Origin of the sequence: Streptomyces bullii (assembly GCF_042657145.1) — a bacterium.
GTDB lineage: Bacteria > Actinomycetota > Actinomycetes > Streptomycetales > Streptomycetaceae > Streptomyces > Streptomyces bullii.
On the sequence record NZ_JBHSNY010000014.1, the window covers coordinates 57672 to 114017 of the forward strand.

Consider the following 56346-nt stretch of genomic DNA (forward strand, 5'->3'; position numbering starts at 1 on the left):
ACGCCGAACCGACGACGACCGTCGGCAGCACGAACGGCACGGTCACGACCGCCCGCAGGATCTGCTTGCCCCGGAAATCGAAGCGCGCGAAGACGTACGCGCCGGGGAGCGCGATCAGCAGGGTGAGCGCGGTCGAGACGAGCGCCTGCCAGGTCGTGAACCACAGCACATGCCGGATGTCGGACTGGGCGAGGACGTCCGCGATCCGCCCGAGGTGCCAGGTCCCGTCGGCCCGCAGACCGCGCGCGACGATCGCGGCGACGGGGTAGGCGAAGAAGACCGCGAAGAACGCGACGGGCACGGCCATGAGCCCGAGCCGCGCCGCCGCGCCCCGCTTCCGGAAGGCTGCCCGGGCTACTTCAGTACGAGCGAGGTCCACGACTTGACCCACTGGTCACGGTGGTCGGCGATCTTCGCCGGGTCCATGGTCGCGGGATCCTCGGCCTGCGGCCCGTACTTCGCGAACTCCGGCGGCACCTGGGCCCCCTCGGTCACCGGGTGGACGAACATGTTCAGCGGCATGTCCTCCTGGAACCGCTTGGTGAGCAGGAAGTCGAGGAAGGCCTTGCCGCCCTCGCTGTTCGCGGCGTTGCTGAGCAGGCCCGCGTACTCGACCTGCCGGAAGCAGGTGCCCTGCGCCACCCCGGTCGGCGCCGTGCTCGGCCTCGGGTCCGCGAAGACGACCTCGGCGGGCGGCGAGGAGCCGTACGACACCACGAGCGGCCGGTCGCCCCCTGCCTTCCGGCCGGCGGACGATCCGGAGAACTCCTCGTAGTAGGCCTGCTCCCAGCCGTCGACGACCTTCACGCCGTTGGCCTTGAGCTTCTTCCAGTAGCCCTGCCAGTTGTCGTCGCCGTACTCGGCGGCGGTGCCGAGCAGGAAGCCGAGGCCCGGCGAGGAGGTGGCGGCGTTCTCGGTGACGAGCAGGTTCCTGTACTCGGGCTTGACCAGGTCCTCGAAGGTGCGCGGCGGGGCGAGCTTGTGGTCGGCGAAGTACTTCTTGTCGTAGTTGACGCAGATGTCGCCGGTGTCGACGGGCGTGACCCGGTGCTTGTCCTCGTCGACCCGGTACTCGGCCTTGATCCGGTCCGAGCCCTTCGCCTCGTACGACTGGAACAGTCCGTTGTCGAGCGCGCGGGACAGCAGGGTGTTGTCGACCCCGAAGAAGACGTCGCCCTGCGGGTTGTCCTTGGTCAGGATCGCCTTGTTCACGGCCTGCCCGGCGTCGCCGCTCTTGAGGACCTTGACCTTGTAGCCGGACTCCTTCTCGAACGCGGCGATCACGTCCTTGGACGCGGCCCACGAATCGTGGCTGACGACGGTCACGGTCCTGGACCCGCCGGACGACGAGCCCTGGCCGCCGTCGGACGACCCGCACGCGGCCAGCCCGCCGGCCATGCCCAGCCCGACGACCACGGCCGCAAACCGCTGTGTGGTGATGTGCACTGGATTCCTCCTGGGGTGACCAGGAAGAGACGCGGCCCTGCCCGGGACCCCTGACAGGTGTCCCGAGCAGGGCGCAACAGCTCGAGTGATGACCGATCTCCCTACCCAGAATGACCTGGGCGAGGTTCAGAGGGTCTGCGGCCCGGATGCCGCACTCTCAGCGCTGTGGCGCTCCCCTGTCGGAATATGCAGATGTTCTTACGTGGGTTTTACGGTGCTCAGGTTACCGCTCGCTCGCGGCGAGCTGACCACATGCCCCGTCGATCTCCTGGCCCCGGGTGTCCCGGATGGTCACCGGCACACCATGAGCGGCGATCGCCTCCACGAACGCCTTCTCGTCCTCGGGCCGCGAGGCGGTCCACTTGGACCCGGGCGTGGGGTTCAGCGGGATGAGGTTGACGTGCACCGGCCTGCCCTTGAGCAGCCGGCCCAGCCGGTCACCGCGCCACGCCTGGTCGTTGATGTCCCGGATGAGCGCGTACTCGATGGACAGCCGCCGCCCCGACTTGGCCGCGTACTCCCACCCGGCGTCCAGGACCTCCCGCACCTTCCACCGGGTGTTCACCGGTACGAGGGTGTCGCGCAGTTCGTCGTCGGGCGCGTGCAGCGAGATGGCGAGACGGCACTTGAAGCCCTCGTCGGCGAACCGGTGGATGGCCGGGACGAGACCGACCGTCGACACGGTGATCCCGCGCTGCGACAGGCCCAGCCCGTCCGGCTCCGGGTCGGTAAGCCGCCGGATCGCACCGACGACCCGGTTGTAGTTGGCGAGCGGCTCACCCATGCCCATGAACACGATGTTGCTCAGCCGCGCCGGACCGCCCGGGACCTCACCGTCCCTGAGGGCCCGCATGCCGTCGACGATCTGGTGCACGATCTCGGCGGTGGACAGGTTCCTGTCCAGTCCCGCCTGTCCGGTGGCGCAGAACGGGCAGTTCATGCCGCACCCGGCCTGAGAGCTGATGCACATGGTCACCCGGTCGGGATACCACATGAGCACCGACTCCACGAGCGTCCCGTCGAACAGCCGCCACAGCGTCTTGCGCGTGGTGCCCTGGTCGGTCGACAGATGCCGCACGACCGTCATCAGCTCGGGCAGCAGCGCCTCCCGCAGCTTGCCGCGGGAGCCGGCCGGGATGTCGGTCCACTGCTCCGGGTCGTGCGCGTACCGCGCGAAGTAGTGCTGCGAGAGCTGCTTGGCGCGAAACGGCTTCTCACCGACGGCGGCGACCGCCTCCTTGCGCTCGGCGGGCGTGAGGTCGGCGAGATGCCGCGGCGGCTTCTTGGCTCCGCGCGGGGCGACGAAAGTGAGTTCTCCGGGCTTAGGCATGGCCCACCCAGTGTCGCAGATCCAACCGGGTGACCCGGATGCCCGGCCGAGCCCGGGCCGAGCAACGGGCGTCGGCCTGCTCCCGCCGCTACTCCCCGAGGTGTTCCAGGCGGTCCTTGAGGAGCTGCTCGTTGCGCGGGAGTTCCTTGCGGACCTGGGGGCGGACGATGAGGGGGACGAGGATTTTGCCCATGCCGTGTCCCTCGAAGTCGACCTCGATCGTCACATGGGAGCGGCGGCCGTCGTCGAAGGGTGCGACCTCGCCGTGGACGCGGGCCCTGACGGGTCCGTCGATGCCCTTCATGCCCCAGCTGTGCGGCGGGTCGTACTCGGTGACCTCCAAGGTCATCGGCATGGTCCGGCGGCCGACGTGCCGGGTGACCCGGACCCGGGAGCCGACGCCGAAGGGCCCCTCGTCGAGACGTTCCGCGGAGACCGCGCTCAGCTGCCACTCCGGCAGTCGGGGGGCGTCCATGACGTAGGCGTAGACGTCCTCGGGGCTGCGGTCGACATCGATGGTTTGTCGGATGGCGGACATGATGCCCCCTTGTGCGGCGTACCCCTGCATCGTCCCACCGGGTCGGACCCGGGGCATCCCGGCGGTCCCGTCGGGAGCCGGCAGTGAACCGCACGCCCCTGTCCCTGACTGTCCCTGATCGCCGGCGCGACCCGCACGCCTGGCGGCCGGCCTCAGTGGCCCCGGTAACGCGGGCAAACGGTGAGCCCCCGTCCACCACGGGACGGGGGCCCATCGAGCGCAGGGGGCGGGGGTACTCAGCCCGACCCCACGAAGAGCACCAGCAGCAGCCAGACGACGGGTGCCGTGGGCAGCAGGGAGTCCAGGCGGTCCATGATGCCCCCGTGCCCGGGGAGCAGCGTGCCCATGTCCTTGATGCCCAGGTCCCGCTTGATCATGGACTCGCCGAGATCGCCGAGCGTGGCGCTGGCCGCGACGGCCAGGCCGAGCAGCAGGCCCTGCCACCAGGCGCCGCCCTCGATCAGGAACTCCATGCACAGCGCGCCGACGACCATCGCGAAGGCCACCGCGCCGAGCAGGCCCTCACGCGTCTTGCCCGGGCTGATGCGCGGCGCGAGCTTGTGCTTGCCGAAGCGCCAGCCGACCGCGTACGCGCCGGTGTCACTGACGACCGTGAGGAGCAGGAACGTCAGCACGCGGCGCGGCCCGTCGTCGGCGGTGAGCATCATCGCCACGAACGTCGCGAGGAACGGCACGTAGAACGCCGCGAACATGCCGGCGGTGACGTCCTTGAGGTAGTCCTGCGGCGGTTCCGTCATCCGCCACACGAGCACGCCGAGCGCCGTGAGCGCCATGGCGACCCACGCCCCCTCGGCTCCACGGACGTACCCGGCGACGACCATCGCGGCGCCGCCGAGCGCGAGCGGCACGAGGGGTGCCCGGATCCCCTTGCGCTCCTCCAGCCGCTTGGTCAGCTCCCACAGGCCCACCACGACGGCGACCGCGATGACGCCGACGAACACGGCCTTGACGATGAACAGCGACGCGACGATCACCGCGCCGAGTCCGACGCCGACCCCTATCGCGGCACTCAGGTCGCGACCCGCGCTCTTCTTCTGCGGCTTGGGTGCCGGCTGCGAGGCGTGGGGCATGGGCTCCGGATTCTGCGGCACCTCCCGGGAGGGGTGTGCCTGCGGCGTGTCGTCGCGGAACGGGGAGCCGCCCAGCCGAGCGGCCCCCCGGTCGTCATCCTGGTCTCCGCCGTGATCGGGTACGTCGGGCACGATGGGCATGGGGCGAGTGTGCGGCGCGTCCTGCGCATCGTACGCGGGACCCGCCGGGGCAGCCCCCTGGGCAGGTCCCAGATCAGTGGGCCCCCAGTACCCGTTGTGTGGCGGCGCCCCCCAGGAAGAGTCGTTCATCAGACCTCGAGCAGCTCCGCTTCCTTGTGCTTCAGGAGCTCGTCCACCTGGGCCACGTACTTCGCGGTGGTGTCGTCGAGCTCCTTCTCCGCACGGCGGCCCTCGTCCTCGCCGACCTCGCCGTCCTTGATCAGCTTGTCGATGGCGTCCTTGGCCTTGCGGCGCACGGAGCGGATGGAGATCTTGGCCTCCTCGCCCTTGTGCCGGGCGACCTTGATGTACTCGCGGCGGCGCTCCTCGGTGAGTTCGGGGAACACCACCCGGATGATGTTGCCGTCGTTGCTCGGGTTGACGCCCAGGTCGGAGTCGCGGATCGCCTGCTCGATGTTGCGCAGCGCGCTCTTGTCGAACGGCGTCACCACGGCCATGCGCGGCTCGGGCACGGAGAACGAGGCCAGCTGGTTGATCGGCGTCGGCGCACCGTAGTAGTCGGCCACGATCTTGTTGAACATCGCCGGGTGCGCACGGCCGGTGCGGATCGCGGCGAAGTCCTCCTTGGCGACCACGACGGCCTTCTCCATCTTCTCCTCGGCCTCGAGGAGGGTCTCTTCGATCACCACTTGCTCCTGCGTGTCTTGAGTAGGCCCGGCTGCGGTTCCTCGTCGGGGCGGCGGCCGGCTGCGTCGCGTCTTCTTCCTGCACGGTTCCCGACCGGCAGGACATTGTCCATCCCCCGGCCCGGCTCCGTCCCGTCCGTCCCCCGGACAGGTGGCGTCCGGTGGACGGGCGGCCCGGGGACAGGCGTCCCGGGGACGGGGTGGTTCGTCCGGTCAGTCCCGGCTGCCCTGGTCACCCACCAGCGTGCCGATCTTCTCACCCTTGACGGCACGCGCGATATTGCCCTCCGCCAGAAGCTCGAAGACCACGATCGGGAGCTTGTTGTCGCGGCACAGTGTGATGGCCGTGGCGTCGGCGACCTTCAGGTCGCGCGTGATGACCTCGCCGTAGCCGAGGTGGTCGAACTTCACGGCGTCCGGGTTGGTCTTGGGGTCGGAGTCGTAGACCCCGTCGACACCGTTCTTGCCCATCAGCAGCGCCTCGGCGTCGATCTCCAGGGCGCGCTGTGCGGCGGTGGTGTCGGTGGAGAAGTACGGCATGCCCATACCGGCGCCGAAGATGACCACGCGGCCCTTCTCCAGGTGTCGTACGGCGCGCAGCGGGATGTACGGTTCGGCGACCTGCCCCATGGTGATCGCGGTCTGCACGCGGCAGTCCACGCCCTCCTTCTCCAGGAAGTCCTGCAGGGCGAGGCAGTTCATCACGGTGCCGAGCATGCCCATGTAGTCGGAGCGGGCCCGGTCCATGCCGCGCTGCTGCAGCTCGGCGCCGCGGAAGAAGTTGCCGCCGCCGATGACGACCGCGATCTGCGCGCCGTCCCGTACGACGGCCGCGATCTCACGGGCGATCTTGTGCACCACGTCGGGATCGACGCCCAGGCCCCCACCTCCGGAGAAGGCCTCTCCGGACAACTTCAGCAGAAACCGGCCGGGCACTTTGCCGTCGTCGCTCTTCTGGGCCTTCGTGGTCATGGGGGATCCCGCCTCTTTCACGTGTTGCACATACGAAGAAGGCCATTGCCGGCGGGGCGTGTTTCGCATCCCATGCGGCAATGGCCTCCTCGTCAGATCTGCTGTCGTCGGGCACGCACGGGTGCGTGACCGGGTACCCGAACGACTGCTGTCGACCCTATCGGGGTCGCGCGCCCGTCGGGGTACGGACTCAGATGCCGACCTTGATACGCGTGAAGCGCTTCAGGGTGACACCGGCCTCGTCCAGCACCTTCTGGACGGACTTCTTGTTGTCGAGCGCGTACGGCTGGCCCAGCAGCGTGGCGTCCTTGAAGAAGCCGTTGAGGCGGCCCTCGACGATCTTCGGCAGGGCGGCCTCGGGCTTGCCCTCGGCGCGGGTGGTCTCCTCGGCGATGCGGCGCTCGGACTCGACGACCTCCGCCGGCACGTCCTCCTTGGAGAGGTACTTCGGCGCGAAGGCGGCGATGTGCTGGGCGACGCCCTTGGCGATCTCGGCGTTGGGCTTGTCGAGCTCGACGAGGACACCGATCTGCGGGGGCAGGTCGGGCATCGTGCGGTGCATGTACGCCGTCACGTAGCCGTCGGCGAACTGCGCGAAGCGGTCCAGCACGATCTTTTCGCCCAGGTTGGCGTTGGCCTCGTCCACGAACGCCTGGACGGTCTTGCCGGGCTCGATCTCGGAGGCGAGCAGTGCCTCGAGGTCGGCCGGGGAGGTCTTGGCGACGTGCTCGGCGATGGCGGTGGCCACGCTCTGGAACTTCTCGCCCTTGGCGACGAAGTCCGTCTCGCACTTCAGCTCGACGAGGACACCGGAGGAGTTGTCGTCGGCGATGATCGAGACGACGGCACCGTTCTCGGCGGAGCGGCCCTCGCGCTTGGCGACGCCCTTCTGGCCCTTGATGCGGAGCGCCTCGACGGCCTTCTCGACGTTGCCCTCGGCCTCGTCCAGCGCCTTCTTGCAGTCCATCATGCCGGCGCCCGTGAGCTCGCGGAGCTTCTTGACGTCGGCGGCGGTGTAGTTCGCCATGAGTCTGTGAATCTTTCTCGAAGTCTGGAGGATCGAAGATCTGCGGGGTGCGATTCCCTGTGCCTCCATGTGCACAGAGTCCGCCGTCCTGCCGCTGACCTACGGGTGAACGGCGGGAGCGACGGGGACGCCTCCCCTGCCCTTGGGGCGAGGGGGACTCATGTCACCGCTCCCGCCGTCAACACCGACGCTGACGGGTCAGGCCTGCTCGGCCTCGGCGGCCGGAGCCTCGGCGGGCTTCTCGGCCTCGGCGGCCGGGGCGGCCTCGGCGGCCTCGGCGGCCTCGGCGGCCTCGGCGGCCGGAGCCTCGTCGGCCTTCTTCTCGCCCTCGAGCAGGTCGCGCTCCCACTCGGCGAGCGGCTCGCCGGCGGCCTTCTCGCCCTTGCCCTCGGTGGCGACACCGCTGCGGGCGATGAGGCCCTCGGCGACGGCGTCGGCGATGACGCGGGTGAGCAGGGTGACGGAGCGGATCGCGTCGTCGTTGCCCGGGATCTTGTAGTCGACCTCGTCGGGGTCGCAGTTGGTGTCGAGGATCGCGACGACCGGGATGTTCAGCTTCCGGGCCTCACCGACGGCGATGTGCTCCTTCTTGGTGTCCACGATCCAGACGGCGCTGGGCACCTTCTGCATCTCGCGGATACCGCCGAGGGTCTTCTCCAGCTTGGCCTTCTCACGCGAGAGGACCAGGAGCTCCTTCTTGGTCAGACCGGAGGACGCGACGTCCTCGAAGTCGATCTGCTCGAGCTCCTTCAGGCGCTGCAGGCGCTTGTAGACGGTCGAGAAGTTGGTGAGCATGCCGCCCAGCCAGCGCTGGTTGACGTAGGGCATGCCGACGCGGGTGGCCTGCTCGGCGATGGCCTCCTGCGCCTGCTTCTTGGTGCCGACGAACATGACCGTGCCGCCGTGGGCGACGGTCTCCTTGACGAACTCGTAGGCACGGTCGATGTACGACAGCGACTGGAGCAGGTCGATGATGTAGATGCCGTTGCGCTCGGTGAAGATGAAGCGCTTCATCTTCGGGTTCCAACGGCGGGTCTGGTGACCGAAGTGGACGCCGCTCTCCAGCAGCTCCCGCATCGTGACGACGGCCATGGCCGTACTCTCCTTGAGTTTCTCGGTTGTGCCGCGGATGCCGGACGGCTTCCGCGCCTGACGCCCGCGGTGCGCCGTGCCACGAGGGACCGAGGGGCGCTGATACGAGCCTGGTGAGGGCGTCGTATCGGGGCGTGCGAAGTCGACCCGGTGGCCCGGGTCGCCACCAGAAGTGTACGGGACCCGCGGGGCGCCGGGTGACGCCGTTGTCCACAACCGGCCGGTGGTCCACAGGCCCCGGCCATGATCGACAGGGTTCCGGGACGCTGTCCGCATGCGAACGAAACGATGCGTGAGGACGTGTGCACGGCTGGTGTTGCTGTCGGTCCTGACCGTGGCCGTCTTGCTGGCACCCCCGCCGCACCGGCTGGTGGCGGCCGACGCGGGAGCGGGGGCACCGGCGGCGGACACGGAGGTCCCTGCCATCGGCCGGGCATGGCCCGTGGGGGCACGCCCCGAGGTGCTGCGCAGCTGGGAACCCCCGGCGACGCGGTACGGCCGGGGGCACCGGGGCGTGGACCTGGCGGCAGCACCCGGCACACCGGTGCGGGCAGTGACGGCGGGCCGGGTCTCCTTCGCGGGCCGGGTGGCGGGCCGGGGCGTCGTCTCGGTGGAACTGAGGGGAACGGGCGATCCGCCGTTGCGGACGACGTACGAGCCGGTGACGGCGTCGGTGAAGAAGGACGAGGAGGTCGCCGCGGGCGAGGTGATCGGCACGGTGGACCCGACGGGCTCCCACTGCACGGCCCCATGCGTCCACTGGGGCCTGCTCAGAGGCGGGACGTACCTGGACCCACTGTCCCTGCTGCCACCGTGGCTGCTGCACCGAGGCCCGTCGAGACTCCTCCCGGTCCTGGGGCTTCCCCTGCCGTCCTAGTCACCGGCAGGGACGAACGGCACACGAGGCCAGGCAGGGCGCAGGGGTGAAGCCGGGGCGCGGCGTGAGGCCGGGCACGTCGTGACGCGGGGGCGCGGCGTGAGGCCGGGTGCATACACGCCGCCCAGCCCCGGGCATGCAGGACGCCCGGGCAGCACGGGTGGGCCCGGCGGCATCCCGCGGCGCACCCCGCCGCGCCAGGGCTGCGCGCGCCGGCCCGCGCGGGGACCGCGGCAGGGGCGGTGGGGTTCAGCCCCGCACACCCCGCAGGACCATTCCGACCGCCGCCTCGGCGATGACCGCCGGCTCCTCCGCCGCCCCCAGCTCGATCCGCCGCACCGCCGCGTCCACAACGCCCTGCACCAGCATCGCCGCCAGCCGGGGCTCGGCGTGGCCCATCTCGCCCAGCGCCTCGACGATCATCGCGACGAGCCCGCCGTGGGCCGCCCGGATCTTCTCCCGGGCCCCCGCGTCCAGCTCACTCGCGGAGATCGCGACGACAGCCCGGTGCCGCCGGTCCCCGACCAGTTCCAGCTGCTTGCGCACATAGGCCTCGACCTTGGCCTCGGCCGTACCGGCCTGCTCCATCGCCGCCGACACGTCCGCCGCCCAGACGGGAAAGTCGACCTCGCACAGTTCCTCGACGACGGCCGCCCGCGAACGGAAGTACTCGTACACGGACGACCGCGCGAGTCCCGTCCGCTCGGCGAGGGCCGGGAAGGTCAGCGCCTCCGTCCCGCCCTCGGACAGCAGGGAGCGTGCCGCGTCCAGCAGGGCGGCACGCTGCATCGACCGGTGCTCGGCCACGGAGGCCGCTCGAATCCTTGGCACGTCAACCACTTTACGGACGCGCCACCGCCGGCGGGAGTCACTCTCCGGACCGGCCCATGGCTCACCGGCCGAAGCTCGCCAGTTTCGCCCGCAGCTGCAGCACGGACTTGGTGTGGATCTGGCTGACCCGGCTCTCGGTCACGCCCAGCACGTTCCCGATCTCGGCCAGCGTGAGGCCCTCGTAGTAGTACAGCGTGACCACGGTCTTCTCCCGCTCGGGCAGCGTGTTGATCGCCCGTGCCAGGAACCGCCGCAGCTCCCGGTCCTCGGCCACCTCCACGGGATTGTCGGCGGCGGTGTCCTCCAGCGTGTCCATGAAGCTCAGGCCGTCGCCGCTCTCGCCGCCGTGCAGCAGCTCCTCCAGGGCCACCACGTTGGCCAGCGACAACTGGCTGAAAACGGCATGGAGTTCGTCGACCGCGATGCCCATCTCGGCGGCGACCTCGCTCTCCGTCGGTGTCCGCCGCAGCCGCGCCTCCAGCGTCGCGTAGGCCCGCTCCACGTTGCGCGCCTTCTGCCGCACCGACCGTGGGATCCAGTCCAGCGCCCGGAGCTCGTCGATCATGGCGCCCCGGATCCGGGTGATCGCGTACGTCTCGAACTTGATCTCCCGGTCGATGTCGAACTTCTCGATCGCGTCGATCAGTCCGAACACCCCGGAGGAGACGAAGTCCGCCTGGTCGACGTTGGGCGGGAGCCCCACGCTGACCCGGCCCGCGACGTACTTCACGAGCGGCGAGTAGTGCAGGATCAGCTGCTCCCGCAGTCGCTCGTCCCCCGTCTCCTTGTACGACCGCCACAGCTCGTCGAGCGTCGAGGGAGCGGGCGGCCGCACGCTGCCACCGTCACGGGCGGCTGGGGGGATGGCCGCCCGGTCGGACCCGGAGGTGTGCTGGGGCATTCGTCGCCTTGTGCCGTTCTGCCGTGGACTGCTGGTGCCCGGGTGGGCTGCCTGTCTGGTGTCGTGCTGTCTGGTGTCGTGCTGCCTGTCCGTGTCGGGATCCTCGTGAGCGTAGCGTGACTGTGGCGTCGCAGTGCGCTAGGAGGGGAGGTCGGACGGTACGCAGATACGTTCCGCAGGGCGTACCACCGGGGCACGGTGGTCGCTCTGCGTGACCACCAAAGCGACCCAACTGAGCGAATTTCCAAGGGACCTCGGGGTTCCCCCGGACGGCCGAACCTCCTCGGTCAGCACGGTGCGTGACCGTCACGGACGGAGCTCATCGCCTGGCGTGTCAACTTCCAGCCGTCGCCATGTCGTTCGACGTAACCGAGTGCCCGCAGTTCGTACAGTCTCGCGACCGCGTCGTCGGGACTGGTCTGCGCGCCGCGTGCGATCTCGGTCGCCCGCGCCGCCCGGCGGGCCGGGAGCGCGGCCAGCACCTGCCGTGTGGCGGGCCCCAGCAGGTCCCGGGGCAGCACCGGTCCGCGCCGCTCCGGGGCCAGTTCCCCGATGTCGCCGACGAGTTCGACGACATCGGCGGCGTCGGTGACGAGGACCGCTTCGCCGCGCAGCAGTTCGTGCACGCCGGCGGAGAGTCCGCTGGTGGCCGGGCCGGGTACTCCCATCGTGTGACGGCCGAGGCGCTGTGCCGCCCGGGCCGTGACGAGCGAGCCGCTGCGGTGGGCCGCCTCGACGACCACGGTGCCCCGGGTGAGGGCGGCGATCACCCGGTTCCGCAGGATGAACCTGCTCGGGGTCGGATGCTCCCCGGGCGGCAATTCGCCCACCACCAGACCCTGTTCGGCGATTCTGGTGATCAGCTCGGTGTGTCCGCGCGGGTAGGGCCGGTCGACGCCGCAGGCGAGCACGGCGACGGTGGCACCGCCCGCGCCGAGCGCGCCGCGATGGGCGGCGCCGTCGACCCCGTAGGCGCCGCCGGAGACCACGACCCATCCCTGTTCGGCGAGCCCGGCGGCGAGGGTGGCCGCCATGTGGGCCCCGTACTCGGTGCAGGCCCGCGCCCCCACGACGGCCACCGACCTGAGCGCCCACATCCGCAGACTGGGCGTGCCGCGCACCCACAGTCCGAGGGGCCGGGCGTCCCCGAGGTCGTCGAGCTGTCCCGGCCACTCGGCGTCCCCCGGACGCACGAACCGCACCCCGGCGTCCCGCGCGACGGCGAGGTCCCTGCGCGGTTCGGCCCGCTCGGCCCTGGCCCGCAGCCCCTCCCACCGTGTGCCGCTCACTCCCGGCAGGGTTCGGCCGCCCTCCCGCAGGCGCCGCACCACCTCCCGCACCCCGAACTCCCGGACCCACCGCCCACCGGCCTCGTCGCCGGGCTCGATGACACGGGTGAGGAAGACCCGGTCGAGCAGTTCGTCGTCCGGTCCTCCTGCGGCGGTCATGTCAGTGCCCCGATGGCCATGGGGACGCCGCGCGGCACCCCGGTGCGCAGTTGCAGGGCGAGCGCGACGTCGGACGCGTCGGGCCGGTCGTGGCCGACCAGGTCGGCGACGGTCCAGGCGACCCGCAGCACCCGGTCGAGTCCGCGGGCGGTGAGCACGCCCCGTTCCAGACTGCGCTCGGCCTCGTCCATGGCGCCGGGCGCGGCGTACCAGCGGGTGCGCAGATCCCGGCCGGGAATCTCGCTGTTGGTGCGCCAGGGAGTTCCGGCGAGGCGCGCCCAGGCCCGCTCCCGCGCCTCCCGCACCCGGTCGGCGACCACCGCGGTGGACTCGCCCTGCCGCCCGCGCGCGGCCAGTTCACCGCGTGTGACCCGGTCCACCTCGACGCGGAGGTCGACGCGGTCGAGCAGCGGGCCGGACAGCCGGGCCTGGTAGCGGCGGATCGCGGAGGGCGGGCAGTCGCACAGGGCGTCCTTCTGGGAGAACCGCCCGCAAGGACAGGGGTTGGCCGCGAGCACCATCAAGAACTTCGCCGGGAAACGCACGACGCCCGCACTGCGCGCGATCACCACGTGCCCGGCCTCCAGCGGCTGGCGCAGGGCGTCCAGCGCCCGGCTGTTGAACTCCGGCGTCTCGTCCAGAAAGAGGACGCCGCGGTGGGACAGCGACACGGCTCCGGGGCGTGCGATGCCGGGGCCACCGCCGACCAGCGCCTGCATCGTGGCCGAGTGGTGCGGGGCGCAGTAGGGCGCGACGTCGATCAGGGGCTTGCCCCCCGGCAGCAGGCCCGCCACCGAGTGCACGGCCGTGACCTCCAGCGACTCCTGCCGGGTGAGCCGGGGCAGGATCGTGGGCAGCCGCTCCGCCAGCATCGTCTTGCCGGCGCCGGGCGGCCCCTCCAGGAACAGGTGGTGTCCGCCTGCCGCGGCGACCTCCACCGCCGTGCGCGCCGAGATCTGGCCCACCACGTCCGCGAGGTCGTGACCGTGGTCGTGCTGGGCGGCGCCGACGCTGTGCATGCCCGTGGCGGCGCTCGTGCCGGGTACCCGCAGGCCGGCCAGGAGGGGGTCCGGCCGCCCCTGCTCGTCCGGCTCCTCGTCGGGCACGGGCTCGTCCGCGAGGACGGCGATCAGCTGGCGCAGACTGCGCACGCCGAGCACGGACACGCCGGGCACGAGGGACGCCTCGGCGGCCGCGCACTCCGGCACCACCACCTGCTCGTATCCCGCGTCCGCCGCCGCCAGCACCGCCGGCAGCACCCCGCGGACCGGCCGCACCCTTCCGTCCAGGCCGAGCTCCCCGATCATCACGATGTCGGCGAGCACCCGGGGATCGATGCGCTCGGCCGCGCCGAGGACGGCCGCCGCGACGGCAAGGTCGAAGCCGCTGCCGCTCTTGGGCACGGACGCCGGGCTCAGGCCCACCGTCAGCTTCTTCTGGGGCCAGGAGGCCCCGGAGTTGACGACCGCGGCCCGCACCCGGTCCCGGCTCTCCGTCAGACTCTTGTCGGGCAGGCCCACCAGTGTGAACGCCGCGACGCCCGGTTCGAGGTCGGCCTGCACCTCGACGACCACGCCCTCGACGCCCACCAGCGCCACCGAACACGTACGAGCGAACGCCATGTCAGGACACCCCTCGCGCGTGCTCCACCAGCGGCGCGCCGCGGGCCGGCAGGACGACGCCGACGAGGTCGATGCGGACTCCGCCGGGCGGCGCTCCCCCGTGGGTCTGGATCCAGCGCTCGGCGAGATCGCGCAGGCGTTCCGCCTTGTCCGGGGTCACCGCGGCCATCGGATGCTCGAAGGGACCCGCCCTTCGGGTCTTCACCTCGCAGACCACCAGGACGTCCCCGTCCCGGGCCACGATGTCGATCTCGCCGGTCCTCCCGCAGCGCCAGTTGCGCTCCAGGACCGTCATCCCGGCCTCGGCCAGCCGCCGAGCGGCCAGTGTCTCGCCGTACCTGCCGAGGGCACTTCGTGCGTTCATGTCGGCACCACCTCCGGCGCCAACGATGCGTGCCCCGCGACGAGCTATTGGATCTTGGTGGACGACTCCCGCCCTGTGGACAACCTCGTCACCCGGGCGGGTGAACGTCACCCGCTCGGCAGCTCCAGATCGCTCTTGTTCAGCTCCTCGATGTTCACGTCTTTGAACGTGAGCACGCGGACCTGCTTCACGAAGCGCGCCGGCCGGTACATGTCCCACACCCAGGCGTCCGCCATGGACACCTCGAAGAACACCTCGCCCTGGACCGAGTGCACCTGCATCTCGTAGTCGTTGGTCAGGTAGAAGCGCCGCTCGGTCTCGATCACATATTTGAACAGACCGACGACATCGCGGTACTCCCGGTAGAGCTTGAGCTCCATCTCGGTCTCGTACTTCTCGAGGTCCTCGGCGCTCATGGCATGTTCCCCTTCAGCCGTGCGATCCCACCATTGTGCGCCAGTCCCGTGAGCCCCTAGACGATTTCGGTGTCCAGGGTCACGGGCCCGGCGGGGGGACCTTCGTCGAGCAGCCTGCGCAGCAACTCGGCGAGTCTGGTCGGATACACCGTCTCATGTGCCCGGCTCAGTTCCTGACACGTCCACCAGCGTGCTCCGGCGACACTGCGCCGCTCCAGCTCGGTCAGGGCCGTCGCCCGGGTCGCCGTACGGTCCGTACGGGCCAGGTAGTACCACTCGTCCTGGTCCCAGCGGCGGCCCGCGAACGGGAAGGAGCACGTCCGCCGCCACAGCACCGGGCCGAGCTCGACCTCCGTGATGCCGGTCTCCTCCGCGAGTTCCCGCAGGGCGGCCTGTTCACGGGTCTCGTCGCCCTCCACGCCGCCGCCGGGTGTGAACCACCAGTCGTCGGCGGGATCGTCCGGCTCGTGGCCGTGCAGCAGCAGAATGCGGTCCCGTGGGTCGAGCAGGACCACCCGGGCGACCTTGCGCAGCCCGCCGTCGTGGGCGTCCCCCTCCGTCGGCAGCGGCTCAGCGGGCACCGGCGGGCTCCGTGCTCGCCCGGGCCCGGGCCGCGCCCGCACGCTTGGCGACGGGCCCGTACGCCGCCCCGCCCAGCACCAGCACCGCACCGGCGATCACCAGCCCGACGATCGTTCGGAGCGGACCGGGCGAGGAGAGGGCGCCGAGGGTCTCGAAGCCGGTGGGGCTCTTCAACATGCCGTGCATGGGCCAGACGACGGCGTCGACGCGGGCCTCGACGGCCTTGCGGGACACCGTGCCGCTGGCGGCGTCGGTGAGGTGGGCGGTGGAGTCCACGGAGTTCCCGCGCTCGTCGCCGAGCAGGAACAGGCGGCCCTCGGGGACCGTCACGGTCGGGAAGTTGCTGACCTCGGCCGCCGTGCCGTTGGGGAGATACGGTTCGTCGATCCTCTTGCCGTTGACCTTCAGCTTGCCGTCCTGGCAGCAGGAGACGGTGTCGCCGCCGACGGCGACCACCCGCTTGACCATCGGCACGTTGGCCCACGTCGCGTCCTTGAAGACGACGACGTCACCACGGCGTACCGCACCGCCGTCGACGCGCTGGGCCAGCACCCGTTCGCCGGCCGTGATCGTCGGGGACATCGAACTGGTGGGCACGGTGTACGGCCGGTAGACCACCGCTCCCCAGGCGAATCCGCCGAGGAAAAGGATCAGGCCCAGCGCCACGGCCAGCCCGGACAGCCGCTGTCCGGTCCGGCTGCCCGCCGGGCCACCCTTCGCGCCGCCGCGCGAGGCCGTACGCGTCGTGCTCTCGACACCCATGGGTCCGCACCCTACCGGGCGGTACCCAGGCGGGCCCACCCACCCGATCGGGTGGACGGGGACGTACGACCCCGGAGCTCGGCCGCCGCTCCCAGCCCGGGGACCGCGGCCCGCGAGGCGCTCGCTCAGCGCACGTCCTGCGTCACGCTCCGCCTGCGCCGCCACAGCACCACCGGTACGACGCCGACGAGAGCGAGGGCGTCGGGCGCGGCCGGCAGGGCGGCGTCCGCGGACCGGGCACTCAGGCCCGGCTGGTCGAAGGTGTCCGGAACCGGCAGGGTGTCCCAGCGGTTGATCGGCCAGGCGATGACGATGGCGCGGCCGACGACGTCCTTCACGGGAACCATGCCGTGGTTCTTGTCGGACTGGTTGTAGCGCGAGTCCCGGGAGTTCTGCCGGTGGTCGCCCATGACCCAGATGTAGCCCTTGGGAACCTTTACCTTGAACTGGCCGCCCTGGTCGTCGACGGTGCACGGCGTGTTGCCGGGATAGACGTACGGCTCGTTGAGCGCCTTGCCGTTGACCGTCAGCGGCCCGGTGCCCTTGCACTCGACCGTGTCGCCACCGACGCCGACGACCCGCTTGATGAGGTCCTTCTCCTCGGCGGACGGCATGAGGCCGATCCAGCTGAGGACCTTCTGCACCGCGTTCGGGTCGGCCGTGGGCTCACCGGCCAGCCAGTTGGAGGGATCGTGGAAGACGACGACCTCTCCGCGCTCGGGCTCGGAGCCGAACCAGGGGGTGAGCTTGTCGACCAGGACGCGGTCGCCCTCCTGGAGGGTGTTCTGCATCGAGTCCGAGGGGATGGAGAACGCCTGTACCAGAAACGTCTTGATCAGCAGCGCCAGCACCAGCGCGATGCCGATCAGGATCGGCAGCTCCTTCCAGAAGGAGCGCTGTTGTTTCTTCGGCTTGGGGGTCCCGCCCGCTCCTCGGTCGTCGGTGCCCTCTGTCCTCGGTTCCTCGCTCGTCACCCTGCCGCCCTCGGCTGCCCCGGAGTCACTCCCGGGGGTCACGGCGCTGTTCGCGGCCGGGACGGCTGATTCCGCGGGGCGCCCGCGGTGCTCCTCGCCGTCGTGTCCGGACCGTGCGCCAACCGCCACATCCCCCACGCCAACTCCTCACTCTGTGCCGCCGCCTGCCCCACACGCGGCGCAGGCCCACCACTCCCATAACGAGCGGGAGTTCCGCAGGGCTCGGGAGCTGGATCATTCCGTTCTGATCGTAGGGGTCAACCCTATGCGACAGCCGGGGAGCAGCGGTCGACCCGGAGGCCGCGTCGGACACGGAAGCGTAGGTCCGGGGCTCCTCCAGGGTGCTCCAGTGGCCCAGCGGCCAGGCGATGACCATGGCCCGTCCCACCACCTCGTCCTCGGAGACCGTGCCCCCGTAGTCGGTGTTCCGGTGGGACCTGGAGTCGGCTGAGTTGTCCCGGTGGTCGCCCATCACCCACAGTCGGCCCGGGGGGACGGTGATGTCGAAGGGTGTGTTGGACGGGGCGTTGCCGGGATACAGGTAGTCCTCGTTCAGGGGAATGCCGTTGACGGTGACCCGCCCCTGCGCGTCGCAGCACTTGACCCGGTCGCCGCCGACGCCGACGACCCGTTTGATGAGGTCCTTCTCGTTGTCGGAGGGCAGCAGACCGATGAAGGTCAGCCCTTCCTTGATCTGCTTGACGACGACGGGGTCGTTCTTCTTCGTGGCCGTCTGCTCGCCCCGGAGCCAGCCGCCGGGGTCCTTGAAGACGACGACGTCCCCGCGCTGCGGCTTGGAGCCGAACCACGGGGTGAGCTTGTCGACCAGGACGCGGTCGCCGATCTGGATCGTCTGCTCCATGGAGCCGGACGGGATGACGAACGCCTGGACGAGGAACGTCTTGAGCACGAGCGCTATGAGGACGGCGACACCGACGAGAAGCGGTATCTCCTTGACCGCGCTGCGCCTGCGCTTGCGCTTCACCTTGCGCTGGAGCTTGCGCCGCTCGGCCCGCGTGCGTCCGGTGACCGCGCCACCGGCGCGCCGGGCGCCGGTGGGCAGCAGGTTGTCGGCGGGGCTCGCGGGCACCCCGCGCGGTTTTCCGCGGTTACCCATGGGCGGCGCCCTCCGCGTTGCCCCGCACGCCCTGAGCGTGCTCCGTGCCCCCAGGAGCCGCCTGAGCGGCGGGCACGCGCGCGTAGGAGTCGGGGCGGTGCAGGCGGACGGCGTGGGAGAAGGGCCAGATGATCCAGTCGGCGCGGCCGATGACCTGGCGCACGGGGACCATGCCGCCGCCCGGCGAGCCGAGGTGGTCGCGCGAGTCGCTGGAGGCGCTGCGGTGGTCGCCGAGGACGAACAGGGTGCCCTGGGGCACGACGACGTCGAAGCGCACGGTGGACGGGCTGTCGCCGGGGTACAGGAAAGTCGACTCGTCGACCGACCGGCCGTTCACCTGGAGCCTCCCCTCCTTGTCACAGCAGACGACATGGTCTCCCCCCACACCGACAACGCGCTTGATGTAGTCGGCGTCCCCGAAATACCCGGTGCCGTCGAACACAACCACGTCGCCCCGCTGCGGTTCGGCACCGAGACGGTATGCCAACTTATTTACGAGAACGCGGTCCCCGATCCTCAATCCCTGCTCCATCGATCCGCTGGGGATCTGGAACGGCCGCAGCACGAAGGTGCTGACCAGCAGCAGGAACAGCAGGCAGACCAGCAGGGTGAGGGTGAGCCGCCCGCCGGGGAGCCAGTCCGTGATCCGCGACACCAACGCGAAACGCGACCGTCCCTCCGGCCCCTCGGTCTCCGGGGTGTCCCCGGAGTCGGAAGGGCGGGAGGAGCGGTCGCGCTCCGTCGGCTGTGCTTCGGTGTCCATCGGGGCCAGATGCTATCCGGCCCCGCCGTGACCCCGGAAAAGCGCTCAGCTCTCGCGCTTCTCCTTGATCTTCGCGGCCTTGCCGCGCAGCTCGCGCAGGTAGTACAGCTTGGCGCGGCGGACGTCACCCTTGGTGACGAGCTCGATCTTCTCCACGATCGGGGTGTGCACCGGGAAGGTGCGCTCGACGCCGACGGAGAAGGAGACCTTGCGGACCGTGAAGGTCTCGCGCACGCCGGAGCCCTGGCGGCGGATGACTACGCCCTTGAACTGCTGCACACGGGAGCGGTTGCCCTCGATGACGCGGACGTGGACGTTGACGGTGTCGCCGGGACGGAAGGCCGGGACGTCGCTGCGCAGCGACGCGGCGTCGACGGAGTCGAGCAGGTGAGACATTTCGTCTGCTTTCTTCGCTGATGCCGCAGGTCATCAACGGCACTAGAGGTTGGGATCGCAGCTGTGCGTGTCGGGGCGGGCGTCGTGTCCCCCTGCGGCAGGGGCGCACGCCGGACGGCGCACAACAGCGGTCTATTCTTCCACGTCCTCGACCCTGCGCCAAAATCGGCCGTACGGCTCCCCCTGGGGGTCCGGCTCCCAGCCCAGGATCGACAGCATCTCGCGGTCCTTCTTGTCGAAGGCCTTGGGGTCGCAGCGCTCGATGAGGTCGGGCCGGTGGGCCGTGGTCCGCCGCAGGGCCTCGTCACGCCGCCAGCGGGCGATCTTCCCGTGGTGTCCGCTGAGCAGCACCTCCGGGATGTCCCGGCCGCGCCACAGGGGCGGCTTGGTGTAGACGGGGCCTTCCAGGAGGTTGGCCATGGCGCCGGGCGCGAAGGAGTCGTCGCGGTGGGACTCGGCGTTGCCGAGGACGCCGGGCAGCAGACGGGCCACGGCCTCGGTGATGACGAGGACGGCCGCCTCGCCGCCGGCCAGCACGTAGTCGCCGATGGAGACCTCGTACACGGGCATGCGGGTGGCGTACTCGTCGATGACGCGGCGGTCGATGCCCTCGTAGCGGGCGGGCGTGAAGATCAGCCACGGCTGCTCGGAGAGGTGGACGGCGAGCTCCTGGGTGAAGGGCCGGCCGCTGGGCGTGGGCACGATGAGAGCCGGCCCGTGGGAGCCGGTCTCGTAGCCGTCCGCGAGGACGGTGTCCAGCGCGTCCCCCCAGGGCTCGGTCTTCATGACCATGCCGGGGCCGCCGCCGTAGGGGGTGTCGTCGACGGTGTTGTGGCGGTCGTACGTCCAGGAGCGCAGATCGTGCACGTGTACGTTCAGCTGTCCACGCGCGCGTGCCTTGCCGACCAGGGAGACGTTCAGCGGGTCGAGGTACTCGGGGAAGATCGTGACGACGTCGAGTCTCATGCGCTGTCGTCCCTCGGCGAGGCGATCTCGGCACGGTCGTCGATCAGGCCCGGCGGCGGGTCGATGACGGCCCTCTGCTCCTCCAGGTCGATCTCGGTGACGATCTCCTGGACGAAGGGGACGAAGACCTCGGTCCCGTCGGAGCGTTCGACCACGAAGACGTCCTGCGAGGGCAGGTGCGAGACCTCGGTGATGCGGCCGACCTCCGTGCCGTCCACGGTCACCACGTCGAGGTCGATCAGCTGGTGGTCGTAGTACTCGTCCTCGCCCTCGGGCAGCTCGTCGGGGTCGACGTCGGCGATCAGCAGGGTGTTGCGCAGGGCCTCGGCGGCGTTGCGGTCGCGCACGCCCTCGAAGCGCAGCAGCAGGCGGCCGCTGTGGACGCGGCCCGACTCGATGGTCAGCGGCCCGGCCGAGGCCGGGTCGGTGGCCAGGACGGCACCGGGGGCGAGCCGCAGTTCCGGCTCGTCGGTGCGTACCTCGACGGTGACCTCGCCCTTGATGCCGTGGGCGCGGCCGATGCGAGCGACTACCAGCTGCACGGTGCTTGGTTCTCCTGTCGGAACGACTGGCGAGCCGGAGGCGGTCCGTGGCGCTCTCCGGTCTCATACGGCAACGGGCCGGGGACGGCCCAGTGGCCCTCCCCGGCCCGAGCCGGTGCTGCGAAGCGTCAGCGGACGTGGTCCACGTCGACGAGGTCGACACGGACGCCGCGGCCGCCGATGGCGCCCACGACGGTGCGCAGAGCGCGTGCGGTGCGACCGTTGCGGCCGATCACCTTGCCGAGATCGTCGGGGTGGACCCGGACCTCGAGCACACGTCCGCGGCGCAGGTTGCGCGAGGCGACCTGCACATCGTCAGGGTTGTCGACGATGCCCTTCACGAGGTGCTCGAGAGCCTCCTCGAGCATGCTCAGGCCTCGGTCGGCTCAGACGCAGAGGACTCGGCCGCGGCCTCGTCCTTCTTCTCAGCCTTCTTCTTCTGGGTGATCGCCTCGCCCTTGCCCTCGTCCTCGCCGCTGATCGCCTCGAACGACGGACGGGCGGGCTTCTCGGCCGGCTGGAGCAGCGGAGCCGGGGCGGGCTCGCCCTTGAACTTCTGCCAGTCGCCGGTCTTCTTCAGGATGGCGAGCACGGGCTCGGTCGGCTGAGCGCCGACGGAGAGCCAGTACGCCACACGCTCGGCGTCGACCTCCATGACCGACGGGTTGTACGTCGGGTGGTACTTGCCGATCTCCTCGATGGCCCGGCCGTCACGGCGGGTACGGGAGTCGGCGACGACGATGCGGTAGTGAGGCGAACGGATCTTGCCCAGACGCTTCAGCTTGATCTTGACTGCCACGGGAGTGGGATCTCCTGGATTTGACGTGGTTGGGCACGGCGAGACGGCCGCGTGGGGTTGCGGTACCCGAGTGCCCGATGGACGCGTCAGCCGGAGGAGAGAGGGGTCCTGTGCGGCTGTCGAGTACAGCTAGCCATTGTGCCATACGCCGCGGGCAGCCTTCGGCCGAGGGTGGGACGCCGGCTTCGGGGCGTGCCTGACCGGCACCCGGCGTCGGCGTGGCCGTACGCCGGGCGCACGACGTGGTGGCGCGGCGGGGTACCGCCGCGCCCTGGGTGCCGCCCCGGCGGCACCCCCGGCGGCTCGGCCACTGAGCCTCCGGCACCCACGAGATGCCGGGAGAGCCGTCAGCCGGCCACCGCGCCCGCTCCCACGACCTCCGGGATGCGGAACGGCTTGCCGCAGCCGCCGCAGACGATCGGGGCCTGGGCGAGGACCGAGGGGACGACCCGGACATTGCGGCCGCAGTCGCACACCGCCTTGACCCGGACCCCGCCGCCGGAGGAGCCGTGGCGGGCGGCCGGGCCGCGGAAGCTGCGCGCCGTGTCGGCCGCGGTCGCGGCGGAGTGGGCCTTCAGAGCGCGCTGGAGGCGTTCGATCGTCGGGCGGTAGCGGCGCTTCGCCTCGGGGGTGAGCGTGACCAGGGAGAAGCCGCTGCTGGGGTGCGGTTCCTCGGGGTGGTCCAGGCCCAGCTCCTCGGCGATGGCGAGGAATCTGCGGTTGTGGTAGCGGCCGGCACGGGAGGTGTCGCGGACACCGCGCGCGGCGGCGATGCCATGGACTGCCTCATGCAGCAGTCGCTCGAAGGAGAGCTCGTGACCGCACGCGGACGACGACTCCCCGATCAGGGACTCTGGCGCGGCAAGGTCGGGCAGCTCGGGGTGGTACCGCTGGATGTCGGCCCACGCCTGTGCCAGCTCTGCGGCGAGAACAGGTGGTGTCTGTGTCGTGCTCACGTAATGACAACGAGCCGGGGTGCCGCTGTGTTCCGATTCCGGGGCATCCCAAATAATTTGCACGTACCCGTCAGTTGCCTCTGATGCGTCCCGACGAGGGCGGGTGCGTCGATCTGCGGAGAAGCCTCACAGCTCATACCAAGGTGGTGCGTAGTCCCGCGTACGCCCCCCGTCTCCTCACGCCGGGACGTCCGGGGTCCGCGGATGCGCAAGTGGCGTTTCGGCCGCTCTGCGTCGCCAGGGCGCTGCTTCAGTAAGCGCGCGCGACGACCGCGACGTTACCGGGCGCGTCGTCGGCGTCCGGCACCGACCCGTCCTCGGCGACCAGACACCGTACGGTCACCCCGTGCTCGGCCAGCCTGGCCTCGCCTTCTTCACCGAGTACCGCCCACGGGATGCGCGCCCAGCCGCCGGCGGTGGCGGCCTCCACGGCCTCCTCGACCGTCGCCACGTCGGACGTACGCGACTCCCGGCGCTCGCGGGACTGCCTCAGCAGCAGTGCCTGGTCCTCCTCCAACACCGCCGGGAGCAGCCCGGCCAGCGCGTCGAGGGGCACCGGCTCCTTGCCGCCCGGGATACGGCGGGCCAGCATCGCGGTGCCGTTCTCCAGGTCACGTGGGCCGACCTCGACGCGTACGGGCACGCCCTTGAGCTCCCAGTCGACGGCGCGGCGGCCGAAGGGGGTGTCGGTGCGGTCGTCGACGTGCACCCGGACGCCGGCCGCCCTGAGCCGGTCGCCGAGCTCCTGGACCTTGGCCAGAACCGCCTCGTCGCCCTTGATCGCGAGGACGACCGCCTGGACGGGGGCCAGCCGCGGCGGGACCCGCAGCCCGTTGTCGTCGCCGTGCGACATGATCAGGCCGCCGACCATCCGGGTGGAGGAGCCCCAGGAGGTCTGCCAGACGTATTCCTGGCGCCCGTCCTTCGACAGGTACTGGGTGTGGAAGGCCCTGGCGAAGTTCTGGCCGAGTTCGTGGCTGGTGCCCATCTGGAGGGCCTTGCCGTCGCCCATCATGGCTTCGAGGGTGAGGGTGTTGATGGCGCCGGCGAAGCGTTCGCTCGCGGTTTTGCGGCCCAGCACGACGTCGATGCCGAGGACGTCGACCATGAAGTCGGCATACACCTCCTTGTGGATGTACGCGGCATAGTCCCGGGCGTCCTCGTAGGTGGCGTGTGCGGTGTGGCCCTCCTGCCAGAGAAACTCCGTCGTCCTGAGGAAGACGCGGGGGCGCATCTCCCAGCGCACCACATTCGCCCACTGGTTGATCAGCAGAGGAAGGTCGCGATAGCTCTGGACCCACTTCGAGAAGTAGTCGTTGATGATCGTCTCGGAGGTGGGCCGGACGACGACGGGCTCCTCCAGTTCCTTGCCGCCGCCGTGCGTGACGACGGCGAGCTCGGGCGCGAAACCCTCGACGTGCTCGGCCTCCCTCGTGAGGTAGGCCTGCGGGATGAACAGCGGGAAGTAGGCGTTCTGGGCGCCCGCCTCCTTGATCCGGGCGTCCATCTCCTGCTGCATCCGCTCCCAGAGCCCGAACCCGTACGGCCGGATGACCATCGTGCCGCGCACCGGGCCGTTGTCGGCCAGCTCCGCCTTGTTGATCAAATCCTGGTACCAGCGGGGGAAATCGTCCGCCTGGGGCGTGAGAACGGATGCCTTTGCCATGGCGCGATGGTACGGGCCCAGATTGCCGGAATGTGAAATCTCGCCACCGGCACATGCAACTCTCAAGCCGGAGCCGCTTTCCACTGGACGCCGCGTCGAGGGCGGAGTTTCCTGGCATACGGGGGGTGCGGGCGCACTGCACGGGGGCCAAGGAATGGGCAAGCGGCAACTCTCGTCTGATTGGGGCGCTTACATATGACACCTACGCTCGTGCGGCAGCACCTGCCTCACACGGGGGCCGCCCCCCGCGTGGACCTGCGTGCACGCGCGCGTGACTGGTCGGAAATCCAGGAGCGGATGCTCGTACCGCTCTACGAGGCCGTCTACGAGCGACTGGAAGTGGGCCCTGCGACGCGGCTGCTCGGCCTCGGCTGCGGTTCCGGGCTCGCCCTGTTGATGGCCGCCTCGCGGGGCGCCGCGGTGACCGGTGTCGACTCCTGCTCCGAACGGCTGGCGCTCGCGCGCGAGCGGCTGCTGCCCGAGGCGTGGGACACGCGCGCGCGTGCGGACACCCGGCTGGTGGACGGCTCGCCGCGGGACGCGGGCGACGCCGAGGACACGGACGCGCGGGGGTACACCCTGGTGACCGCCTTCGAGCCGATCGGCTGCCTGGCGGGTGACGGAGAGGGCCTGCGGGCGCTGCTGGCGGAGGCGACGCCGCTGGCCGAGCGCGGTGCGGCGGTGGTGCTGGCCGGCTGGGGACCGCCGGAGCGCTGCGCCACGGCGTCGGTGCTGCGGGTGGCCAGCAAGCTCGCGGAGCCGCTGCGCGGCACGAGCGGCTGGCGCCCCGCCCTGCGGGACGACCTGGAGGAGGTCGCCCAGCGGGCCGGACTGCGCCCGGACGGGTCCGGGCGGGTGGCCTGCCCCTTCGGTTACGCCGACGTGGACAGCGCGGTACGGGGCCTGAAGTCGACAGGACTGTTCGACGCGGCAATCACGGCGACAGACCAGGTGCAGGTCGACAAGGAGCTGGCCGAGGCGCTGCATCCCTACCAGCGGGGGGACGGGACCGTCTGGATGCCGAACGTGTTCCGGTATCTGATCGCCCGGACTCGGTAACGACCGGAAATCGCCCCCGCCCGCCGGTGCGCCGGTCGGACGGAGAGAGCAACGCGAGGGGCGCCCCTGCGGAGAGGGGCGCCCCAGGCGTCGTACGAGCGGGCCGGTCAGCCCATGAACTTCTTGAACTCGTCCGGCAGTTCGAAGTCCTTGGCGCCCTGCTGCGGCAGTCCGAGGGCGTTGCCGCTCTGCGCTGCGGCGGCGCGGCGGGCCGCGGCCTCCTGCTCCTGCTGCTTGCGCTTCATCGGGTTGCCGGAGCGCTGCTTGCCCTTGGCCTGCTTCTGCTTCTTCTTCGCCCGGCCGGGACCGCCGCCCATGCCCGGCATCCCCGGCATGCCAGGCATTCCGCCGCCCTGGGCCATGCGGGACATCATCCTGCGGGCCTCGAAGAACCGCTCGACCAGGTTCTTCACCGCGCTGACCTCGACACCGGAACCACGGGCGATACGGGCGCGCCGCGAGCCGTTGATGATGGTCGGGTCCTGACGCTCGGCCGGGGTCATCGACTTGATGATGGCGGCGGTGCGGTCGACGTCGCGCTCGTCGAGGTTCTGGATCTGGTCCTTGATCTGGCCCATGCCCGGCAGCATGCCGAGCAGTTTGGAGATGGAGCCCATCTTGCGGACCTGCTCCATCTGGGCCAGGAAGTCGTCCAGGGTGAAGTCCTGGCCCTTCTTGGACGCCAGCTTGGAGGCCATCTTCTCGGCCTCTTCCTGGCTGAACGTCTTCTCCGCCTGCTCGATCAGGGTGAGCAGGTCACCCATGTCGAGGATGCGGGAGGCCATCCGGTCCGGGTGGAAGGCGTCGAAGTCCTCGAGCTTCTCGCCGTTGGAGGCGAACATGATCGGCTTGCCGGTGATCTGCCGGATCGACAGGGCCGCACCACCGCGGGCGTCACCGTCGAGCTTGGAGAGCACCACGCCGTCGAAGCCGACGCCGTCACGGAAGGCCTCGGCGGTGTTGACGGCGTCCTGGCCGATCATCGCGTCGACGACGAACAGGATCTCGTCGGGCGAGACGGCGTCCCGGATGTCGGCCGCCTGCCGCATCATCTCCTGGTCGATACCGAGACGGCCGGCGGTGTCCACGATCACGATGTCGTGGACCTTGGACTTCGCGTACTCGATGGAGTCCTTGGCGACCTTGACCGGGTCGCCGACGCCGTTGCCCGGCTCGGGAGCGTAGATGCCCACGCCGGCGCGCTCGGCGACCACGCCGAGCTGGTTCACGGCGTTCGGCCGCTGGAGGTCACAGGCCACCAGCAGCGGCGAGTGGCCCTGCTCCTTGAGCCACTTGCCGAGCTTGCCCGCGAGGGTGGTCTTACCGGCGCCCTGCAGACCCGCCAGCATGATCACGGTCGGCGGCTGCTTGGCGAACCGCAGCCGCCGGGTCTCGCCGCCGAGGATGGTGACCAGTTCCTCATTGACGATCTTGAGGACCTGCTGCGCCGGGTTCAGCGCGCGGGAGACCTCGGCGCCGAGGGCGCGCTCCTTGACGTTCTTGATGAACGCCCGGACGACCGGCAGTGCCACGTCCGCCTCGAGGAGCGCGATGCGGATCTCGCGCGCCGTGGCGTCGATGTCCGCCTCGGAGAGCCGTCCCTTGCCGCGCAGGTTCTTGAAGGTCGCTGAGAGGCGATCGGAAAGAGTATCGAACACGGCGCTCGCGGTCCTCGGGGTCGGTGACAGGCTAGGGAATCGCCCTCAAGGGTATCCCGGCGTGACAAGTCGCCGGGGCGGCGTCACCCGGGCAGGGTGTCCTCCAGCTTCCGCGCCACCGACGCCGCCTCCTCCGAGGGCAGGGGCGCGCCCTCGGGGCCGGTCACGTAGAAGGCGTCCACGGCGTTGGCGCCCAGGGTCGACGCGTGCGCGCTGCGTACCCGGACGTCGGCGTCCTCCAGCGCCCGCCCGATCCGGAACAGCAGTCCGGGCGCGTCCTGGGCGCGCACCTCGATCACCGTGGCCAGCCGGGACGCGGCCGGGTGGACCGTCACCCTGGGCGGGGGCGGGACGACGCCCCGGCGGCGCGGATAGGCGGCGTCGCGTTCGGCGAGGCGGCCCGCGATGTCCAGGGAGCCGTCCAGCGCCCGGACGAGGTCCGCGCGCAGCCGGGCGGCCTGCGGCAGGGAGCCGTACTCGGCGGCGACCCGCCAGTCCAGCAGCAGCACGGAGCCCTCGACCCCGTCCGGGAGGTCCAGGGCGCGCAGCTCGGCGGTGCGCACGGTCAGCCGGTGCATGGCGAGCACGCCGGCCACGGCGGGCAGCACGCCCGGCTGGTCGGGGACGGCGATCAGCAGCTCCACGCCCAGCGGCTCGGGCTCTCCCGGGGCCTGACCGGTGTCCTGGGCGGGTTCGGTCTGGGCGCGCAGGGCGAGGACCGGGCCGCCCGTCGCGACCGCCTCGATGGCGAGCCGCTCCTGCTCGGCCGTCGGCGCGGCGGCCTCGGGGTCCTCCAGCGGGTCCCCCGCGAGCACCGCCGAGACCCGCTTGACGAGGTCGGCGACGAGCGAGCCGCGCCAGGAGGACCAGGCGGCGGGGCCGGTGGCCAGGGCGTCGGCCTCGGTGAGGGCGTGCAGCAGCTCCAGGGTGCCCTGCGAGCCGACGGCCTCGGCGACCGAGCGCACGGTGGCCGGGTCCTCCAGGTCGCGCCGGGTGGCCGTCTCGATGAGCAGCAGGTGGTGGCGTACCAGGGTGGAGATCACCGTCACGTCGTGGCGGTCGAAGCCGATGCGGGCGGCCACGTCCTTGGCGATGATCTCGCCCGCGACCGAGTGGTCGCCGGGCCAGCCCTTGCCGATGTCGTGCAGGAGCGCGGCGACGAGCAGCAGGTCGGGGCGGCTGACACGGCGGGTGAACTCGGAGGCGCGGACCGCCGTCTCGATCAGGTGCCGGTCGACCGTCCAGACGTGCACGGCGTTGCGCTGCGGGCGGCAGCGGACCCGCTCCCAGTCCGGCAGCAGGCGGGTGATCAGGCCCTCGGCCTCCAGGGCCTCCCAGACGTCGATGGTCGGGCGGCCCGAACCCAGCAGGGTGACCAGCTGCTCGCGCGCCTCGGCGGGCCAGGGCGTGGGCAGCGGGCGGACGGTGGCCGCCATGCGCCGTACGGCGTGCAGGGAGAGCGGCAGGCCGGCCTGTGCGGCGGCGGCCGCGGCGCGCAGCGGGAGCACGGGATCGCGTTCGGGGCGCGCTGCGCGGGCGAGCACCACCTCGCCGTCCTGCTCGACGACGCCCTCGGCCAGCGGGGACCGTTCGGCGGTCGGCTTTCCGCCGCCCAGCATGGCGCGCAGGCGCGGCCGCACAGCGCGCGACCGCAGCACCCGCCCCACTTCACGCCAGGTGACATCACTGGCGTACGAGATCACGCGCGCGGCCTCGTAGACCTGCCGCAGCAGCGTGTCGGCGTCCAGCAAGCCGAGCTCGGCGGCCACCTGGTCCTGCTCCTGGAGGGCGAGCCGGTCGGTGGCCCGGCCCGTCGTCAGGTGCAGGGCGTCCCGCACGTCGAGCAGCCGGCGCCGGGCGTCGGCCAGTCCCTCGCGCGGGGCGTCGGCCAGCCAGGAGGCGGCGACCGCGCGCAGGGCCGTGGCGTCGCGCAGCCCGCCGCGCGCCTCCTTCAGGTCCGGCTCCAGGAGGTACTGCAACTCGCCCTGCCGCTCGGCGCGTTCGGCGCACAGTTCCTGGAGCTCGGGCAGGCGTTTGGGGGCCTGGTTGCGCCAGTCGGCCAGCACCGCCGTCCGCAGGCCCGCCGTGAGGCCGAGGTCGCCGGCGAGGTGCCGGGCGTCCAGCAGGCCGAGCTGCACCTTGAGGTCCTCGGCGGACGTCTTGCGGGCCTCGGCCGGGGTGCGGACGGAGTGGTCGAGGGCGAGGCCGAGGTCCCAGACGGGATACCAGAGCCGGTCGGCGAGGGCGGCGACCGCCTTGCTGTCGGTGCCGTCGTGCAGCAGGAGCAGGTCCAGGTCGCTGCGGGGGGACAGTTCCCCGCGGCCGTAGCCGCCGACGGCGACCAGGGAGACCCCGCGCAGCCCCTCGGCGCCCGCGGTGAACAGCCCGGTGAGCCAGTCGTCGGTCAGTTCGGACAGGGCCGCGCGGCGCGGCGGCCCGGACCGCGCCCCCTCTCCGAGGAGGCGCAGCCGGGCCGCCGCGTAGCCGCTGGGTCCCGAGTCCTCTGCTTCGTTCCGTACGTCCGCACTCGTCACCCAGCGACTCCTGTTCTCTTCTGCTGTCAGAGCGCGTCCGGGCCGCGCTCGCCGGTCCGGACCCGAACGGCCGTCTCGACCGGGATGGACCAGACCTTGCCGTCACCGATCTTGCCGGTGCGGGCCGCCTTGACGACCACGTCGATCAGCTGTTCGGCGTCGTCGTCCTCGACCAGCACCTCGATGCGGATCTTGGGCACGAGGTCCACGGTGTACTCGGCACCGCGGTAGACCTCGGTGTGGCCCCTCTGACGACCGTAGCCGCTGGCCTCGGTGACCGTCAGGCCGTGCACTCCGAAGGCCTGCAGCGCCTCCTTGATCTCGTCGAGCCGGTGCGGCTTCACGACGGCGGTGATGAGCTTCATGCGTCCACCTTCTTGCTCTCGGCGGCGACGGGGGCCGGGACGGCGGTGGTCCGGGCGGTACCGCCGCCGGCACCACTGAAGTCGTATGCGGTCTCGGCGTGCTCGGCCTGGTCGATGCCGGCCACCTCCTCGTCCTCGGAGACCCGCATGCCGATGGTCTTGTCGAGGACGAAGGCGAGGATCGCGGAGACCACCAGGGAGTAGGCGAGGACCGCGAAGACACCCGCACACTGCTTCCAGAACTGGGTCAGACCGCCGCCGTAGAAGAGGCCCTCGACCGTGGACTGGCCCTTGCCGCTGGCGAAGAGGCCGATCAGCAGGGAGCCGACGACACCGCCCACGAGGTGGACCCCGACGACGTCCAGGGAGTCGTCGTAGCCGAACTTGTACTTCAGGCCGACGGCCATGGCGCACAGCACACCGGCGATGGCGCCGACGGCGATCGCGCCGACCGGGGAGACCGCGCCACCGGCGGGGGTGATGGCGACCAGACCGGCGACCGCGCCGGAGGCGGCGCCCAGCGTGGTGAACGCGCCGTGGCGGATCTTCTCGTAGATCAGCCAGGCCAGCATGGCAGCGGCGGTGGCGATCTGGGTGTTGACGAACATCAGCGCGCCGACACCGTCGTCGTTGCCGAGCCACGAACCGGCGTTGAAGCCGAACCAGCCGAACCACAGCAGACCGGCGCCGAGCATGACCAGCGGCAGGCTGTGCGGACGCATCGGGTCCTTCTTGAAGCCGACGCGCTTGCCGATGACCAGGATCACGCCGAGCGCGGCGGCACCGGCGTTGATGTGGACCGCCGTACCACCGGCGAAGTCGATCACGCCCAGCTCGAAGGCCCAGCCGCCGGCGCCCCAGACCCAGTGGGCGACCGGGAAGTAGACGACCGTGGCCCACAGGGCGATGAACAGTGCCCACGCGGTGAACTTCACGCGGTCGGCGAGGGCACCGCTGATCAGGGCCGGCGTGATGATGGCGAACATCAGCTGGAAGACCAGGAACACGAAGATCGGGATCGTGTAACCGTCCCACAGCTGGGTCAGACCGATGTTGCTGAGACCGACCCAGTCGGAGTTCCAGCCGATGAGGCTGCCGGAGTCGGTGCCGAACGCCATGGAGAAGCCGTACAGCACCCACAGGATGGTGACGATCCCCAGGCTGATGAAGCTCATCATCAGCATGTTCAGGGTGCTCTTGACGCGGACCATGCCTCCGTAGAAGAAGGCCAGGCCGGGCGTCATGAGCATCACCAGGGCGGAACAGATGAGCATGAACCCTGTGTTGGCGGCAGACAGCTTGGGTGCCTCTGCGGCAAGGGTGATGGCTGGTGCCATCGGCGTCTCCTCGTCGTTGGTACGGCCCCGTGCGGGCGAAGCCTTGAGCGGAATGAGGGGTGGGCCGGTTATGCGCCACGAGATTGGCGCAGCGCGGTTTCGGTGGAAGCCCCTCGTTGTTTCGCGGCCGTGACGAAGGCGCCGTGCGTGTTACGGGTCGATGAACTGCCGGAGAGCGGGCGCGTCGATCGTTATCGTGACGCAACCTTCCGCGTGGAGGCACAGGCCGGCCGCGGACGGCCTTCCGATGACCTGGCAGGGGGGAGCCGAGTCGGGCTGTTCGGGAGGGCCGGCCGCGGCCGGGGTCCGGGGTGGTCCGGGGTGCTAGACCGCTTCGGCGGTCTCGGGCAGCTCGGCGGCGAGCCGCTCGTTGAGGTCGACGACGTCGGCCACGTCACCGAAGTCGCGGACGGCCGTGTCGACCGTCTTTCGGATACGAGTGTTGACGCGCTCGGAACGGACCTTCTTGGCGACCCGCATGGCGTCCTTGGCGAAGACGGCGCCCTGCTCGGGGTCGCGCTGGAGCAGGTGCACGGTGGCCATGCCGATCAGATTCAGCGCGTACGACCGCTGGTGTTCGTTGTCGTGCGCGAACAGCTCCACGGCCCGCTTCATCATGGGCTCGGCCAGCGAGGCGTAGGTGGGGCTGCGGCCGGCGACGTAGGCGAGGTCGCGGAAGGAGTGGGAGTTCTCGGCGTACAGCTCGGCCCGGGAGAAGAAGCGGATCCAGTCGGGGTCCGGCTCGTCCCACTCGTCGGCGTCGGCGAAGGTGTCCTCGGCCATCCTGACGGCCCGCTTGCACCGGCCGGGCTGCCCCATGTTGGCGTAGGCCCGGGCCTCCATCGCATACAGCATCGACTGGGTGCGCGGGCTCGCGCAGTCCCGGCTGCCGTACTGCGCGAGGTGGATCAGCTCCAGCGCGTCGTCGGGCCGGCCGAGATGGATCATCTGCCGGCTCATGCTGGACAGGATGTACGAGCCGAGCGGCCGGTCACCGGCCTCCTTGGCGGCGTGCAGCGCGAGGACGAAGTACTTCTGCGCGGTGGGCTGCAGCCCGACGTCGTACGACATCCAGCCGGCCAGTTCGGCGAGCTCGGCGGCCACCTTGAACAGCCGCCGGGCGGTGGCCTCGGGCTGGGATTCCTGGAGCAGGTCCGTCACCTCGTGCAGCTGGCCGACGACCGCCTTGCGGCGCAGGCCGCCGCCGCACTGGGCGTCCCACCGGCGGAACATCTCGGTGGTGGACTCCAGCAGCTCCAGCTCCGGCTTGGAGAGCCGGCCGCGGGCCCGGCCCGAGGCCGTGGGCGCGGGCTCCGGGCGCGGCGCCGGGGGCGCGGGGACGAGCCAGCGCTGCATGGGCTCGATGAGGGCCGGGCCCGCAGACAGGGCCAGCGAGCTCCCGAGGAAGCCGCGCCGCGCCAGCATCAGGTCGCTGCGCGAGAACTCGCTGAGCAGGGCCACGGTCTGCGGGCCCGTCCAGGGCAGGTCGACACCGGTCGCGGAGGGTGACTGGCGTGCGGTGCGCAGCCCCAGGTCCTCGACGGAGACGACGACGCCGAAGCGTTCGGAGAACAGCTCGGACAGGATGCGTGGGATCGGCTCGCGCGGGTTCTCGCCGTCCAGCCATCGCCGCACGCGGGAGGTGTCCGTGGAGATGTGGTTGGCGCCCAGCTGGCGCGCCCGGCGGTTGACCTGGCGGGCGAGCTCGCCCTTGGACCAGCCGCTGCGCACGAACCACGAGGTGAGCAGGTCATTCGGACGCTTGTCAGTGTGCGCAGCGTGTCCAGCGCTCGATCCGCTTCCGCCGTTGCCGCTCACTGGAACGCCCCCATCCCTGAGACCACTTGTCGCTGAGTGCGCCAAGCCCTATCAGAATGCCGGTCCGGGGGGCCGCCGTCCGGCGGTTGCCACCGTTCGAACGGAAAGCCGACTTGCCTCCGGCATACCCATGGGTGCATGTGCCCCCAGGGCCCGTGCACACACGGTAATCCTACGATCACCCGTCCAGCCATGGCGATTCCAGAAACGCCACCATTCGCCACCCCTTCGAATGAACTCACAACGCCTGTCACGCGATTCACTTGACACAGAGTTCACGAACTGGATGCGGGGGTGCACTCGGGAGCGCGTGTCGCCGGGCACACCACCCCGGGCGCTTCCAGGCGCCGCCTGAGCCGGGCGGTACAAGGAAGCCGGAAACTGGAAGACAAGAACAGAGAGTCACGTTCCACGTCCGCTGCGTAACCACCGCCGCGCCGGACCCGTTGGAGGGGGCATGGGCTTCACGATCGGCATCAGTCGGGGCATCCGTGACATCCGGCCCGGCTCGCGCCGCCGGGGCCGCTCCTCGGACGTCACCACCGTGGCGGAGTACACCGGCCTGTGGGGCTGGGACGTGGTGCCGGGGGCGCGTGCCGCGGCCGGCGCCTGCTCCTGCGGCCGCCGGGACTGCCGGGCACCGGGCGCGCATCCCCTGGAGTTCGCGCCGGAGATCCCCGCCGGTGCCACGCTCGACCAGGTGACCGAGGCCTGGGGCGCGTGCCCGGGCGCCGCGGTGATGCTGCCGGTCGGCCGGGCGTTCGACGTGATCGAGGTGGCCGAGTCCGCCGGGCGGCTCGCCCTGGCCCGGCTGGAGCGCATGGGCCTGCCCGTCGGCCCGGTCGCCGCCACCCCGGACGGCCGGGCCCACTTCTTCGTCGCGCCGGGCTCCGCCGCCGACCTGCCCGAGCTGCTGTACCGCATGGGCTGGGACGATCCGACCTCCCTCGACCTGCGCGGCCTCGGCCCGGGCGCGTCCATCACGGCCCCGCCGTCCGACCGGGGCGGCCTCGGCCCGGTCAGCTGGCTGCGCTCCCCCGCGCTGGACTCGGCCTCCAGGCCACCGGCGGCCCGGCTGCTGCTCGGCACCCTGGCGTACGTGGCACACCGAGCGCGCCCCTAGTCGCGGACAGTCCTGCGCTGCGAAGGTCCTGAACCGCGAAGTGCCCGTCCCGACTGTGTTGCGGGGCGGGCACTTCGCGCGACTGCTGCTGCCAGGAGTCGCCTCACTCTCCGATCAGGGCGTCAACGAACGCCTCCGGCTCGAACGGCGCCAGATCGTCCGCGCCCTCGCCGAGACCGACCAGCTTCACCGGCACGCCCAGCTCGCGCTGCACGGCGACCACGATGCCGCCCTTGGCCGTGCCGTCCAGCTTGGTGAGGACGATGCCGGTGATGTCGACGACCTCGGCGAAGACACGGGCCTGGACGAGGCCGTTCTGCCCGGTCGTCGCGTCGAGCACGAGCAGCACCTCGTCCAGCGGGGCCTGCTTCTCGACCACACGCTTGACCTTGCCGAGCTCGTCCATCAGCCCGGTCTTGGTGTGCAGCCGCCCGGCGGTGTCGATGAGCACGACGTCCGCGCCCATCTCCTTGCCCTCCTTGACGGCGTCGAAGGCGACGGAGGCCGGGTCGCCGGCCTCAGGACCGCGCACGGTGTGGGCGCCCACCCGCTCGCCCCAGGTCTGGAGCTGGTCGGCGGCGGCGGCACGGAAGGTGTCGGCGGCGCCGAGGACGACGGTGTTGCCGTCGGCCACGAGCACGCGGGCGAGCTTGCCGGTGGTGGTCGTCTTGCCGGTGCCGTTGACACCGACGACCATCACGATGCCGGGCTTGCGGCCGTCCGGCTCGGTCCTGACCGTGCGGTCCATCTCGGGGCCGACCAGCGTGACCAGTTCCTCGCGCAACAGTGCGCGCAGCTCCTCGGGGGTGCGGGTGCCGAGCACCTGCACGCGCGCCCGCAGCCGTTCGACCAGCTCCTGGGTGGGCTGTACGCCGACGTCGGCGGTGAGGAGGGTGTCCTCGATCTCCTCCCAGGTCTCCTCGTCGAGGTGCTCGCGCGACAGCAGGGTGAGCAGGCCCTTGCCGAGGGCGTTCTGCGAGCGGGACAGGCGGGCGCGCAGGCGGACCAGGCGGCCTGCGGTGGGCTCCGGGATCTCGATCTCGGGAGCCTCGACGGTCGGACCGGCGGGCGGTTCCTCGACGACCACGGGAGCCGGGCCGCCCGGGAGATCCACCTCCTCTATCGTGCGCCGCGGTTCCTCCCGCGGCGTCTCGGCCTCGTCGCCGACATGCGGCTCGGCCGGAGGGGCGGTGATGTCGGGCGCGGCGGGGGGCGGCGGGGGCAGCTGCTTCTTGCGCCGGCTGCCGACCACGAGCCCGCCGAGCGCGCCGAGCACGACCACGGCGATGACTACAGCAAGGATGACGATGTCCATAACGCGTCCAGTATCGGCCATGGGGTCCGGCGACACCCCTCTGGCCGTCTGACACCCCGTCAGCTAACGTCCCCGAGCACACCCGCCCGTGAAGCGCTGGCACCCGCCCGGTAAAGGGGGACGTCTCCCATGCCCGTCACGGTCGTACGTTTCAACCTCGTCGCTCCCGGCGCCACGCCCGCCGCGCTCGCCGCCCGCTACCGGGCCGCGCTGGAGATGGCGGCCTGGGCCGACGGCCACGGGATCACCACCGTGCAGACGGAGGAGCACCACGGCGCCGACGACAACTGGCTGCCGTCGCCGTTCGCCTTCGCGGCCGCGGTCTTCGGCGCCACCCGGCGTGTCGCGGTCACCGTCTCGGCGATCATCGGCCCGCTGCACGATCCGCTGCGGCTCGCCGAGGAGATCGCCGTCCTGGACCTGCTCGGCGGGGGCCGGCTGGTGACCGTCGCGGGCATCGGGTACCGGCCCGAGGAGTACGCCCAGTTCGGTGTGGACTTCGCGCGGCGCGGGCGGCTCCAGGACGAGCTGCTGGAAACGCTGCTGAAGGCGTGGACGGGCGAGCCGTTCCGGTACCGGGGCCGCACGGTCCGCGTCACCCCGCGCCCGTGCACCGACCCGCATCCGCCGCTGCTGGTCGGCGGCTCCTCCCAGGCGGCCGCCCGCCGCGCGGCCCGCCTCGGCCTGCCCTTCTTCCCGAGCGCGCACCTGCCGGACTGGAGGCCTACTACAAGGAGCGGCTCGTGGAGTACGGCACCGAGGGCTGGGTGATGATGCCCGCCGCCGAGACGCCGCTGCTGCACCTCGCCGAGGGCCCGGACCGGGCGTGGGCGCGGTACGGGGAGCACTTCCTGCACGAGGCGCGGACGTACGCGTCCTGGCAGTCGGGCGGTGTCAGGTCGGCGGTGCGGTCGCGGGCGACGACGGTGGCCGAGCTGCGCGCGGAGGGCGTGTACCGGATCGTCACGCCGGAGGAGTGCGGTGCGTTGGGGCTGGACTCCTACGTCCTGCATCCACTGGCGGGCGGGATGCCGGTGGAGGAGGGGTGGCGGAGTCTGCGGCTGTTCTGCGAGCGGGTGGTGCCGGGGCTGGGTTGACACCCGCCGATATCCGGTGACCCGTCGCGGTTTCCGGGTGCTCCACTGACGCCATGAGCCTGAACGTCATGGTGTTCGTGCGGGGCGCGGACGCAGAGCGGCGCATCCTCGCCACCCCTGAGGGACACGAAGACTCGGCCGGTTTCGAGTCCTGGCGCACGACGGTGTGGGGATCTCAGGCGGTACGCGCACTGGGCGCCCGGTTCCCTCCGGTCCTGGCCGAGGACGATCTGGAGGTCGAGCCCGCCGACCTCGCGGAGTTCCTGGGTGATGTGGCGCTGTTGCGGGACCATCTGGACGCGATCGCCGAGACGACCCAGCGCCCGCGGGGACTCGCGGAGCACCGTGAGGGGCTGGTGAGGCGGCTGCCAAAACCTGGCGGTGGCCGCCCTGGAAGCCCGGGTCGTCGGGGGCGCGTCCTCGTCCGGTGACGCACGACACCGCCGCCCCGGTCCGGACGGTGACCGGACCGGGGCGGCGGCGGGGTGACGGGGAGAGGGGCAGCGGGGACTTGGCCCTCCTCCCCGAGCAGCGGGAGCCTGCCGGCGAGGCTCAGCCCATCTCCTCCAGCGTCTTGCCCTTCGTCTCCTTCACGAACTTCAGGACGAACGGGATGGAGAGCGCGGCGAAGGCCGTGTAGATCACGTAGGTCACGGAGAGGTTCCAGTCGGCCAGCGACGGGAAGCTCGCGGTGATGGCCCAGTTGGCGATCCACTGCGCGGCGGCGGCGACGCCCAGCGCGGCGGCACGGATCCGGTTGGGGAACATCTCGCCGAGCATGACCCAGACGACCACGCCCCAGGACAGGGCGAAGAAGAGGACGAAGACGTGGGCGGCGATCAGGGCGACCCAGCCCTGGGTGGCGGGCAGCTTTCCGTCGACGAGGTCGAAGGAGAACGCCCAGGCCTCCAGGGCCAGGCCGATCACCATGCCGACCGAGCCGACGATCGCGAGCGGCTTGCGGCCGATGCGGTCGACGAAGATCATCGCGATGACGGTGCCGACGATGTTGATGATCGACGTGGTGAACGAGTAGAAGAACGAGTCCGTCGGGTCGACGCCGACCGACTGCCACAGCGTCGAGGAGTAGTAGAACGCGACGTTGATGCCGACGAACTGCTGGAAGACCGACAGACCGATTCCGATCCAGACGATCGGCTTGAAGAAGAAGGAGCCGCCGAGCAGGTCGCGGAAGCTGGACTTCTCCTCGCTGCGCATGGCGAGCTCGATCTCGGCGACGCGGGCGTCGAGGTCGACGTCCTCGCCCTCCACCTCGGCGAGGATCTCGCGGGCCCGCTCGTGCTTGCCGGCGGAGATCAGGAAGCGCGGGGACTCGGGGATGGCGAAGGAGAGCAGGCCGTAGAGGACGGCCGGGACGACCATGACCCCGAGCATGACCTGCCAGGCCTCCAGGCCCATCAGCTCACCGCGCTGGTCGCCGTCGGCGGCGTTCAGCAGACCCCAGTTGACCAGCTGCGACACCGCGATGCCGACGACGATGGCGGCCTGCTGGAAGGAGCCGAGCCGGCCGCGGTAGGCGGGCGGGGCGACCTCGGCGATGTAGGCCGGGCCGATCACGGAGGCCATGCCGATGGCGAAGCCGCCGACGACGCGCCAGAAGGCGAGGTCCCACAGCGAGAAGGGCAGCGCCGAGCCGACGGCGCTGACCGTGAAGAGCACCGCGGCGATCTGCATGCACCGGATGCGGCCGATGCGGTCGGCTATGCGGCCGGCGGTCGCGGCACCGATGGCGCACCCGATCAGGGCGATGGCGATGACCTGGGCCAGCGCCGCGGAGCCGATGTCGTAGCGGTCCCGGATGGCCTCGACGGCGCCGTTGATCACGGAGCTGTCGTAACCGAAGAGGAAACCGCCCATCGCGGCCGCCGCCGCGATGAAGATGACGTGCCCGAGATGTTCGGGGTGAGCCGTCCTGGCTCCTGACTTGGGTGCCTGCGCTGTGCTGGTCACGTGTACTCCTCGGGCCACCGGCAACGTCGCCGGGGTGGGTCAGCCCCTCCAGGTACCCGGCACCTGAAGGTAAAAGCAACGTTGCAGAGACTAAGCCTTCAAGTTTCGAAGTCAATAGGCAGAGACCTGTGAGCTGTAAGACGCGCCTGAGTGGTTTGCGTTCACTTCTTGAAGGTGAGCAGCGAGAGGCGGTGTCAGCGCAGGCGCTGACTGATGACCTTGGACACCCCGTCGCCCTGCATGGAGACGCCGTAGAGCGCGTCGGCGACCTCCATCGTGCGCTTCTGGTGGGTGATCACGATCAGCTGCGACGTCTCCTGCAGCTCCTGCATGATCCGGATGAGCCGCTGGAGGTTGGTGTCGTCCAGGGCCGCCTCGACCTCGTCCATGACGTAGAACGGGCTGGGCCGCGCCTTGAAGATCGACACCAGCATCGCCACGGCGGTCAGCGACCGCTCCCCGCCGGACAGCAGCGACAGCCGCTTGACCTTCTTGCCCGGCGGACGCGCCTCGACGTCCACGCCCGTGGTGAGCATGTTGTCGGGGTCGGTGAGCACGAGCCGCCCCTCACCGCCCGGGAAGAGCCGGGCGAACACGCCCTCGAACTCGCGGGCCGTGTCCCGGTAGGCCTCCGTGAAGACCTGCTCGACGCGTTCGTCGACCTCCTTCACGACCTGCAGGAGGTCCGCCCGCGTCTTCTTCAGGTCCTCGAGCTGCTCGCTGAGGAACTGGTGGCGTTCCTCCAGCGCCGCGAACTCCTCCAGGGCGAGCGGGTTGACCTTGCCGAGCTGCTGGTACGCCCGCTCGGCGGCCTTCAGGCGCTTCTCCTGCTCGGCCCGGACGAAGGGCCTGGGCCGGTTGCGTGGGTGCTCCGGGTCCTCCGGCAGCTCCTCGCCCTCGGCGGGGGGCGAGGGCGGCACCGGCTGGTGCGGGCCGTACTCCTCCACCAGCCCCGCCGGTTCGACACCCAGCTCCTCCAGCGCCTTGGTCTCCAGCTGCTCGATCCGCAGCCGCTTCTCGGCGCCGAGTACCTCCCCGCGGTGGACCGAATCCGTCAACTTGTCGAGTTCGGCCTTGAGATCGCGTCCTTCGCCCCGGGCCTGGGCCAGTTCCTGCTCGCGGAGCGCCTTGGCGGCCTCGGCGGCGGTGCGCTCCTCGTCGGCGCGCGCGAGGGAGACCTCGACGTGGCCGAGCAGCTGCCGCGCACCGGAGGCGACGGCCTCCGCGACGGCCGCCTCGTGCCGCATCCGGGCCCGCCGCTGCTCCGCACGCGCGCGTGCCTCGCGTTCCGCGCGGGCGGCCCGGTCCAGCGAGTCGGCCCGCCCGGCGAGCCCCTTGACGCGTTCCTCGTGCGTACGGACCTGGAGACGGGCCTCCATCTCTGTCTGGCGGGCGTTGGCACCGTCGGCGGCGAGCCGGTCGCGTACGGAGGTGTCGGGCTCCTCCTCGATCGGCATTTCCTCGGCGACGGCGAGCCGTTGTGCGAGCTCCTCCGCCTCGGCGAGGGCCTTGTCCAGGGCCTCCTGGGCGCGGGCCGCGGCGGCGGTGGACCGCTCGGCCTCCCCGGCCGCACCCCGGGCCTGCCCGGCGAGCCGGCCGAGCTGCTGGGCGACGGCCGACTTCTCCCGGTCGGCGGCCCGGCGCCGCTCCCCCAGTTCCTCGACGAGCGCTGCACACTCGCGGCGCCGCTCGGCGGCGGCGTGCTGCGCCTCGCTCAGCTCCTCGCAGCGCACCGCGAGCTCCTCCAGCTCGGCGGCGGCCTCGTCCACGGAGGCCTGGACCTCCAGCAGACTCGGCGCCCCGGCGGAGCCGCCGTGCGCGAAGTGCGCCCCGAGGACGTCGCCCTCGGCGGTGACGGCGGTCAGGTCGGGCCGCGCGTACACCAGGTCCTCGGCGTCCTCCAGGGTGCTCACGACGACGATCCCGCGCAGCAGCCGTCGTACGGCGGGCATCAGCTCGGCGGGGCCGCGCACCAGGTCGGCGGCGTACGGCGGCCCGTCGGTGCGCGCCTCCGCCGGTACCTCGCCGGGAGCGCAGCTGACGAGCAGGGCGGCCCGGCCGGCGTCCTGCTTGCGCAGCAGGCGGATGGCGTCGGCGGCCGAGGAGGGCGTCGTCACGGCGAGGGCGTCGGCGGCGGCACCGAAGGCGGCGGCCAGGGCGACCTCGTGGCCGGGGGTGACGGTCAGCAACTCGGCGGCCGGGCCGAGCAGGCCGGGGAGACGATCCTGCGACGCCAGCAGCGCGCCGCTGCCGTCCTTGCGGCGCAGGCCCAGGGCCAGGGCATCGTGGCGGGCCTGGGTGGCGGCGCGCCTGCGTTCGGCGGCGGTGACGGCCTCACGGGCGGCCGTGAGGGCGGCCTCGGCCTCGGCGAGCTGCCGCTTGGCCGCCTCGTGCCGCTCGGCGAGCTCCTGGTCGCCGGCGTCGAGGCCGTCGACCTCGGCCTTGAGGGCCTCGTACTCCTCCTGGGCGGCGACGGCGCGCTCCCGGGCCTCGTCGCGGGCGGCGGCCAGACGTTCGATCTCGGCCTGGGCGGCGGCGGCACGTGACCTGGCCGCGCCCACCTGGCCCTTCAGCCTCGCCAGTCCCTCGCGGCGGTCGGCGATGGCGCGGGCCGCGTCCTTCAGGCGCCGCTCCTCCTGGGCGAGCTCGCGTTCGAGGTCGGCGCGGTGGGCGGCCGTGTCCTCCAGGGCGCGCTGGGCCGCCTCCAGGGCGGCCTCCAGCTCGGCCTCCTGCTCGCGGATCCGGGCGGCCTCGCGCTCCAGATCCTCCGGGTCGCGTCCGCGCCGCTCCTCGACCGGCGCGGAGGTGGCGCTCTTCACGCGCGCGTCGGCCAGCGAGATCGTGCCGCGTACGCGCTCGGCGAGCTGGGACAGCTCGTACCAGGTCTGCTGGGCGCGCTGGAGGCGCGGGGTGAGCCGACGGACCTCGTCCTCCAGAAGGGCCTCGCGCTGGAGCGCCTTCTTCAGCTCCTGCTCGGCGGCCTCCTTGCGGGCCTTGAGGGCGGCCTCGTCGGCGATCTCGGCCCGGAGCGCTTCCCGCAGCCGTACGAGGTCGTCGGCGAGGAGGCGCAGTCGGGCGTCACGCAGGTCGGCCTGGATGACGGCGGCTCTTCTGGCCACCGCCGCCTGGCGGCCCAGCGGCTTCAGCTGCCTGCGCAACTCGTCCGTCAGGTCCTGCACGCGCGCGAGGTTGGCCTGCATCGCGTCCAGCTTCCGGAGCGCCTTCTCCTTGCGCTTGCGGTGCTTGAGGACGCCTGCCGCCTCCTCGATGAAGGCGCGTCGGCCCATGGGGTCGGCGTGCAGCACGGAGTCGAGCTGGCCCTGGCCGACGATGACGTGCATCTCGCGGCCGATGCCGGAGTCGGACAGCAGTTCCTGGATGTCCAGCAGGCGGCAGGTGTCGCCGTTGATCTGGTACTCGCTGCCGCCGTTGCGGAACATGATCCGCGTGATGGTGACCTCGGAGTACTCGATGGGCAGGGCACCGTCGGAGTTGTCGATGGTCAGCGACACCTCGGCGCGGCCCAGCGGCGGGCGGCCGGTGGTGCCGGCGAAGATGACGTCCTCCATCTTGCCGCCGCGCAGCGACTTGGCGCCCTGCTCGCCCATGACCCAGCTGAGCGCGTCCACGACGTTGGACTTGCCCGAGCCGTTCGGTCCGACGACGCACGTGATGCCCGGCTCGAACCGGAGCGTGGTGGCCGAGGCGAACGACTTGAACCCGCGGAGGGTCAGGGCCTTGAGGTGCACGCCGCTGGACTCTACCCCGCGGCGATGTCTCACTCCATGAACGCGCGGTTTCGCCGGTGAACGCGGAGGGCACACCAGACGTTAAAGACAGTGAAAGGATGCGCGGGGGCAAGAAAGAAGGGACGCCGAGGCGTCCCTTGCACTTCTGAGATAGCGGTTGTGACGGGCGGGCCCAACCACTGCTGTGCTGTTGTGGAGCGGTGCAGTGATCAGGTGAGCGCAGGCTCCGCCTGGTGTGCGTCAACGCTCTCCATGATCCTGTCGTGAGAAGCGGCAGCCTGCAGGGCGTCGTTCTCCGCCTGGATCCGTACGAGCTCGGATTCCAGGTCCTGGACGCGCTGCTGGAGCCGTCGCATCTCGGCGAGGAGTCGAGGGTCGGAGCCGCCGACGTAACCGAGAAGCGCCTTTGCCATGATGGATGGTCCTCCACACTGAGTGACCGACCGAAGCGGTGTGGGTCGTGAGGGATTCGCACCCGCGGTGCTTGACATGCCTGGAGTTGTGCTGCCGTTCAGCCATGCCAAACAGCTAGGTGCGCGGGGTGCTTTCAGCGTCTCACCAAAAAGTTTGACGGTCAACACGATCACGCCCCGTATTGGCGGGCAACCCGGGGGCGCGCGGCCGGGAACGGCGGCGCTGCGACTCCTGCGGGCCCTCGGGGCGTGGCGATCATCCTTGCGCCTGGAGCCTGTCACGGCAAGGGGCTCTTGGCAATCACCAGGCCGTTTCCCTTCCGGGCGGTCGGCGCGGGCGGGTTGGGGGGCGGCCGGCGGGGCCGCCCGGGGGTTCGGGATCAGCGGATGGCGAAGCCGTCGTAGCCGCCGCGAGGTGTGTCCCAGATCTCGGTGACGCCGTCCACGCGCCCGGGCGTGTCGTCACTCTGGAGCCACTCCAGCAACCCTTCGCAGCCCTTGCGCGGGCCCTCCGCGACGACCTGGACCCGCCCGTCGTCCAGATTGAGAGCAAAACCACTCAGGCCGCCGATCTCCAGGACCTTGGCCCGCGTGAACCAGCGGAAACCCACACCTTGGACGCGTCCTCGCACCCAGGCGACCAGTCGCACATCCTCGCTCATGAGTGCAACCTAACGGGCCAAAGTCTCTGCGGGCACTTCGTCCTCTCGCGTCATGCGGTACCGTCCCCACCCATGAATCTCATATGAAACTCACTCGATCGTGTGAGTTTCGTGTTGATCGTGAGGACCAGTCGACCGCAAGGACGAGGAAGGCCAGGACATGGGACGCCACCGACGCTCCGCCGCCGGCCGCGCCGCCACGGGCCGCGCCACGGGGGTCACACACACCGACGGCTCCTCCTACGGGAGCCAGGACCCGCTGGGCTCGTACGCCGCCGAACGTCCCACCCGGGGCATCGCCCCCTACCTGAACCCCGAGGAGTACGCCGAGACCTACGCGCAGAGCGAGGCCTACCTGTACGCCACGGACGGCGCCGCCGGTGACGGCTTCACCGGAGACGGCCACCCGGGCGAGGGCTACGCGGCGGAAGCGGGCCACCCCCGGTCCGACGACAGCGCCGTCTTCGCGAGCGACGGCTTCACGCCCGACGGCGGCGCCCGGCGCGCGGGGGCTCACCGGCGGCGGAAGAAGAAGGCCGCGACACCGGTGCGCAGTGGGCTGCTCGGGGTCTCCGCCGCGGTCGCCCTGGGCACGGTGGCCGTCGCCACGGGCGCGGTTCCCGGCCTCGACAACTACAAGCTGGGCGGTGGCAGCAGTAGCGGCGACAAGGTCCAGGCGGCCGACTCGCCGACCAACTCGCCGAGCGAGCTGGGCGGCGCCTCCGGCAGCGCCGACAGCGCCGGCACCCCGGGCGCGCGGGAGGACACGCCGGCCAGCCGGGACGCCGAACGCTCCACCTCCCCCTCCCCGTCTCCCTCGACCTCCTCGGCCACGCCGACGAAGACGCCGGAGAAGAAGAAGCCGACGGCGACCCCGAGCGAGAAGCCGAAGACGACTCCGTCCCGCAAGGTCGTCACCCAGGCTCCGGTGAAGCCCCGCGTGCCGGCCGCCGTCTCGGCGGAGGCCGCCGCCGGGGCCCAGGTCCTCAGGCTCGTGAACGAGGAGCGGGCCAAAGTCGGCTGCAGCCCGGTTGCCGCGAACAGCGCGCTGACCGGGCTGGCCCAGGCGTTCAGCGAGGACATGGCGGAGCGGGGCTTCTTCGACCACACCGACCCCGACGGCGCGACGCCGTGGGACCGGGCCGAGAAGGCAGGCATATCCGACCTCGGCGGCGAGAACATAGCCCGCGGCCAGGCCGACGCCGAGGCCGTGATGGAGGCCTGGATGAACAGCCCGGGGCACCGGGCCAACATACTGAACTGCGACTTCAAGACGCTGGGCGTGGGCGTCCACTTCGGGTCGGGCGGCCCGTGGTGGGTGCAGAACTTCGGCTACTAGAGGCCACGCGCAGCGCCACGGCAGCCGGCAGGTGCGCTAACTCCTGGTTAGCGCAACCTGTCAGTCAGCGCTGCGCTGGCGTAGTCTTGACCTATGACGACCACTCCGGAGCGCACGGAGGAGCAGGACCTCCCGTACAACGTGTTCGCCAAGGCCTGCCCCTCGCGCGGCACCCTGGAGCATGTGACGGGACGCTGGGGCGGGATCACGCTCTGCGCCCTGTACGAGGGCTCCCTGCGCTTCAACGAGCTGCGCCGCCGCGTCGACGGTGTGAGCGAGAAGATGCTGTCCCAGACGCTGCACGCGCTGGAGCGCGACGGTCTGGTGCACCGCGAGGCACAGCCGACCAACCCGCCCCGCGTGGACTACGAGCTGACCCCGCTGGGCCGCGGGGTGGCCGAGCGGCTGCTGTCCCTCGTCCACTTCGTCGAGGGCAGCATGGACGAGGTGCTGGCGGCGCGCGAGCGCTACGACGCCCGGCGGGCGCGGGACGTCAGGGGCTGATGCGCGGCGGGCGCTGGCACTTCGGGCAGAAGTAGCTGGACCGGTTCATCCAGGGCCGTCGCCGCATGGCCGTGCCGCAGCGTCGGCAGGGCTGGCCTTCACGGCCGTACGCGTCCAGCGACCGGTCGAAGTAGCCCGACTCGCCGTTGACGTTGACGTAGAGGCTGTCGAAGCTGGTGCCGCCCACCGCGAGGGCGGCGTTCATGACGTCCCGAACGTGGCCCAGGAGCTGGAAGGTGCGCGGGCGCGTGACGGTTGAGGTGGGGCGCTCGTAGTGGAGCCGGGCGCGCCACAGGGCCTCGTCCGCGTAGATGTTGCCGACGCCGCTGATCAGCGACTGGTCGAGCAGGGCCCGTTTGACGGTGCTGCGCCTGCGGCGCAGGGCCTGATGGAAGGCCTCGTCGTCGAAGAGGGGGTCGAGCGGGTCACGGGCGATGTGCGCGATGACGTCGGGCAGGCCCTCGGGGGTGGTGTCGTGCAGCGACAGGCCGCCGAAGGTGCGCTGGTCGACGAAGCGGAGCTCGGTGTCCACGTCGTCGGCGAAACGCACCCGGATCCTGAGGTGTTTCTCGTCGGGCGCGTCGTGCGGCTGGACGAGCAGCTGGCCGCTCATGCCGAGGTGGGCCAGGACCGCCTCGCCGGAGTCCTCCAGGGGCAGCCACAGGTACTTGCCGCGGCGGCTGGGCGTGCCGATGCGGTGGCCCTTGAGTCGCTGCGCGAAGTCGTCGGCACCGGCGACATGACGGCGCACCGCTCGCGGGTGCAGCACCTCGGCCTCGACTACGGTCCGGTGGGCGACCCACCGCTCCAGGCCGCGCCGTACGACCTCGACCTCGGGCAACTCAGGCACGATTCTTCTCCGGACGGGTGCGTGGAAGGTCTCCGCAGCGTAGCGCGGGGGCCTGCTCGGTCCGCGCGGAGGCGGGGGCGCTGTGCGATGCTTCCGGACACGCTTCCCCCGGTACAAAGCCGTCACCCGGCCGGGGCACTTCCCGGCCGGGTGAGGGTGGTGTGGGTCAGCCCGTTCAGGCGTCGGCCTCCGCGGCCGCGGCGGCTTCCGTGGCCGCGTCTGCCTCGGCTCTGACGGGCTCGGCGGCAGCCGTCTTGGCGCGCTCGTCCGCCGCGGCCCGGATGGACCGCCAGGCGGACTCGGCGGCCTGCTGCTCCGCCTCCTTCTTGCTGCGGCCGGTGCCGGTGCCGTACGAGACGCCTCCGACGCGGGCGGCAGCAGTGAAGGTCTTCTCGTGGTCGGGGCCGGTCTCCGTGACCAGGTACTCGGGGACGCCGAGCCCTTCGGTCGCGGTGAGCTCCTGGAGAGAGGTCTTCCAGTCGAGGCCGGCACCGAGGTTGGAGGACTTCTCGATCAGCGGGTCGAACAGGCGGTGCACCAGCTCCGCCGCCGAGTCCAGGCCCTGGTCGAGGTAGACCGCGCCGATCACCGCTTCGAGGGTGTCGGCGAGGATGGACGCCTTGTCCCGGCCGCCCGTGCCCTCTTCACCGCGGCCGAGCCGGATGAAGGAGCCCAGGTCGAGTCCGCGGCCCACCTCGGCGAGCGCACGCGAGTTCACCACCGCGGCCCGCAGCTTGGCCAGCTGGCCCTCGGGCAGGTCGGGGTGGGTGCGGTACAGCGTGTCCGTGACGACCAGACCGAGAACGGAGTCCCCGAGGAACTCTAGCCGCTCGTTGGTCGGCAGACCGCCGTTCTCGTATGCGTACGACCGGTGGGTCAGTGCTCGCACCAGAAGGGCGGACTCGACCTTGTAGCCGAGCCGCCCTTCCAGAAGCGTGTGGGACGAGGCCTGGTTGTCCAACTTCTTCCTGGCGTGTGAGTCCGCCTTGGCGTCTTCCGCCTTCTTGGGGGTGGACACAGTGCCTCTCACCAGCCGCTCAGACCTCGAGGACCTGGCGCTTGTTGTAGGTGCCGCACGACGGGCACGCGATGTGCTGCTGCTTGGGCTCGTGGCAGCGCTCGCACGCAACCAGGGTGGGGACCGCAGCCTTCCACTGCGACCGGCGGTGGCGCGTGTTGCTGCGCGACATCTTCCGCTTCGGAACAGCCACGGCTACTTCTCCTGCTTCTCGTCGACGCCCGCTTCGGCGCCGCTCGTGTCGTCCTTGTCGCCGGCCTTCATGGTGTCGGCGAATCCCTGCAAAGCCGCCCAACGGATGTCGACGGCGTCGTGGTGGTGGTCCGGGTCGTCAGCGAGCCGCACTCCGCACTCGGAGCACAGACCCGGGCAGTCTTCCTGGCACACCGGCTGCATCGGCAGTGCGAGCACCACCGCATCGCGCAGCACTGGTTCGAGGTCGAACAAACCGTCCTCGACGAAGAGCCTGTCCTCGTCTTCCTCGGCGTCGTCGGCCGGTTCCGCTTTGGGGCGGCCCCGGTCGTCGGCGTCAGGGTACGAGAACATCTCCTGGAGGTCCGCTTCGACGTCGAGCTGAAGCGGCTCCAGACACCTTACGCACTCCCCCTCGGCCGTGGCACGGGCGGTGCCTGTGACGAGCACACCTTCCATGACCGATTCGAGCCGGAGTTCGAGCTCCACCGGGGCGCCTTCCGGCACTCCGACGACTTCCTTGATACCGAAGTCCTTGGGAGCCTCGACCGTGCGGGTCAGGCGCTGCAGCGCACCAGGCCGCCGCCCCAGCTCGTGCGTGTCGAACACGAGAGGGTTGCGGTGGTCGAGGCGGGCGTTCAGAGCCATTCCTGCTTTCGATCTTCTGAGCTGAGGGGGACGCCGCCCTTCGGTGTTGCCGGGCAGCGGTGATCGCGGACGTACGCGCGACCGAAGAGCCAGGATACTGGACCTTTCGCTGACGGCCCAATCCGGCCGGTGAGGCTACTGGCCCCGGCCCTGCTCGTAGGCCCGCAGCTGCTCCGCGCTGATCATGCTGGTGTCGAAGAGGCTGGTCTCGTCGAGGGCGTACCCCTGCTGGGGTTGCTGTGACTGCTGGTGCTGCGGGGCCTGGTCCGGGTCGTAGGGGGCCTGCTGGGCGTCGTAGCCCTGGTAGGCGTACGGATCGGCCTGCTGCTGGTAGCCGTAGGGGTCCTGCTGGCCGCCGTACTGCTGCTGATAGCCGCCGTACTGGTCGGGCTGCTGCTGGTAGCCGTAGGCGGGCTGCTGGTCGTACTGGGGCTGCGGGGCCTGCTGCCGCTCGGCGGGCGGTTCCGCGATGGCCGCCAGGTCGGCGAGGTAGTCGGCGTCGCTGGAGTGCTGGACCGTGCTGGTGTCGTCGGCCAGGGCGCCGAGGTCGTCGGTGGCGATCCGGCCGTGCAGCTTCTGGCGGCCCCGGCCGACGGCCTCCAGGGTCTTGGCGAGGACCGCCTCGAAGGCGCCGAGCTTGACGTCGACGTACTCGTCGGCGGTGCGGCGCAGGGTCTCGGGGTCGTGGCTGCGCTCGGGGGCGTCCTCGTCCTCGTAGCCGTTCTCGTCGGTGCCCGGGCCGGTGCCGAGGAGCTTCTCGCGGCCGCGGCCGACCGAGCCGAGGGTCTTGGTGAGGACGACCTCGAAGTTGGCGAGCTTGGAGTCGACGTAGTCGTCGGCCTCTGCTCGGATCTCCTCGGCCTCCTTGCGGGCCTCGGCGAGGATCCGGTCCGCCTCGGCCTGGGAACGGCGGGCGATCTCGGTGTCGGAGATCAGGGAGCCGCGCTCGGCGTGCGCGCTCTCGATGATCCGCTGGGCCTCCTGGCGGGCCTGCTCGACCAGCTGCTCGCGGTCGCCGATCAGCTCCTGGGCCTGGGCGAGGGAGTCGGGCAGCGCGCCGCGCAGCTCCTCCAGCATCGACAGCAGTTCGGCGCGGTTGACCACGCACGAGGCCGACATGGGCATGGACCGGGCCCCGGAGACCATCGTGACGATCTCGTCGAGCTTCTTCTGCACGTCCACCGTGTGCTCGCCACTCTCTACAGCCGGGTGATTGGAGACGGACGGGACGACTGTACGGCCCTGGGGTGTCCGGCGGACACCGGGTGACGGTTTGTCAGCACGGCCAGGGGCCCGCGGGGTGGTGTCAGTCCCTGTTGAGCTTTTCGGCGAGGGCGTCCAGCACCGCCGGCGGCACCAGGTGGGAGACGTCGCCGCCCCAGTTGGCGACCTCCTTGACGAGGGAGGACGACAGGAAGCTGTAGGTGGGGTTGGTGGGGATGAACAGGGTCTCGACGCCGGAGAGGCCGTTGTTCATCTGGGCCATCTGCAGCTCGTAGTCGAAGTCGCTGACCGCGCGCAGGCCCTTGACGATGGCCGGGATGTCGCGCTGCTTGCAGAAGTCGACGAGGAGGCCGTGGAAGGACTCGACGCGGACGTTCGCGTACTCGGCGGTGACCTCGCGGATCAGGTCCATCCGCTCGTCGATCTCGAACAGGCCCTTCTTGGACTGGTTGATCATCACCGCGACGTAGACCTCGTCGTACAGCCTGGAGGCGCGGGCGATGATGTCGAGGTGTCCGTTGGTGATCGGGTCGAACGACCCGGGACAGACGGCGCGGCGCACTTGTGATCCCTCGCTCTCCGGTCCGGTCATGGTGCGTCTTCGCACGTAGAGGCGGCGCGACCGTACCAAAACGTTCCCTCGCCGTAGCGACGGGCCCGGAGCGCCTCGAAGCCCTCCGGCCACCGGAATTCGCCGCCTCTGGTGCTGCGCTCCACGGTGACGAGGGCTTCCTCCGCGAGCCACCCCTCCGTGCGGAGTGTGAGCAGGATCTCGCGAAGATCGTCGTCCGAGACGGCGTACGGCGGGTCCAGGAAGACGATGTCGTACGGCTCGCCCGGGGGCGGCGCCTTGATGACCTGTTCGGCTTTGCCCGCTCTCACCTCGGCTCCGGGCAGGCCGAGATTCTTCACGTTCTCCCTGACGGTGCGGGCGGCTCGGGCGTCGGCCTCCACGAGGAGGGTGTGGCCCGCGCCCCGGGACAGGGCCTCCAGGCCGACGGCGCCGGAGCCGGCGTACAGGTCGAGGACCCGTTCGCCGTCGAGGGGACCGCCGAGGAGGGACTGCCAGGTGGAGAACAGGCCCTCACGGGCGCGGTCGGAGGTGGGGCGCGTGCCCTGCCCTGGCGGGACGGCCAGGCGGCGTCCGCCCGCTGCGCCGGCGATCACGCGGGTCATTGTGGATCCTTGTCCGGGGGTGTGGTTACGGGTCCAGTCTGGCAGGCGGGCGAGGGGGGTGCTTCGCCGTCCTGGGCTGTTCGCTGGGCTGCTCGCGCCCACGCGGCTCAGCCGCATGTGTCGGCACAGTCAGGCGCCCGGAGCGGGAGCGCTCATCCCTTTTCCAGGTACTGCTCCCTCTTCTCGTCCAGCAGGGCGTCCAGTGCCGTGCGGAGGGCGGGGAGGCCGGTCAGCTCCGGGTCGGCGGCGACGACCTTGGTGGCCTCCTCGCGGGCCTCGGCGATGATCTCCTCGTCGTCGATGACGGCGAGCATCCGGAGGCTGGAGCGGGTGCCGGACTGGGCCTGGCCGAGGACGTCGCCCTCGCGGCGCTGTTCGAGGTCGATACGGGAGAGCTCGAAGCCGTCGAGGGTGGACGCGACGGCGTTGAGCCGCTGCCGGGCCGCGCTCGCCTCCGGCATCTCGGTGACCAGCAGGCACAGCCCGGGAGCCGAGCCACGGCCGACCCGGCCGCGCAGCTGGTGCAGCTGGGAGACGCCGAAGCGGTCGGCGTCCATGATCACCATGACGGTGGCGTTCGGGACGTTGACGCCGACCTCGATGACGGTCGTGGCGACCAGGACGTCGGTCTCCCCGGCGGCGAAGCGGCGCATGACCGCGTCCTTGTCGTCGGGCTGCATCCTGCCGTGCAGGACCTCGACCTTCAGTCCCTTGAGGGGCCCGTTCGCAAGCTGGTCGGCGACGTCGAGGACGGCGAGCGGGGGGCGCTTGTCGGCCTCGTCCTCCGGGGACTTCTTCTTGCCGCCCTTCTTCGGGTCGTCCTCCTCGTCGCCGATCCGGGGGCAGACGACGTACGCCTGATGCCCGTTCGCGACCTCCTCGCGCACGCGCTCCCAGGCCCGCGCCAGGAAGTGCGGCTTGTCGGCGGCCGGTACGACATGGCTGGCGATCGGGGAACGCCCGGCCGGCAACTGGTCGAGGACGGAGGTCTCCAGGTCGCCGAAGACGGTCATGGCGACCGTGCGCGGAATGGGGGTGGCGGTCATGACGAGCAGGTGCGGCGGCTGCTTGCCCTTGCCGCGCAGGGCGTCGCGCTGCTCCACACCGAAGCGGTGCTGCTCGTCCACCACGACCAGGCCCAGGTCGTGGAACTGCACCTTGTCCTCGATCAGCGCGTGCGTGCCGATGACGATGCCGGCCTCGCCGGTGGCCAGGTCCAGCAGCGCCTGGCGCCGGGCGGCGGTCCCCATGGACCCGGTGAGCAGTACGACCTTGGTGGCCCGCTCGGCGCCGCCGAGCATCCCGCCCTCGGCCAGCTCGCCCATCATCTCGACGACCGACCGGTGGTGCTGCTGGGCGAGCACTTCGGTGGGCGCGAGCATGGCGGCCTGGCCGCCGGCGTCGACCACGGCGAGCATGGCGCGCAGGGCCACCATCGTCTTTCCGCTGCCGACCTCTCCCTGGAGCAGCCGGTGCATCGGATGCTCGGTCGCCAGGTCGTCGAAGATCTCCCGGGAGACCTTCCGCTGGCCCTCGGTGAGGGTGAAGGGGAGGCGCTCGTCGAAGGCGGCGAGGAGGCCGTCCGGCCCGGGCCTGCGGGGGACCGCCGGCAGCTGCGCGTCGGAGTGGCGGCGGCGGGCGAGGGCGACCTGGAGGACGAAGGCCTCGTCCCACTTCAGGCGGGCGCGGGCGTCGGCGATCTCCGCCTTGGTGTGCGGCCGGTGGATCTTCAGCAGGGCCTCGGGGAGGGGAACCAGGCCCCGGCCCTCGCGCAGGGCGGGCGGCAGCGGGTCGGCCGCCTCCTGGGCGTTGGGCAGGACCGTCTGGATCGCCTTGCCGATCTTCCAGGACTCCAGTTTGGCGGTCGCGGGGTAGATGGGGATGAGTGCACCGGCCCAGTTCTCCACCGTCTCCTCCGCGTCGCCCCGCAGCAACTCGTAGGCCGGGTGGGCGAGTTGGAGGCGCCGGTTGAAGACGGAGACCTTGCCCGCGAACATCGCTCGGGTGCCCGGCAGGAGCTCCTTGTGGGGCTTGTGAACGCCCTTGCCGAAGAAGACCAGTTGGAGGCGGCCACTGCCGTCCGTGATGGTGACCTCCAGGCGCTGGCCCCTGCCGCCGGGGGCCTTGGAGGAGGCGAAGGTGTGCAGGCGGGCGTCGGCGACCTGGGCGACCACCGTGACGTGTTCGTCCATGGGGAGGTCGGCGAGGTGGGTGAGCTGGCCGCGCTCCTCGTATCTGCGCGGGTAGTGGTGGAGGAGGTCGCCGACGGTGTGCAGGCCGAGATGCTCGGCCATCACCTTCGCGGTGGCGGGGCCGAGCACCGACTTCAGGGGTTGTTCCAGTGGTTCTCGCAGTGCGGGCACGAGATCCATTGCACACCACGGCACTGACAATGCCGTAGAGGCCGCGGTGGGCATCGCCGTCTCGTCTCGGAAACCCCTGGTCGGACCGCTGGTCCGGGCTCTAGGATGACGCGCTCCGGCCATCCCTCGCGGTCACCGCCTCACCGGGACCGCCCGACCCCGCGCCGTCGCCAGTCCCCCCACCGGCGCAGCGACGATGGACTCCCAGACCTCACAGGCATCCCAGTCACCTCAGTCATCCCACTCACCTCATATGTTCCAGGTCGACCTGCGTGGTCTGGTGGACCTGCTCTCGCACCACCTCTACTCCAGTCCCAAGGTGTATCTGCGCGAGCTGCTGCAGAACGCCGTGGACGCCGTCACCGCCCGGCGCGCGGAGCAGCCCGGGGCTCCGGCGCGGGTGCGGCTGTACGCGGAGGACGGCGCCCTGCGGGTGGAGGACACCGGCGCGGGGCTCACCGAGGCGGACGTGCACAGTTTGCTCGCCACCATCGGCCGCAGTTCCAAACGCGCCGAGGGGCTGCAGGAGGTCCGCTCGGACTTCCTCGGGCAGTTCGGCATCGGTCTGCTGGCCTGTTTCGTGGTGGCCGAGCGGATCCGTGTCGTCAGCCGCAGCGCCCGGACGCCCGACGCGCCGCCGGTGGAGTGGACGGCCCGCGACGACGGCTCGTACACCGTGCGCACGCTGCCGGACGGCGAACGGCCCGAGCCGGGCACGAGCGTCCACCTCGTGGCGCGCGCGGGTGCCGCCGAGTGGCTGGAGGGCAGGCGCGTGCTGGCGCTGGCGCGCGAGTTCGGCTCGCTGCTCCCCTACGACGTCCGGGTCGGCGAGGAGGCGGTCACCGACCTGCCCGCGCCCTGGGACCGTCCGTATCCGAGCCCGGCCGTCCGCAGGGTGGCCCTCGCCCGGCACTGCCATGACCTGTTCGGCTTCACCCCGCTGGACACCATCGACCTGAACGTGCCGCTGGCCGGCATACGCGGCGTGGCCTACGTGCTCCCCTCGGCGCTCAGCCCGGCGCAGCGCGCGGGCCACCGCGTGCACCTGAAGGGCATGCTGCTGACCGAGCGGGCCGAACAGCTGCTGCCCGACTGGGCGTTCTTCGTGCGCTGCGTGCTCGACACCGACAGCCTGCGGCCCACCGCCTCCCGCGAGGCGCTGTACGAGGACGAGACGCTGGCCGCCGTACGGGAGGCGCTGGGCGAAAGGATCCGGTCCTGGCTGACGGGCCTGGCCGCCGGTGATCCGGAGCGGCTGGCGGCTTTCCTGTCGGTGCACCACCTGGGCGTGAAGTCGCTGGCGCGGCACGACCGGGAGATGCTGCGCACCATGCTGCCGTGGCTGCCGTTCGAGACGACCGACGGACGGCTGTCCCTGGAGGAGTTCGCGCAGCGCCACCCGGTGGTGCACTTCACGCGGACCGTCGAGGAGTACCGGCAGGTCGCGCCGATCGCGTCCGCGCAGGGCGTCGGCGTGATCAACGGCGGCTACACGTACGACAGCGAGCTGGTCGAGGCGCTGCCGTCGGTGCGGCCGGGCACGGTCGTGGCCGAGCTGGACGCCGACACCGTCACCGCGCACCTGGACGCCGTCGACCCGGCCGAGGAGCTGGCCCTGTCGGGTTTCCTGGCGGCCGCGCGGGCCAAGCTGGACCCACTGGGCTGTGACGTCGTCCTGCGGGCCTTCCATCCGCTGTCCGTGCCCGCGCTGCACCTGGACGACCGCGAGGCCCGGCACGAGCAGGCCCGGGCGGAGGCCGAGGCGCGGGCCGACGACCTGTGGGCGGGCATCCTCGGCTCGCTGCGCGGCAGCGCCCCGCGCGCGCGTCTCGTGCTCAACCACCTCAACCCGCTGGTCCGGCGGATCAGCGCGCTGCCCGACCCGGAGCTGATCGGCACCGCCACTGAGTCCCTGTACGGGCAGGCGCTGCTGATGGCGCAACGCCCGCTCAGGCCCGCCGACTCGGCGCTGCTGAACCGGGCGTTCATCGGCCTGCTGGAGTGGGCCACGCACGGCGGCTCCGACGCGACGGGGAACTCCACCGGGGACCCGGCCGGGGGCGGTCACTCATGAGCGGCATCACGGATCTCGACTCGCTCCGCCGGGCCCTGGCGGAGAACTCCGAGCAGCCGGAGGGACCGGCCCGCAACGCGCGGGCGGAGCATCTGCTCGCCGAGGCGGAGAAGCTGAACGTCCCGCTCGCCGTGATCGAGGCGCTCCGGCACCAGCTGACGGTCTACAACTACAGCTCCGAGAAGGACAAGATGTTCGTCCCCTTCGCGCGCCTGCTGCGCATGTGGGACGAACATCCGGAGGACTTCGACGAGTACGAGACCCACTCGCTGCACTGGGTCTTCAAGTGGATGTCGTCCGGCATGCTCGGCCAGCCGCACATCCCGCTCGCCTCCATCGAGAAGTGGCTCGGCGAGATGGAGCACCGCTACCGGCTCGCCGGGCACTCCGAACGGGCCGTGCGCAGCGCCGAGTTGAGCGTGGCGGCGCACATCGGTGACGTGCCGCGGGCCGAACGGGCGTACGCCGCCTGGCTGGCCGCCGAACGGGACGCCATGGCCGACTGCCACGCGTGCGAGCTGCACGGGCAGGGCTGGTGGCAGGCGGAGCGGGGGCGGGACGCCGAGGCGCTGGAGGTGTGGCGGCCGGTTTTGGAGGGCGAGTTCACCTGCGCCCACGAGCCGCACAACGTGCTCGCGTCCTCCCTCGTGCCGCTGCTCAGGCTGGGCCGCCTGGATGAGGCGCGCGCCCACCATCTGCGGGGTTTCCGGCTCGTGCGGGCCATGGAGAGCATGCGCGGCGCGTACGCGGACCACGTGGAGTTCTGCGCGCTGAGCGGCAACGAGGCGCGCGGCCTGGAGCTGCTCGCCGAGCGGCCCGCGTACTTCACGGACGACGGGCATCCGCGCAGCAAGCTGGACTTCCTGTGCGTGGTGGCGCTGCTGATGGACCGCCTGACCGTGCTGGGGCTCGGCGAGCAGCGGGTGCCCGGTCCGGCCGGGCGGGACTGGACCGCGCGCGAACTGGCCCCGCACGCGCGTGCGGAGGCCCTGGCGCTCGCCGCGCGCTTCGACGAGCGCAACGGAACCTCGTACGTCAGCGAGTGGGCACGCGCGCGTATGGTCCAGCGGCCGCTGGTGGAACGGCTTCCGCTGGGCGTGCGCTCGGCACCACCGGTGCCGGTCGTGCCGGTGCCGGCCCCTGCGGTGACCGCGTCGGCGGGGGAACCGGACCTGCCGGCCCTGGTCGCCGAGGCGCGGCGGCTGTCGGACACCCTCCAGCCCCGTGCCGTCGAGGCGTGGGCGGCCGTCGCGCGCGCCGCCGAGGGCGTGGCGGAGGCGGAGCTGGCCCCGCGCGACCGTGCGGAGATCGCCGACCACGAGGCGATGGGCCTCGGCCCCGAAGGCACCGAGCTCTTCGAGCGGGCCGCCGAGCTGTACGAGCGGGCGGGCGACCCCGGGGAGGCACTGGCGGCCCGCGCGCGTGCGGCATACGTACGCGCGCTGGCGGGCGAGGTGGACGAAGCCCTGGCAGCGGTGTCCGAGCCCTACGACACGGTCCTCGCGCTGTACGCGCGGGGCGGCACGGAGGTCCGCCAGACGGCGTCCGTGGT

At 71.3% G+C, this 56346-nt stretch carries 53 protein-coding genes and 1 pseudogene (2 of these 54 running past the window's edge); 9 read left to right on the forward strand and 45 right to left on the reverse strand.

Annotated features, from left to right (window positions below):
- The 9 genes from ACFPZJ_RS33650 to rpsB form a co-directional block, all read right to left on the reverse strand.
- On the reverse strand, window positions 1–379 hold the 5' portion of the coding sequence (locus ACFPZJ_RS33650; protein WP_381029708.1) for an ABC transporter permease. It extends 1295 nt beyond the left edge of the window; only the first 379 of its 1674 coding nucleotides appear in the window; its start codon is at window positions 377–379; its stop codon lies beyond the left edge, outside the window.
- Window positions 355–1398, reverse strand: a complete 1044-nt coding sequence (locus ACFPZJ_RS33655) for a thiamine ABC transporter substrate-binding protein (RefSeq protein WP_381030075.1) — start codon at window positions 1396–1398, stop codon at window positions 355–357. Before ACFPZJ_RS33655 ends, ACFPZJ_RS33650 begins: the two co-directional genes overlap by 25 nt.
- 271 nt (window positions 1399–1669) lie before the next feature.
- Window positions 1670–2776 (reverse strand): dual-specificity RNA methyltransferase RlmN, encoded by a 1107-nt coding sequence (gene rlmN / locus ACFPZJ_RS33660; protein ID WP_381029711.1) that lies wholly within the window; start codon window positions 2774–2776, stop codon window positions 1670–1672.
- A gap of 88 nt (window positions 2777–2864) precedes the next feature.
- Window positions 2865–3314: an SRPBCC family protein gene (locus tag ACFPZJ_RS33665; RefSeq protein ID WP_381029713.1), complete on the reverse strand. Its 450-nt coding sequence runs from the start codon at window positions 3312–3314 to the stop codon at window positions 2865–2867.
- Window positions 3315–3550: 236 nt separating this feature from the next.
- Window positions 3551–4675 (reverse strand): phosphatidate cytidylyltransferase, encoded by a 1125-nt coding sequence (locus ACFPZJ_RS33670; protein ID WP_381029715.1) that lies wholly within the window; start codon window positions 4673–4675, stop codon window positions 3551–3553.
- Window positions 4675–5232, reverse strand: coding sequence for a ribosome recycling factor (gene frr, locus ACFPZJ_RS33675; protein WP_381029718.1), 558 nt, complete (start codon window positions 5230–5232; stop codon window positions 4675–4677). Before frr ends, ACFPZJ_RS33670 begins: the two co-directional genes overlap by 1 nt.
- A gap of 213 nt (window positions 5233–5445) precedes the next feature.
- Complete coding sequence (gene pyrH / locus ACFPZJ_RS33680; protein WP_381029721.1) at window positions 5446–6204, reverse strand: UMP kinase; 759 nt, start codon at window positions 6202–6204, stop codon at window positions 5446–5448.
- Window positions 6205–6394: 190 nt separating this feature from the next.
- Window positions 6395–7231, reverse strand: coding sequence for a translation elongation factor Ts (gene tsf / locus ACFPZJ_RS33685; protein ID WP_381029723.1), 837 nt, complete (start codon window positions 7229–7231; stop codon window positions 6395–6397).
- 198 nt (window positions 7232–7429) lie between these two features.
- Complete coding sequence (gene rpsB, locus ACFPZJ_RS33690; protein ID WP_381029725.1) at window positions 7430–8323, reverse strand: 30S ribosomal protein S2; 894 nt, start codon at window positions 8321–8323, stop codon at window positions 7430–7432.
- 274 nt (window positions 8324–8597) lie between these two features.
- Here rpsB and ACFPZJ_RS33695 point away from each other — a divergent pair, with 274 nt between their 5' ends.
- Window positions 8598–9200 (forward strand): M23 family metallopeptidase, encoded by a 603-nt coding sequence (locus ACFPZJ_RS33695; RefSeq protein WP_381029727.1) that lies wholly within the window; start codon window positions 8598–8600, stop codon window positions 9198–9200.
- 249 nt (window positions 9201–9449) lie between these two features.
- Here ACFPZJ_RS33695 and ACFPZJ_RS33700 read toward each other — a convergent pair whose 3' ends face one another.
- From ACFPZJ_RS33700 to proS, 18 genes are all read right to left on the reverse strand, one after another.
- Window positions 9450–10007 (reverse strand): TetR/AcrR family transcriptional regulator, encoded by a 558-nt coding sequence (locus ACFPZJ_RS33700; protein ID WP_381030077.1) that lies wholly within the window; start codon window positions 10005–10007, stop codon window positions 9450–9452.
- Between the two features lie 85 nt (window positions 10008–10092).
- Complete coding sequence (whiG, locus tag ACFPZJ_RS33705) at window positions 10093–10932, reverse strand: RNA polymerase sigma factor WhiG (protein WP_381029729.1); 840 nt, start codon at window positions 10930–10932, stop codon at window positions 10093–10095.
- A gap of 287 nt (window positions 10933–11219) precedes the next feature.
- The gene (gene dprA, locus ACFPZJ_RS33710; RefSeq protein ID WP_381029732.1) at window positions 11220–12380 is read right to left on the reverse strand and encodes a DNA-processing protein DprA; all 1161 of its coding nucleotides are present in this window, start codon (window positions 12378–12380) and stop codon (window positions 11220–11222) included.
- Window positions 12377–14002: a YifB family Mg chelatase-like AAA ATPase gene (locus ACFPZJ_RS33715; RefSeq protein ID WP_381029734.1), complete on the reverse strand. Its 1626-nt coding sequence runs from the start codon at window positions 14000–14002 to the stop codon at window positions 12377–12379. Before ACFPZJ_RS33715 ends, dprA begins: the two co-directional genes overlap by 4 nt.
- A 1-nt stretch (window position 14003) precedes the next feature.
- Entirely contained in the window at window positions 14004–14366 is a 363-nt protein-coding gene (locus tag ACFPZJ_RS33720; protein WP_381029737.1) for a YraN family protein, read from the reverse strand.
- Window positions 14367–14473: 107 nt separating this feature from the next.
- A complete protein-coding gene (locus tag ACFPZJ_RS33725) occupies window positions 14474–14782 on the reverse strand; it encodes a DUF2469 domain-containing protein (RefSeq protein WP_003993268.1) in 309 nt (102 codons plus the stop codon).
- Window positions 14783–14838: 56 nt separating this feature from the next.
- A complete protein-coding gene (locus ACFPZJ_RS33730) occupies window positions 14839–15363 on the reverse strand; it encodes an NUDIX hydrolase (protein WP_381029738.1) in 525 nt (174 codons plus the stop codon).
- Window positions 15353–16126 (reverse strand): signal peptidase I, encoded by a 774-nt coding sequence (gene lepB, locus ACFPZJ_RS33735; RefSeq protein ID WP_381029741.1) that lies wholly within the window; start codon window positions 16124–16126, stop codon window positions 15353–15355. Before lepB (ACFPZJ_RS33735) ends, ACFPZJ_RS33730 begins: the two co-directional genes overlap by 11 nt.
- Window positions 16127–16251: 125 nt before the next feature.
- Entirely contained in the window at window positions 16252–17238 is a 987-nt protein-coding gene (lepB, locus tag ACFPZJ_RS33740) for a signal peptidase I (protein ID WP_381029744.1), read from the reverse strand.
- Window positions 17126–18217, reverse strand: coding sequence for a signal peptidase I (lepB, locus tag ACFPZJ_RS33745; protein ID WP_381029746.1), 1092 nt, complete (start codon window positions 18215–18217; stop codon window positions 17126–17128). The genes lepB (ACFPZJ_RS33740) and lepB (ACFPZJ_RS33745) overlap by 113 nt, the downstream gene beginning before the upstream one ends.
- Window positions 18210–18980, reverse strand: a complete 771-nt coding sequence (lepB, locus tag ACFPZJ_RS33750) for a signal peptidase I (RefSeq protein WP_381029749.1) — start codon at window positions 18978–18980, stop codon at window positions 18210–18212. Before lepB (ACFPZJ_RS33750) ends, lepB (ACFPZJ_RS33745) begins: the two co-directional genes overlap by 8 nt.
- 45 nt (window positions 18981–19025) lie before the next feature.
- Entirely contained in the window at window positions 19026–19376 is a 351-nt protein-coding gene (rplS, locus tag ACFPZJ_RS33755; protein WP_029385574.1) for a 50S ribosomal protein L19, read from the reverse strand.
- Window positions 19377–19508: 132 nt separating this feature from the next.
- Entirely contained in the window at window positions 19509–20342 is an 834-nt protein-coding gene (gene trmD, locus ACFPZJ_RS33760) for a tRNA (guanosine(37)-N1)-methyltransferase TrmD (protein WP_381029752.1), read from the reverse strand.
- Window positions 20339–20884 carry a ribosome maturation factor RimM gene (gene rimM / locus ACFPZJ_RS33765; RefSeq protein WP_381029754.1) on the reverse strand — a complete coding sequence of 182 codons (546 nt, stop codon included), beginning with the start codon at window positions 20882–20884 and terminating at the stop codon, window positions 20339–20341. The genes trmD and rimM overlap by 4 nt, the downstream gene beginning before the upstream one ends.
- 128 nt (window positions 20885–21012) lie before the next feature.
- Window positions 21013–21252 (reverse strand): RNA-binding protein, encoded by a 240-nt coding sequence (locus tag ACFPZJ_RS33770; RefSeq protein ID WP_003973401.1) that lies wholly within the window; start codon window positions 21250–21252, stop codon window positions 21013–21015.
- 2 nt (window positions 21253–21254) lie between these two features.
- Window positions 21255–21683: a 30S ribosomal protein S16 gene (gene rpsP, locus ACFPZJ_RS33775; protein ID WP_381029757.1), complete on the reverse strand. Its 429-nt coding sequence runs from the start codon at window positions 21681–21683 to the stop codon at window positions 21255–21257.
- A 347-nt stretch (window positions 21684–22030) separates the two neighbouring features.
- Window positions 22031–22639 (reverse strand): hypothetical protein, encoded by a 609-nt coding sequence (locus tag ACFPZJ_RS33780; protein WP_381029759.1) that lies wholly within the window; start codon window positions 22637–22639, stop codon window positions 22031–22033.
- 250 nt (window positions 22640–22889) lie between these two features.
- Window positions 22890–24305: a proline--tRNA ligase gene (gene proS / locus ACFPZJ_RS33785; RefSeq protein ID WP_381029761.1), complete on the reverse strand. Its 1416-nt coding sequence runs from the start codon at window positions 24303–24305 to the stop codon at window positions 22890–22892.
- 195 nt (window positions 24306–24500) lie between these two features.
- On the opposite strand from proS, the gene ACFPZJ_RS33790 reads away from it, so the two are divergent.
- A complete protein-coding gene (locus ACFPZJ_RS33790) occupies window positions 24501–25364 on the forward strand; it encodes a methyltransferase domain-containing protein (RefSeq protein WP_381029764.1) in 864 nt (287 codons plus the stop codon).
- Window positions 25365–25471: 107 nt separating this feature from the next.
- Here the strand turns inward: ACFPZJ_RS33790 and ffh are convergent, their stop codons facing one another.
- The 5 genes from ffh to nsdA all read right to left on the reverse strand — a co-directional run bounded on the left by ffh (window position 25472) and on the right by nsdA (window position 33076).
- A complete protein-coding gene (gene ffh, locus ACFPZJ_RS33795; RefSeq protein WP_381029766.1) occupies window positions 25472–27022 on the reverse strand; it encodes a signal recognition particle protein in 1551 nt (516 codons plus the stop codon).
- A gap of 83 nt (window positions 27023–27105) precedes the next feature.
- A complete protein-coding gene (locus tag ACFPZJ_RS33800; RefSeq protein WP_381029769.1) occupies window positions 27106–29556 on the reverse strand; it encodes a [protein-PII] uridylyltransferase in 2451 nt (816 codons plus the stop codon).
- Between the two features lie 26 nt (window positions 29557–29582).
- Window positions 29583–29921, reverse strand: a complete 339-nt coding sequence (locus ACFPZJ_RS33805; RefSeq protein WP_030231663.1) for a P-II family nitrogen regulator — start codon at window positions 29919–29921, stop codon at window positions 29583–29585.
- On the reverse strand, window positions 29918–31258 hold the full coding sequence (locus ACFPZJ_RS33810; RefSeq protein ID WP_381029772.1) for an ammonium transporter: 1341 nt from the start codon (window positions 31256–31258) through the stop codon (window positions 29918–29920). The genes ACFPZJ_RS33805 and ACFPZJ_RS33810 overlap by 4 nt, the downstream gene beginning before the upstream one ends.
- 324 nt (window positions 31259–31582) lie before the next feature.
- Window positions 31583–33076 (reverse strand): transcriptional repressor NsdA, encoded by a 1494-nt coding sequence (nsdA, locus tag ACFPZJ_RS33815; RefSeq protein ID WP_381029775.1) that lies wholly within the window; start codon window positions 33074–33076, stop codon window positions 31583–31585.
- A 457-nt stretch (window positions 33077–33533) separates the two neighbouring features.
- Between nsdA and ACFPZJ_RS33820 the strand changes: the two genes are divergently transcribed.
- Window positions 33534–34199 (forward strand): bifunctional DNA primase/polymerase, encoded by a 666-nt coding sequence (locus ACFPZJ_RS33820; RefSeq protein ID WP_381029777.1) that lies wholly within the window; start codon window positions 33534–33536, stop codon window positions 34197–34199.
- 103 nt (window positions 34200–34302) lie between these two features.
- Here the strand turns inward: ACFPZJ_RS33820 and ftsY are convergent, their stop codons facing one another.
- Window positions 34303–35514, reverse strand: a complete 1212-nt coding sequence (ftsY, locus tag ACFPZJ_RS33825) for a signal recognition particle-docking protein FtsY (protein ID WP_381029779.1) — start codon at window positions 35512–35514, stop codon at window positions 34303–34305.
- Window positions 35515–35643: 129 nt separating this feature from the next.
- On the opposite strand from ftsY, the pseudogene ACFPZJ_RS33830 reads away from it, so the two are divergent.
- Window positions 35644–36611: pseudogene (locus ACFPZJ_RS33830) on the forward strand (LLM class flavin-dependent oxidoreductase).
- Between the two features lie 53 nt (window positions 36612–36664).
- Window positions 36665–37042, forward strand: coding sequence for a hypothetical protein (locus tag ACFPZJ_RS33835; protein WP_381029782.1), 378 nt, complete (start codon window positions 36665–36667; stop codon window positions 37040–37042).
- 121 nt (window positions 37043–37163) lie between these two features.
- Here ACFPZJ_RS33835 and ACFPZJ_RS33840 read toward each other — a convergent pair whose 3' ends face one another.
- From ACFPZJ_RS33840 to ACFPZJ_RS33855, 4 genes are all read right to left on the reverse strand, one after another.
- Window positions 37164–38582 (reverse strand): sugar porter family MFS transporter, encoded by a 1419-nt coding sequence (locus ACFPZJ_RS33840; RefSeq protein WP_381029784.1) that lies wholly within the window; start codon window positions 38580–38582, stop codon window positions 37164–37166.
- A 194-nt stretch (window positions 38583–38776) separates the two neighbouring features.
- On the reverse strand, window positions 38777–42331 hold the full coding sequence (gene smc / locus ACFPZJ_RS33845; RefSeq protein ID WP_381029787.1) for a chromosome segregation protein SMC: 3555 nt from the start codon (window positions 42329–42331) through the stop codon (window positions 38777–38779).
- A gap of 209 nt (window positions 42332–42540) precedes the next feature.
- Window positions 42541–42744, reverse strand: coding sequence for a hypothetical protein (locus ACFPZJ_RS33850; protein ID WP_103781684.1), 204 nt, complete (start codon window positions 42742–42744; stop codon window positions 42541–42543).
- A 380-nt stretch (window positions 42745–43124) separates the two neighbouring features.
- Window positions 43125–43406 carry an acylphosphatase gene (locus ACFPZJ_RS33855; RefSeq protein WP_381029790.1) on the reverse strand — a complete coding sequence of 94 codons (282 nt, stop codon included), beginning with the start codon at window positions 43404–43406 and terminating at the stop codon, window positions 43125–43127.
- Between the two features lie 160 nt (window positions 43407–43566).
- Here ACFPZJ_RS33855 and ACFPZJ_RS33860 point away from each other — a divergent pair, with 160 nt between their 5' ends.
- Both ACFPZJ_RS33860 and ACFPZJ_RS33865 read left to right on the forward strand, forming a co-directional pair.
- Complete coding sequence (locus ACFPZJ_RS33860) at window positions 43567–44745, forward strand: CAP domain-containing protein (RefSeq protein ID WP_381029792.1); 1179 nt, start codon at window positions 43567–43569, stop codon at window positions 44743–44745.
- Window positions 44746–44838: 93 nt separating this feature from the next.
- A complete protein-coding gene (locus ACFPZJ_RS33865) occupies window positions 44839–45249 on the forward strand; it encodes a winged helix-turn-helix transcriptional regulator (protein ID WP_381029794.1) in 411 nt (136 codons plus the stop codon).
- Here the strand turns inward: ACFPZJ_RS33865 and mutM are convergent.
- The 8 genes from mutM to recG all read right to left on the reverse strand — a co-directional run bounded on the left by mutM (window position 45239) and on the right by recG (window position 52729).
- Window positions 45239–46099 carry a bifunctional DNA-formamidopyrimidine glycosylase/DNA-(apurinic or apyrimidinic site) lyase gene (gene mutM / locus ACFPZJ_RS33870; RefSeq protein WP_381029797.1) on the reverse strand — a complete coding sequence of 287 codons (861 nt, stop codon included), beginning with the start codon at window positions 46097–46099 and terminating at the stop codon, window positions 45239–45241. The two genes, ACFPZJ_RS33865 and mutM, sit on opposite strands and share 11 nt — an antisense overlap.
- Before the next feature lie 175 nt (window positions 46100–46274).
- A complete protein-coding gene (gene rnc / locus ACFPZJ_RS33875) occupies window positions 46275–47129 on the reverse strand; it encodes a ribonuclease III (RefSeq protein WP_381029800.1) in 855 nt (284 codons plus the stop codon).
- A 7-nt stretch (window positions 47130–47136) separates the two neighbouring features.
- The gene (gene rpmF / locus ACFPZJ_RS33880) at window positions 47137–47310 is read right to left on the reverse strand and encodes a 50S ribosomal protein L32 (protein ID WP_003951102.1); all 174 of its coding nucleotides are present in this window, start codon (window positions 47308–47310) and stop codon (window positions 47137–47139) included.
- 2 nt (window positions 47311–47312) lie between these two features.
- On the reverse strand, window positions 47313–47957 hold the full coding sequence (locus tag ACFPZJ_RS33885; RefSeq protein ID WP_381029802.1) for a YceD family protein: 645 nt from the start codon (window positions 47955–47957) through the stop codon (window positions 47313–47315).
- Between the two features lie 135 nt (window positions 47958–48092).
- Window positions 48093–49139: an ATP synthase F0 subunit B gene (locus ACFPZJ_RS33890; RefSeq protein WP_381029804.1), complete on the reverse strand. Its 1047-nt coding sequence runs from the start codon at window positions 49137–49139 to the stop codon at window positions 48093–48095.
- A 124-nt stretch (window positions 49140–49263) separates the two neighbouring features.
- Window positions 49264–49743: a pantetheine-phosphate adenylyltransferase gene (gene coaD / locus ACFPZJ_RS33895; protein WP_381030080.1), complete on the reverse strand. Its 480-nt coding sequence runs from the start codon at window positions 49741–49743 to the stop codon at window positions 49264–49266.
- 26 nt (window positions 49744–49769) lie between these two features.
- Window positions 49770–50357, reverse strand: coding sequence for a 16S rRNA (guanine(966)-N(2))-methyltransferase RsmD (rsmD, locus tag ACFPZJ_RS33900; RefSeq protein WP_381029807.1), 588 nt, complete (start codon window positions 50355–50357; stop codon window positions 49770–49772).
- Window positions 50358–50509: 152 nt separating this feature from the next.
- A complete protein-coding gene (gene recG, locus ACFPZJ_RS33905; RefSeq protein WP_381029809.1) occupies window positions 50510–52729 on the reverse strand; it encodes an ATP-dependent DNA helicase RecG in 2220 nt (739 codons plus the stop codon).
- A 187-nt stretch (window positions 52730–52916) separates the two neighbouring features.
- Here recG and ACFPZJ_RS33910 point away from each other — a divergent pair, with 187 nt between their 5' ends.
- Both ACFPZJ_RS33910 and ACFPZJ_RS33915 read left to right on the forward strand, forming a co-directional pair.
- Window positions 52917–54794 carry an HSP90 family protein gene (locus ACFPZJ_RS33910; RefSeq protein ID WP_381029812.1) on the forward strand — a complete coding sequence of 626 codons (1878 nt, stop codon included), beginning with the start codon at window positions 52917–52919 and terminating at the stop codon, window positions 54792–54794.
- Window positions 54791–56346, forward strand: partial view of a tetratricopeptide repeat protein gene (locus ACFPZJ_RS33915; protein WP_381029814.1) — the 5' portion only. Its footprint extends 1417 nt past the window's final position; 1556 of the gene's 2973 nt are visible here — the first part of the coding sequence; the start codon lies at window positions 54791–54793; the stop codon falls past the right edge of the window. Before ACFPZJ_RS33910 ends, ACFPZJ_RS33915 begins: the two co-directional genes overlap by 4 nt.

What these genes read in the sequence shown, in the direction of transcription:
- ACFPZJ_RS33695 (WP_381029727.1), top strand. Translation starts at nt 8,598, where the DNA reads ATGCGAACGAAACGATGCGTGAGGACGTGTGCACGGCTGGTGTTGCTG.
- ACFPZJ_RS33850 (WP_103781684.1), bottom strand. Translation starts at nt 42,744, where the DNA reads ATGGCAAAGGCGCTTCTCGGTTACGTCGGCGGCTCCGACCCTCGACTC.
- ACFPZJ_RS33860 (WP_381029792.1), top strand. Translation starts at nt 43,567, where the DNA reads ATGGGACGCCACCGACGCTCCGCCGCCGGCCGCGCCGCCACGGGCCGC.
- tsf (WP_381029723.1), bottom strand. Translation starts at nt 7,231, where the DNA reads ATGGCGAACTACACCGCCGCCGACGTCAAGAAGCTCCGCGAGCTCACG.
- whiG (WP_381029729.1), bottom strand. Translation starts at nt 10,932, where the DNA reads ATGCCCCAGCACACCTCCGGGTCCGACCGGGCGGCCATCCCCCCAGCC.
- ACFPZJ_RS33910 (WP_381029812.1), top strand. Translation starts at nt 52,917, where the DNA reads ATGGACTCCCAGACCTCACAGGCATCCCAGTCACCTCAGTCATCCCAC.
- ACFPZJ_RS33855 (WP_381029790.1), bottom strand. Translation starts at nt 43,406, where the DNA reads ATGAGCGAGGATGTGCGACTGGTCGCCTGGGTGCGAGGACGCGTCCAA.
- ACFPZJ_RS33670 (WP_381029715.1), bottom strand. Translation starts at nt 4,675, where the DNA reads ATGAACGACTCTTCCTGGGGGGCGCCGCCACACAACGGGTACTGGGGG.
- ACFPZJ_RS33715 (WP_381029734.1), bottom strand. Translation starts at nt 14,002, where the DNA reads ATGGCGTTCGCTCGTACGTGTTCGGTGGCGCTGGTGGGCGTCGAGGGC.
- ACFPZJ_RS33770 (WP_003973401.1), bottom strand. Translation starts at nt 21,252, where the DNA reads ATGCTCGAGGAGGCTCTCGAGCACCTCGTGAAGGGCATCGTCGACAAC.
- pyrH (WP_381029721.1), bottom strand. Translation starts at nt 6,204, where the DNA reads ATGACCACGAAGGCCCAGAAGAGCGACGACGGCAAAGTGCCCGGCCGG.
- recG (WP_381029809.1), bottom strand. Translation starts at nt 52,729, where the DNA reads ATGGATCTCGTGCCCGCACTGCGAGAACCACTGGAACAACCCCTGAAG.
- ACFPZJ_RS33865 (WP_381029794.1), top strand. Translation starts at nt 44,839, where the DNA reads ATGACGACCACTCCGGAGCGCACGGAGGAGCAGGACCTCCCGTACAAC.
- ftsY (WP_381029779.1), bottom strand. Translation starts at nt 35,514, where the DNA reads ATGGACATCGTCATCCTTGCTGTAGTCATCGCCGTGGTCGTGCTCGGC.
- ACFPZJ_RS33885 (WP_381029802.1), bottom strand. Translation starts at nt 47,957, where the DNA reads ATGGCTCTGAACGCCCGCCTCGACCACCGCAACCCTCTCGTGTTCGAC.
- rpsB (WP_381029725.1), bottom strand. Translation starts at nt 8,323, where the DNA reads ATGGCCGTCGTCACGATGCGGGAGCTGCTGGAGAGCGGCGTCCACTTC.
- ACFPZJ_RS33790 (WP_381029764.1), top strand. Translation starts at nt 24,501, where the DNA reads ATGACACCTACGCTCGTGCGGCAGCACCTGCCTCACACGGGGGCCGCC.
- lepB (WP_381029741.1), bottom strand. Translation starts at nt 16,126, where the DNA reads ATGGGTGTCGAGAGCACGACGCGTACGGCCTCGCGCGGCGGCGCGAAG.
- ACFPZJ_RS33725 (WP_003993268.1), bottom strand. Translation starts at nt 14,782, where the DNA reads ATGAGCGCCGAGGACCTCGAGAAGTACGAGACCGAGATGGAGCTCAAG.
- ACFPZJ_RS33655 (WP_381030075.1), bottom strand. Translation starts at nt 1,398, where the DNA reads ATGGCCGGCGGGCTGGCCGCGTGCGGGTCGTCCGACGGCGGCCAGGGC.
- proS (WP_381029761.1), bottom strand. Translation starts at nt 24,305, where the DNA reads ATGGCAAAGGCATCCGTTCTCACGCCCCAGGCGGACGATTTCCCCCGC.
- rplS (WP_029385574.1), bottom strand. Translation starts at nt 19,376, where the DNA reads ATGTCTCACCTGCTCGACTCCGTCGACGCCGCGTCGCTGCGCAGCGAC.
- ACFPZJ_RS33810 (WP_381029772.1), bottom strand. Translation starts at nt 31,258, where the DNA reads ATGGCACCAGCCATCACCCTTGCCGCAGAGGCACCCAAGCTGTCTGCC.
- dprA (WP_381029732.1), bottom strand. Translation starts at nt 12,380, where the DNA reads ATGACCGCCGCAGGAGGACCGGACGACGAACTGCTCGACCGGGTCTTC.
- ACFPZJ_RS33820 (WP_381029777.1), top strand. Translation starts at nt 33,534, where the DNA reads ATGGGCTTCACGATCGGCATCAGTCGGGGCATCCGTGACATCCGGCCC.
- trmD (WP_381029752.1), bottom strand. Translation starts at nt 20,342, where the DNA reads ATGAGACTCGACGTCGTCACGATCTTCCCCGAGTACCTCGACCCGCTG.
- ACFPZJ_RS33720 (WP_381029737.1), bottom strand. Translation starts at nt 14,366, where the DNA reads ATGAACGCACGAAGTGCCCTCGGCAGGTACGGCGAGACACTGGCCGCT.
- ACFPZJ_RS33805 (WP_030231663.1), bottom strand. Translation starts at nt 29,921, where the DNA reads ATGAAGCTCATCACCGCCGTCGTGAAGCCGCACCGGCTCGACGAGATC.
- ACFPZJ_RS33665 (WP_381029713.1), bottom strand. Translation starts at nt 3,314, where the DNA reads ATGTCCGCCATCCGACAAACCATCGATGTCGACCGCAGCCCCGAGGAC.
- lepB (WP_381029746.1), bottom strand. Translation starts at nt 18,217, where the DNA reads ATGGGTAACCGCGGAAAACCGCGCGGGGTGCCCGCGAGCCCCGCCGAC.
- rlmN (WP_381029711.1), bottom strand. Translation starts at nt 2,776, where the DNA reads ATGCCTAAGCCCGGAGAACTCACTTTCGTCGCCCCGCGCGGAGCCAAG.
- lepB (WP_381029749.1), bottom strand. Translation starts at nt 18,980, where the DNA reads ATGGACACCGAAGCACAGCCGACGGAGCGCGACCGCTCCTCCCGCCCT.
- ACFPZJ_RS33835 (WP_381029782.1), top strand. Translation starts at nt 36,665, where the DNA reads ATGAGCCTGAACGTCATGGTGTTCGTGCGGGGCGCGGACGCAGAGCGG.
- rsmD (WP_381029807.1), bottom strand. Translation starts at nt 50,357, where the DNA reads ATGACCCGCGTGATCGCCGGCGCAGCGGGCGGACGCCGCCTGGCCGTC.